The following is a 57,671-nucleotide window of genomic DNA, read 5'->3' on the forward strand; positions in this document are numbered from 1 at the left end:
CGAATCGGCCGACAAGAATAAGAGCGAGCCTCCTTTGCTAATTAGCGAAGGCTAGTTCGCAGATTTTACTCAAAACCTGCGGATTTGCGTGACTCTTCAGCATTAGCGAAGAGATTTTCGCAGTTGGAGAAGCTAGGTTCTCGAAAAACGAAGTTTAGTTCGTTGTAGCGCCTACCGGTAGCGATTTACTCTCATATAGCGAACTTTGGTTCGTTCTTTAGCGAAGCTGGTTCGCTACAGCAATGTCTTAACAGATCAAAACGTAAAAGTGCAGGCTGATTAACCTAAAACGTGAGAATGGGTGGAAGAGAGGGTTGCGAATCGGCTGACAAGAATAAGAGCGAGCCTCCTTCGCTAATTAGCGAAGGCTAGTTCGCAGATTTTACTCAAAACCTGCGGATTTGCGTGACTCTCCAGCATTAGCGAAGAGATTTTCGCAGTTGGAGAAGCTGGGTTCTCGAAAAGCGAAGTCTAGTTCACTGTAACGCGTACCGGGAACCATTCGCTCTCGTATAGCGAACTTTGGTTCGCTCTTCAGCGAAGCAGGCTCGCTAAAGCTCACGCCTCGAATAAACCAAAATGTAAACCAAAATATAAAACCCTACCATGCAAAAAAGCCGCTTGCGCGGCTTTTACGTTACATCCATTCTTCTCCCCAGGCTTGAATCGATTCGATGACCGGCTGAAGCTTAAGTCCCTTTTCGGTCAATTCATATTCGATCCGAACCGGCATTTCCGGGAAAACGGTCCGTTTAACAATACCTTGCGACTCGAGCTCCTTCATGCGATCGGTCAGCATTTTATCGCTCATATCAGCAATTTGTCCTTTAATATCTTTGAACCTCTTCGGTCCGCCAAGAAGCACCCGAATAATAAGGCCCGTCCATTTCTTGCCTAATACATCTACCGCAGCCTCATACCTTGGGCACATTGTTGTATAATCCAACTCGATCACCCCGCTTTCTGTATACCTATTGTAGCATATGTACTTAGGAAAAGTAAGTTGAATTCCTTATAAAGTGAATTTAAATATTTTTTATTAATATACTTGACTTAAGTAAGTAACTTAATATATTATTAGTCCAACAAAACAAAACAAATTTGAAGGGTGAGATTTTAAATGTTGGACACAGGGTTATTAATTATTCGGGTAGTTATTGGTCTTTTGATGGTGGGTCATGCAACGCAGAAGCTGTTTGGCTGGTTTGGCGGATATGGACTTAAAGGTACGGGAGGATGGCTGGAGTCGATTGGCATGAAACCTGGGGTGCCAATGGCGCTTGCCGCGGGACTTATCGAATTGGGCGGCGGCCTGTTGTTCGCAGCTGGTTTTGTAACATGGCTTGGAGCAGCTCTTATTATCGTTACGATGCTGATCGCAATTGCTAAAGTTCATGGCGCTAACGGCCTGTGGGTGACGCAGAACGGCTACGAATACAATTTAGTATTGCTGGCCATAGCGTTAGGCGTGGCGTTCACTGGTGCAGGTGCTTATTCGATTGATGCTTTGATTTCTTGATTCCCCATTAAAAAACAGCCTCCGTACAATGAATCGCTGCTTCTTCTAACTGAGCAGCATTCATTGGAGCCAGCAACTGGCTCAGGAGGCTGTTTTCCTGTTTATTTTAGAGGCGAATAATGGCAAGCCCAGCAATCATGCAGGCAAAGGCAGCCCATTGAACCGCATTTAACCTTTCCTTGTATACCATAATGGCGCCTAACGCGACGACTAAGCTATTGGTTGCAAAGATGGGGGCTGCCAGATTGGCGGGTCCTGTGGCAAGAGCAATAGCGTACAATTGCAGTCCGCCGTAAGAGAATATCCCGGCCAGCAGCCCAAGCTTCATTCCGGTTGCCACAGCTAGCTTGTCTGCGCGAGAGTGAAGCAGCGGACGAATAAACCAGAGCAGAGACAGGGCATATCCGATAAATAACACTGGTGCGCTTGGCAGCCCGAGCTCTTCTGTTATTTTCAGGCCGCCGTTGCGGAAGGCGAACAGAATGATTGCAGCACCAACGAGAATGAACCAGCGTTTCTCGATAGTTGAACGTGAATTGTTTTTCTTATAGGAAATCATCGCTACAGCCAGCAGGAGCAGGGCAATGCCAACTGCTTCATTCCAATGAATCCGTTCGCCGTATGCGAATGTTCCCAAGGCGACGACCAGAACAATATTCAGATTGGTCAATGGGGAGGTCAGGCTGGCCGGGCCATACTCCAGCGCCTTCATAAATACGGCATTTCCGATGGCCGAGCCGGCACCGATAATGATGCCCGCAATCCATATCCGGTAATCGGCGAGCAGTCCAAGCGTTCCTTCCATGGCGGCATGAATGCCAAAGCCCGCAGTTCCCGATATATAAAGACCTAGCAGCAGAACATTGGCATTTCCGCCGCGCATCTGGCTTACTTTCATCCACCAGCCGGCCAAGCCAAAGAGAACGGCACTGCCGATGGCAATTGCCAGCCACATCATCGTCAACCAACCTCCGAAGTCACAAAAGATCAAAATTTGTTACACAAATGAAATAGTACTGTTACGGTGTGTACATATTAATGGGCTATTATAATAAACAAGACCCCCTTTTAATATATCCTTTAGGACCTGCGATCGCGCGGGTCCACTTTTTTTGCCCAAATCTGAATAAAAAGGCCCTGCTGTTTCCCGTAATCGGGTCGGCAGAGCCCTCTAGATATTCATTACTTATATTGGAACGATAATTTTTTGTTTTCTCCGGTAAAAGACCCATTGTTTAAAGCCAATCTCCTTCAAGCGCTTCTGTACGAGCTCCCATTCATCGCCAACCCGTCCAGGAATGTGCGCATCGGATCCGAACGTTACATTCACTCCAAAATGAAGCGCCCGTTCCAAAATTTCATTCGAAGGATACCAGCCGCCAACATCTTTGGTGCTGCCAGAGGTGTTAATCTCGATAGAAACATCCTCATCTGCAATGACCCGCAATGTCTCGTCGATGTCTGCGTGGGCAGGAATTTCGGAAAATTGCGGATAGTAGCCTTTCATCGCATCAATATGGCCTAACACTTGAAACAGTCCCGTGCGTGCGGATTGCCGGATCAGATCGTAATACAGCTGCTTTTCCTCAATATGGCGTTTCTCCGATAGATTTTTCCAGCGATTGCGGTTGAAAATGCTCACTCCGCTAACCTGATGCACGGACCCGATAATATAATCGAACGGAATTTCTGAATATGCCTTGCGGTAAATATCGATATATTCCGGGAAGAAGTCCGACTCCATGCCGAGCAGTACCTCAATACGGTCCTTATACTGCACCTTCAAACGTTGAATTTCTTCAATGTAGTTGGCAAATTCGCTGCGCGCCATCGCAATGCCGGGAAACGGCTGGTCGTCTTCATGGGCGAAAAAAGGCGAGTGGTCAGAAATGCCGATCACTTGCAGTCCTGCCTCGATGGCAGCTGTTACATAGTCTTCGATCGTTCCGACCGCATGGCCGCAACGTTCATTATGCGTGTGTAAGTCAAATTTCATAGGGTGGAACCTCCTCCGGCAATAGCGGGAAATGGAAAAGCCAACTCTGCGCAATCATAAAAATGTATTATTCGCTGCTAATAAATTGATGCTCCGGCATGCCCTTCAAATCGCTTAAAAACTGCTGCATCGCGGTATTTAAATATTTGCCGGATTTATAGACAACGCCTACCGGATGGGTGATCTCGAGTTCCGTTACTTTAATCATGCGGAGAGAGCCCCGCTTTAATTCATTGGCAATCGAAAGCTTGGATACGACGGCTGCGCCAAGATTGATCTCAACCATTCGTTTAATTTCTTCGCTGCTTGACAGCTCCATGACGATGTTCGGCTGGATGTTGTACTTACGGAAGATACGATCCAAAAACCGGCGGCCAAGCGTATCTGGAGCCAACATAATAAACGGGATATCTTTGAGCGTTTCAAACTTCGTATGCGTGAGATGGCTCAAGGGATGTGCTGGCGATACAACCAGTTCGAAGGTATCGAAGTAAAGGGTGGAAGAATCAACATGCGGCGGTTTGTCCGTCAAGTATGTAATGCCAATATCGACGCTGCCGTTCTCGACGCTAGTCATTACCTGTGAAGAGGGCATGGTATGAATCGTTGTTTTAATAAGCGGAAACTGGTTCTGGAAATAAGACAGTACCCTGGGCAAAAGCTGAATGGCAATCGAAGAGGTCGTTCCGATTAGTATATGCCCTTGCGGGGTAGAGCTTAGATCTGACAGCTTTTGCTTCAGTTCCTCTACAATCGATAGAATGCGTTCCGCATGTTCGAGGAATACTTGTCCATGATCCGTTAAGGTGACGGGCTGGTTGCGATCGATTAAAACCGTTTTGAATTCGTCCTCCAGCGTTCGGATCTGTGCGGACACGGCGGGCTGCGTCAGGTTCAGTAATTCTCCCGCCTTGCGGAAGCTCATCGTTTTGGATATTGTGAGGAGCGTCTCAAGCTGGCTGATATTCATCTCAATCCCCCCTTTGGAAGATATGCGCTTTGACATTGACTATATTTATTATAATGGAATTGGCGGCATACAGCAAAAAAATGGCGTTTCCATTTGGGTAAGCCGTCCCAAGATGGTATAATGGACGGATACCGATAAAGATTATACGGTTACTAATTGTTGAAAGGTACGGGTGCTACAATGGCGAATATTTATGGCAATTTGACAGAGCTAATCGGCAACACACCATTGCTAGAGCTGGCCAATTATACGAAGCGGGAACAGACTGGAGCTTCGATCGTGGCGAAGCTTGAATATTATAATCCTGCCGGCAGCGTGAAGGACCGGATTGGCTTCGCGATGATCAAGGACGCGGAGGAACGCGGCGTTTTGAAGCCGGGCTCCGTTATTATCGAGCCGACTAGCGGCAACACCGGCATTGGTCTTGCGTTTGCAGCGGCGGCGCTTGGTTACCGGCTGATCATTATACTTCCGGAATCGTTTAGCGCGGAGCGGAGAAAGCTTCTTAAAGCTCTGGGAGCCGAGCTTGTGCTCACTCCAGCTTCGGAAGGCATGATGGGTGCAATCAAGAAAGCGGAAGAGCTTGCTAAGGAAATTCCGAATGCGTTCATCCCGCAGCAATTCGAAAATCCGGCGAATCCGGCCATTCACAAAAAGACGACCGCTGAGGAGATCTGGAAGGATACAGATGGCGCGGTTGATATTTTTGTCGGCGGCGTAGGCACGGGCGGTACGATCTCCGGTGTTGGCGGCCGATTGAAGGAGCTCAAGCCATCGGTGCAAATCGTGGCGGTTGAGCCGCACAGCTCTCCGGTTCTATCGGGCGGCACGCGCGGCGTTCACCAGATCCAAGGTATTGGAGCCGGCTTTGTGCCAGGCAACTTCAATGGCGATGTGGTGGACGAGATTATTACCGTGAAGAACGAGGATGCGATTCTGACTGCACGCCGTTTGGCGAAGGAAGAAGGACTGCTCGTCGGCATCTCCTCCGGAGCTGCTGTTAAAGCGGCAACAGAGCTGGCTCAGCGCCCGGAGAACAAGGGTAAAATGATCGTCGTTCTGCTCCCGGATACGGGCGAGCGCTACTTGTCGACCAACCTCTTCGAGGAAGACTAATAGTAAAAAAAGCACGAATGTCCACGGTACTGCGGCCTTCGTGCTTTTTTCTTTGGTTTGAATCACGCTAACCTTATCCGACCAACAGCCAGCCAGCTTCGTTAGCCTTAAATAATTCATTCGGCTGGTGCTGTATTACCAATAAAGGTCACCACGAACCCCGTCTTACTCCAAATTGATCTGCTACGAATGCACATTTATCCTCCACACGCTGCCAAACTGCCAAACTGCAAAAGTGCAGTTTAAATTGGGGGAAATCATCAATAATAGCGTTTCAAATGCAAAAATGCAGTTTGACGGTCCCAAAACCGCCGAAAAGAGGCGAAATGGACCAAACAAACTGCACTTTTACATTTTGAGCTGTGAAAATGACCATTATCGGCTAAACAAACTGCAGATTTGCATTTTGAAGGCCCCGTTGTCTGGTCGTCCGCCCGCCCGCTCGTGATGAACACAGAGCAGAGGCCCGCCTAAGCCGCTTACAGCCAATTTTTCTTGCGGAAAATATAGAACATGCCAAAGCCCAGCAGCATCATAATGCCGAGCAAAATATACGAGCCCCCGCGCAAATGCAGGCCGGGAATGAAATCGAAGTTCATCCCGTAAATGCCGGTAATGAACGTCAAGGGCATGAAGATCGTCGTCATCGCGGTAAAGACGCGCATGATTTCATTCGCTCTGGCCGAGATGCTGGATTGATAAGCCTCGCGCAAGTTGCCCATGAGCTCGCGGTACGTGTCGAAGGACTCGGCGATTTTGACCGCATTTTCATAAATATCGCTAAAATATTTTTGCAGCTGGTCGTCGATCAGCTTTAAATCCTTCTTATTTAAAGTGGCGATTACGTCCTTTTGCGGACCAAGCACTTTTTTGAGCCATAAAATTTCGCCGCGCAAGCCGATAATTTCATTCAGATGCGATTTTTTCGTATGCATCAGAATGTCTTCTTCCAGCGTTTCAATCCGGGTATCGATCCGGTCGCCGACAAGGAAATAGTTATCGACGACGATGTCGACCAGATGATACAGGAAGTAATCGGGACGGCTAACCTCCTGCTCCCACAAGACAGGCTTTAAGGAGCGGAGCTCATTAATTTTTTGCTTCGTTACCGTTATGATATAATGGCGTCCGAGAAAAATATTCAATGCCCGGAGGAAGATTTCTTCATCATCAAACCGGATGCTGTTAATTACGATAAAATAATGATTTTCATAAATTTCAATTTTTGGACGCTGCTCTTCTTCACTCAAGCAGTCCTCTACGGCCAGATCATGCATGCCGAACAACGGCTGCAGGACAGCCAGATCCTCTACGTCGGCGTCTATCCAATAGAAGCCTTTTGCTGCGGGAAGCAGCGTTTCATTAATATCCTCTACAGGAGTAAATACTCCATCATGTACGAGACGAATTTTCATCCCTTGCATCTCCTCTCTTCATTAACGGAGAACTGCCGGATGAAAAGTGCTTTCGGGACGATTACGTAAGACACCGTAAAGCCCAAGTTAGCTTTCGATTCGGCAGATACCGTATTCGATTGTTGTCAGGCTTAGGTCGGTCGCCTTCCATGTCCGTATGCACTCCTTTGCTAATTCGTCTAGAATCGGGTATAATCCGCAATCCTTGTCTAGTATACTCCTGCTGTGCATTTACATTCAAGAAGAAAAAGAGGCTTTTATTTGCTATAGCTTATGCTACAATCCTTCTTGACGCGAATGCCGGAATCCATTAAAGTTAATAATAAGAACTGGAATTGAAGTGCATAACCAAATAGATCAACTTTCTTATCAAGAGCAGGCGGAGGGACTAGCCCGATGAAGCCCGGCAACCGGCGTAAGCACGGTGCTAATTCTTGCGGAGACCAATGGTTACAGGTTTCTGAGAGATGAGAGAGGCGGAAGCTTTATTTCTTGAGCGTACGACCTTTTCTCACTGCAGAAAGGGTCTTTTTGCGCTTTATATACCCAGACTGAGTTAAAAGGAGTGAATCGTATGCCGATTAAAGTGCCAGATCATTTACCAGCGAAAGAAGTATTAAACAACGAGAACATTTTTGTGATGGACGAAAGCACTGCCTACCATCAAGACATCCGTCCATTGCGGATTGTTATTCTGAATCTGATGCCGACCAAAGAAACGACCGAGACGCAGCTTCTGCGCCTGATCGGCAACACGCCGCTGCAAGTGGAGGCGGTATTGCTCCATCCGAAGACGCATACGTCGAAAAACACCTCGGCGGAGCATCTGGAGTCCTTTTACAAAACCTTCGACGAAATTTCTCATGAGTATTATGACGGGATGATCATAACCGGCGCGCCGGTAGAGCATTTGAATTTCGAAGACGTGAACTACTGGGAAGAGCTGAAGGACATCATGGAATGGAGCAAAAGGCATGTCACTTCGACCTTCCATATCTGTTGGGCCTCGCAGGCTGGACTCTACCATCATTACGGCGTTCCGAAATATGAGCTTGATGATAAAATTTTCGGCGTGTTTCCGCACACGATCGAGAAGCGGAATATCAACCTGCTTCGCGGCTTCGATGAAATGTTCTTCGTTCCGCAATCACGCCACACCGAAGTCCGGCGGGAGGATATCGAGAAAATCGAGGAGCTGGAAATTTTGTCGGAATCGGAAGAATCCGGCGTCTATATTGTAGCTTCTAAGGATGGCAGGCAAATTTTTGTCAGCGGCCATTCGGAATATGACCCGCTTTCGCTGAAATTCGAGTATGACCGCGATAAGGCGAAAGGACTGGCTATTGATGTGCCGAAGAACTATTTCCCGGGTGATAACCCGGAGCGTCTTCCGCTTTCGACATGGCGCGCGCATGCCAACCTGCTTTACTCGAACTGGCTCAACTATTATGTATACCAGCAAACGCCTTATGAATTAGGCGCGGGCATATAAGAGAGACGAAGGAGCGTATCGAATTATGAAAATCGAAAGTCATTTGGCGCAGATCGGTTCCATTAAGGAGCCAGTTACGGGAGCAGTAAGCTTCCCCATATACCAATCCACAGCTTTCCGTCATCCGCAGCTCGGACAAAGCACCGGTTTTGACTATGCCCGTACAAAAAGCCCGACGCGTTCCGTACTGGAAGAAGCGGCGGCTAAGCTCGAATCCGGAGATGCAGGCTTTGCCTGTAGCTCCGGCATGGCAGCGCTGCAAACGATTTTTGCGCTGTTCAGCCAAGGCGACCACCTTATCGTTTCCCTTGATCTTTATGGCGGTACATACCGTCTGCTGGAGAGGATCATGTCGAGATTTGGCGTAACAGCCTCTTATGTAGACACGAATGATCTGGATGGAATTAACGAGCTTTATCAGCCGAATACGAAAGCTGTTCTAATTGAGACGCCAACGAATCCGCTGATGATGATTACTGACATCGAGCGTGTAGCGTCATGGGCAAAAGCGAAAGGGCTGCTGACGATTGTCGACAACACGCTGCTGACACCTTTCTTCCAGCGTCCAATTGAGCTTGGGGCGGACATCGTCATTCATAGCGCGACCAAATATTTGGGCGGCCATAATGACGTGCTGGCCGGACTGATTGTGACTAAGGGCAAAGAACTGTCCGAACAAATGGCTTTTCTTCATAATTCGATTGGCGCCGTTCTGGGGCCGCAAGATTCGTGGCTGCTGATGCGCGGCATGAAGACACTCGCTTTGCGCATGGAGCGCCATCAATATAATGCAACGAAAATTTCGGAATATTTGCAGACTCATCCTGCAGTGGAAGAAGTCTATTATCCGGCACTGCCGCATCATCCGAACTATGATATTCAGAGCAAGCAATCCTCCGGCAACACCGGCATTTTCTCCTTCCGCTTGAAGGATGCCCGTTATGTGGAACCGATTTTGCGTCACGTTAAGCTGATTGCTTTCGCTGAAAGCCTGGGCGGCGTAGAGTCGCTGATGACTTATCCGGCTGTACAGACGCATGCAGACATTCCGGAAGAAATCCGCCGCAAAATCGGAGTTGACGATCGCTTACTGCGTTTCTCTGTCGGTATCGAGCATGTAGACGATCTGATCGGCGATTTGGAACAAGCACTAGCCGCAGCGAAACAGGAAATTGGGGAGGAATAGCAGGATGGCAGACAGAAACAACCCGGATAAAATCGCAAGCCGCAGCTTTTCGACAAAGCTGCTTCACTTCGGCGCTGAAATCGACGAGCAGACAGGCGCTTCGAGCACGCCGATTTTTCAAGCCTCAACTTTCCATCATCACGATGTGTTCAATCCGCCGCATCATGATTACAGCCGTTCCGGCAATCCGACCCGCGAAGCGCTAGAGAATTACATCGCGCTGCTGGAGGGCGGAACGCGCGGATTCGCATTCGCATCGGGCATGGCCGCGATTTCGACGACCTTCCTGTTGTTCTCGGCTGGCGATCACCTCATTGTGACGGAGGATGTATACGGCGGAACGTACCGCTTCCTGACGACGGTACTGAACCGTCTTGGCATTGAAACGACTTTTGTCGATATGACGGATTTTGAAGCGGTGAAAGCTGCAATCAAGCCAAATACGAAAGCGATATTTATTGAGACGCCTTCCAATCCAACGCTGAAAATTACCGACATCAAGCTGCTGGCTGATTGGGCTAAGGAGAATGGCCTGCTGTCGCTTCTCGACAATACGTTCATGACACCGTATCATCAGCGTCCGCTGGAGCTCGGCATTGATATCGTGCTGCACAGCGCGACAAAGTTTCTAAGCGGCCATAGCGATGTGCTGGCTGGTCTTGCCGTAACGAAGGATGAAGCGCTGGGCAAAAGGCTTTATGCGCTGCAAAACGGTCTCGGCGCGGTATTGAGCGCACACGAGTGCTGGCTGCTGATGCGCGGCATGAAGACGCTGCAAGCTCGGATGGAGCAAAGCGAACGGAGCGCACGCAGACTTGCGGAATGGCTGTCGGGCCATCCGAATGTTGAACGTGTCTATTATCCGGGTCTGCCTGATCATCCGGGACGTGAAATTCATGAGCGTCAATCGGCAGGGTATGGCGCGGTTGTCTCGTTCGACGTTGGTAGCGGCGACCTTGCTAAAGCGCTGCTGAACCGGGTTGAGCTTCCGCTCGTAGCCGTCAGCCTTGGCGCGGTAGAGAGCATCCTGTCTTATCCTGCGATGATGTCGCATGCCGCGATGCCGCGGGAAGTACGCCTTCAACGCGGAATTACAGATGGCACTCTCCGCTATTCTGTTGGCCTTGAAGATGTAGAGGACCTCATTGCCGATCTGGATGCAGCATTGCGGGCATAGTGAATATTGGTTGGAGTACAGCTTCCTGTTTAAGGGCAGCTGTACTCCTTTTTTGCTGAGGACGCGTTCGCTTAATTGCCACATTCACAGGGGTGTCGGTCGAGTTGGAATTATGTTAGGATGAAATTGTAGCTTGTAAATGAACGGTTAATTAGGAGGTGTTGCGTAATGGCAACGATTGACTATATTTTAGATAAAGCGCTGAGAGGCGAACGCATTAGCTTGGAAGAATGCGTCGTACTTTTTGAATCCGATGAAATCGAGAAGATGGGGCATGTCGCGAATCAGCTGATGCTGAGAAGACATCCTGATCCCGTTACGACCTTCGTTGTAGGACGCAACGTCAATTATACAAATGTTTGTGATGTTTATTGCCGGTTTTGCGCCTTTTACCGTGCGCCGGGCTCCAAGGAAGGCTATGTGCTTTCGGATGAGACGATTTTGAGCAAAATTCAGGAAACGAAAGATGTCGGCGGCACTGAAATTTTGATGCAGGGTGGCACGAATCCTGATTTGCCTTTCACGTATTACACCGATTTGCTTCGTAAGATTAAAATGAATTTCCCTGATATAACGATGCACTCTTTCTCTCCAGCAGAAATTCAGAAGATGAAGGATGTGTCCGAGGGGCTCTCGCTGGATGAGGTTATCCGTCAGCTTCATGAAGCCGGACTTGATTCCCTGCCTGGCGGCGGAGCGGAAATTCTGGACGATCGTACCCGCCGTAAAATCAGCCGGATGAAGGGCTCATGGACCGATTGGATGGACGTGATGAAGTCTGCACACCGTCACGGCATGAATACAACGGCTACGATGGTTTACGGCTTTGGCGAAACGATGGAAGAGCGAGCGCTGCACCTGCTGCGCATTCGCGACGCGCAAGACGAGTGCATTGCCAATGGCTATGATTCGACAGGGTTCCTGGCCTTCATTTCTTGGCCGTTCCAGCCGGACAACACGAATATGAAGCGGGAGAAAGCGAAGCCCGAAGAGTATTTGAAAGTTGTTGCAGTTAGCCGTATTATGCTGGACAACATCGACAACTTCCAGTCGTCATGGGTAACGATGGGGCCGGAAATGGGCAAATTGTCGCTTTCCTACGGCTGCAACGATTTCGGCAGCACGATGATTGAAGAGAACGTTGTATCGGCAGCGGGCACGACTCATAAAGTAAATATTGAACTTATTCTTCAATTAATCCGCGAGGCTGGCAAAACACCGGCGCAGCGCGACACGAAATACAATATTCTTAAGGTCTACTCCGAAACGGAGAAGGCTGAGAATGATTTTGTTATGCAGAACTAGCGGATAGTCACGGCCCTGTCTTCGTCAAGCGAAGATAGGGCTTTTTTACGCCAAATAAAGGGTAACAGCCCCCTTCACTTCCCAAACTCTTCATCGTATATCCCCTAGCCTAGGGCCATATACTTAAGAAGGGGAATGAAAGGGGTGAGCTCATGGAGCTGTTTACCGTAACACTGCCTTCCGCATTGGAACATGAAGCATCCGGGCTGGCACAGATGATGAATGAATATGCCGCCAACGATTTACATATCGAAGCAGAAACGAATGAACCGTTGATTCAATTCAAGCTTTTAAAGGATGGAGAGCCCCATGTGAGCTGTCATGCGCTCTTGCCCTATTTTCAATTGGCCGAACATAGTCAGCCGGTATACCTATCGGCTTCGAAGGCGATTGCCGAATTTATTGTAGCCCGTATGGAGCCGCAAATATTGGCTGCCATTATCCGCCGCAAATATAAGGGCAATTATGCGGTGGACGCGCCGATGATCGAGAAGTATTGCCATGAGCTGCTGCACGGGAAAGAATGGGACGGTCTGGGGACGAAGTTTCTTGATGCGGACCGGCAGCGGCGGAAAATGAAGGTCGCGGATGAGATTGAGCTTTTCCTGCAGGAAAATACTTGGCTGGATCTAACAGGCCTCACGACTTTCAGGCTTCAGCATTACCGCAAGGAGCTGGCTGAAATTGTCGAGTATGCCTTGGATGAATATGTGCTGGATAAGCAATATCAGGAGTTTATTTCGCTGCTCAAATATTTTGTCGGGCTTCAGGAATCGAAGGTGCCAATCGTTCACCTCGTCCATAAGGGCAATCATGAATTTGTCATGTACAATGACAAGTTTCAGCTGTTTGAGCCTAAGCCTCATTCCGACCGGATGGTTGCGGAAATGCTGGAGACGGAAATGAACATCGAGGATATGGTTATCAGCTCTTTAATTGCTGTATCACCGAAAAGCATCATGATTCATACGAGGCAGCCAGACATGCAGGTCATTCGTACGATCGAGACGATTTTCGACAACAGGGTTTCGGTCTGTACGCAATGCAGCGCCTGCAGCCCGTCTTTCGATACGATTAATGATGGAGTGCAGCCTTAAAAATCAAAATATCCATTATATTCCATATGACTATTGACCGGGCAGTCATTGAGGACTATAATATTGGACATAAGCATTGAAATGCTATCAGCAATGACAAAGACATGCATTTGTCTCATTTATGCCGGTTCAGAGAGAGGAAACAAGGCTGAAATTTCCTTCTGGCAGGAGCGGATGTACCCCTTTGTAGCTGTACGGTTGAAAGCGGGAAACCGTCTGTAAGCTGTACCGGATTCTCTCCGTTACCAGAGCATACAAGGACGGCGGTTAGCTTTTTTAGTGGCGGTCGCAGTCGAAGTAGGGTGGAACCACGGGTATAGAAGCACTCGTCCCTTTGCGGGATGCGTGCTTTTTTTGCGTTCATTTGAATGTTCAATCGAGGCTTTCCCGCCAGCTAAATTTACGATGAGAAAAGGATGAATCACATGTCTGTTCAAGTTACTTTCCCAGACGGCGCCGTTCGCGAGTACGCAGCAGGAACGACGATCGAAGAGGTTGCAGGCTCCATCAGCCCTGGACTTCGCAAAAACGCAATTGCCGGTAAGCTGAACGGCAAAGTTGTGGATGTATATACGCCAATCGATGAGAATGCCGCAGTTGAGATTGTTACCGTTGATTCGGCAGACGGCCTTGAAGTATACCGTCACAGTACAGCTCACTTGCTCGCTCAAGCGATCAAACGGCTGTACAGCGACGCTGATGTTAAGCTGGGTATCGGTCCAGTCATTGAAGACGGCTTCTACTACGATATCGATATGGAGCATTCGTTGACACCTGAAGATCTGACGAAGCTGGAGAAGGAAATGGAGCGCATCGTCCAGCAAAATCTCGATATCCGCCGCCGCGTTGTGAGCCGTGATGAGGCGATCGCTATCTTCACTGATATCGGCGACAACTTGAAGCTTGAGCTGATTCGTGATTTGCCGGTTGACACGGAGCTTACGATTTATGATCAAGGCGAGTTTTTCGACCTGTGCCGCGGACCGCACTTGCCGTCCACAGGCCGTATCAAATCGTTCAAGCTGCTGAGCGTTGCAGGCGCATACTGGCGCGGCGATTCCAAGAACAAAATGCTGCAGCGCATTTACGGTACGGCTTTTGCCAAAAAGGCGCAGCTGGACGAGCATCTCCATTTCCTGGAGGAAGCGAAAAAACGTGATCACCGCAAGCTCGGCAAAGAGCTGAAAATGTTCACATTCTCCCGCGAGGTTGGCCAAGGCCTGCCGCTGTGGCTGCCAAACGGTGCGAAGGTTCGCCGTACACTGGAGCGCTACATCGTCGACCTGGAAGAGCGTCTGGGCTATGAGCATGTCTACACGCCGGTATTGGCCAATGTAGAGCTATATAAAATTTCCGGCCACTGGGAGCACTACAGCGAGGACATGTTCCCTCCGATGGCGCTCGATAATGAAGAGCTGGTACTCCGTCCGATGAACTGCCCTCACCATATGATGGTGTTCAAAAGCGATATGAGAAGCTACCGAGACCTGCCGGTACGGATTGCTGAGATGGGCACGATGCACCGCTATGAAATGTCCGGTGCGCTGACAGGCCTCCACCGCGTACGCGCGATGACGCTGAATGACGCGCATATTTTCTGCCGTCCGGACCAAATTAAGGAAGAGTTTGCGCGCGTCGTTAACCTCATCCGCAAAGTATACGAGGACTTTGGCATTAAAGACTACCGTTTCCGTCTTTCGTACCGTGATCCGCAGGATACAGAGAAGTATTTCCAAAACGATGAGATGTGGGAAACGTCCCAACGCATGCTTCGCGAGGTTGTAGAGGAGCTGGGTCTGCCGTTCTTTGAAGCGGAAGGCGAGGCGGCGTTCTACGGTCCGAAGCTGGACGTTCAGATCAAGACAGCTCTTGGCAAGGAAGAGACGCTGTCGACTGCACAGCTGGATTTCCTGCTCCCTGAACGCTTCGAGCTCGAATACATCGGCGATGACGGCAAAAAACACCGTCCAGTCGTTATTCACCGCGGGATTATCAGCACGATGGAACGGATGACTGCCTTCCTGCTGGAAAACTTTGCAGGCGCATTGCCGCTGTGGCTGTCCCCGGTTCAAGCGAAGATCATTCCAGTATCGACAGCATATGAGGCTTATGCTCGTGATGTAGAAGAGCAATTGCGCAATGCCGGTGTTCGCGTTGAAAGCGACCTGCGCAACGAGAAGCTGGGTTACAAGATCCGTGAAGCGCAGCTGGAGAAAATTCCGTATATGCTCGTTGTCGGCGACAATGAGGCGCAATCCGGCTCCGTATCGATCCGCAAGCGCGGCGAAGGCGATATTGGCGCCAAGCCGGTTGCTGAGCTGATTGAGCTGCTGCAAGGCGAGATCGCTTCGAAGACGATCTAAAAATATCGAATAAAGCTTGTGCCATTAGGGAAATCTTCTTCTGAGGAGGAAGCTGCCCAAATGGTTACAAGCTTTTTTTTGTTTTTGAATCAGACGATACGGTTGATGATTATAATGTTCCTCACTTCCGGAACACTCGCATTTGCACCGACCGCCTATTCACAAGAGGGTAAGGAGCAGGCGGTCGCTTCCGTGAAGGTGGTGGCGACAGGCTATACGGCTGGGGTCGAATCTACCGGCAAAAAGCCGGGCCATCCGCAATACGGCATTACGTATTCGGGCGTTAAAGTTCATCGGGGTCAAGTGTCGACAGTTGCCGCCGATACAAAGCTGTTCCCGATCGGAACGCTGCTCTATATACCCGGGTATGGCTACGGCGTCGTTGCGGATACAGGCTCTGCCATCAAGGGACACCGGCTTGATCTATACTTCGAGACGGTAAAAGAGGTGTATGCAGAGTGGGGGAAAAAAACGGTTACGGTTCAGGTGCTGCGCAAAGGCTCCGGCAAGCTTTCGCAGGCTTGGTTGAACGATATAAATCGGGCGGTCGAAGCGGGAAAACCGCTGCCTCAAGCTTACGTTGAATCGTGAAATATGAACGCATATTAATCGGGTGCTTTGCCATACTAGTATGGGAGGTGACGATAACAATGGCTAAAAACAAAAACAACAAAAATCAAAACAGCAACCTGAACGCTGAATTCGCAGAAGAATTCAACCAAGGCAACGCAGCGAACAAAAACGCAAACAACAATGCAAACAACGCAACACAAAATACGCAGAAGTAATCCCGTACCGGGAAAAAGCAAAGAGGAGCCGGCTTAGTCTGGCTCCTCTTTGCTTTGATTAAAAAAACAGTTTTCAAAACCGGCCCATCTATTGTATGATAGATGATGTTAGTAAATATAACATATGAGTTGGGTGAACGGTTATGACGGATCCGATTGTTTATACGAATTATACAGCTGCATATCATCGCAAAGCGGCTGAAGTATTGCCATTCATCGATGCCTATGTCATGAAGAAGGAACAGGAAATTATCGAAATCGAACAGATGGTGGAGCGCTATGAGAAACGCCGGATGAAGGAAGAGCGCGCCTATCAGTCGATGTCCTCGCTTCGCCGTTTGCTGTCCGGCCGCAAGCCCGATCATCATCTGGCTGTGGAATATATTCATTTTGTCAAAAAACCGATGGAGAAAGTACGGGAGCTGCGTCAAGAGATTGAGAATGCCCGTTCGATTCAGTTGAGCTCGTCGCCTGGCGATATGGTTTCGGTATCATCAGGGCTGGCTAATGAGCTGCGCTAAGCTTGAATTATCCCGTAATAAACCTCCTGCCCGGCTTTAATAAACGAAACGAAAAAACGTTGTCACCGTATGAAGCGGTGACAACGTTTTTTCGTATGCTTTAATTTCCGTTCTTTACCCGGTCCAGGTCAATGAAATCGCTGTTGTCGCTATAAGCGGGTACGCCGTGAATGCCGACGTCAAGGCCGACTAGCTCTTCGTCCTTGGACACTCTTACCGGCATGATAAGACGAATTAGCCATAGGAACAGCCAAGTGATGGCGAAGCCCCAGACGGCAACGGTCACGAGTCCAAGAGCTTGGACACCGAGCAGGCTCCAGCCTCCGCCATAGAACAAGCCGTAATAGCCTTGGCCTGAATTAGCAGCCAGCTCCGGAACCGCGAACAGGCCGACCGCAAGTGTGCCTATGCTGCCGCTTATGCCGTGAACGGCGAAAGCGCCGACGGGATCGTCGATCTTTTTCCGCTCCAGCATCTCGGTTGCAAGCACCATCGCGATGCCGCATACGGCGCCGATCAGAATAGCGGCGCTATCGGAGACGAACGCACAGCCTGCCGTAATACCGACAAGTCCGGCTAGCGATCCGTTGATCACCATCGGCGGGTCGGCTTTTTGATAGCGCAGCATCGTAAACAGAATGCAAATGGCTCCGCCCGAAGCTGCTGAGAGCATGGTTGTGATGGCAATATGGCCGATTCCGGAATGGGTAGCGCTAAGCGTACTGCCTGCATTGAAGCCAAACCATCCGAACCATAGAATAAAAGCGCCAACGGATGCAAGGGGAAGATTGGACGGCGGAACGATATTGACTCTGCCGTCTGGCATGAACTTGCCGATCCGCGGTCCGATGAAGATGGCTGCCGCTAAAGCGGCAAACCCGCCAAGGGCATGAATAACCGCCGAGCCTGCAAAGTCGATCATGCCAAGCTTGCCAAGCCAGCCGCTGCCCGACCATACCCAGTGGCCCGCCAGCGGGTAGATCAAGCCGGTCATTGCAATCGTAAACAGAATGTAAGCGCGGAAATGGATGCGCTCAGCCACAGCTCCCGATACAATCGAGATGACGGCAATGACGAATGCGCATTGGAACAGCCAATACGTTTCATTGGAGATGCTGAGCGCGATATGAGAGAGATCGCCCTTCATAAGGAAACCGCTCGCTCCGAACAGCCCGCCGATATCTTTGCCATACATAATGCCGAAACCTACTAAATAGAAGACAAGTGCTCCAAAACAAATGTCGACAAATACTTTCATAATGATGCTGACCGCATTTTTCTGTCTGACGAAGCCAGCTTCCAGCAGGGCAAAGCCGCCCTCCATTAGCAGGATCATGGCTGCTGTTAGTACGACCCATATCGTATCCAGGCCCCTGGACAGCTCGGTAATGTCCATCTTCTGATCAACCTCTATTCTGTGAATAATCTGATGTAAGGTTTTTCTCTGTTTTCCAATCCGTTCATCATTATAAATAGATGAAGTCAGCTATGTCAACGAATTAACGTAACGTTTCATGACATGTGAGGTATAAAGCCCGCAGTTACTGAAACGGATGAAGGTGATGAGAGGTCTCCATCTCAGTCTAGAGGCGGAGAACAAGTTCAATCGGCCGTCCCTTTTGAAGGATGACAGCTTTAGCTATACTAAATATACAAAGAATGAACGCATAGGCAGGAGATGAAAGGTTATGAATGGAAATTTTATAAACCGGCTATTTATAGGGGTTATCGTTATTGCGGTTGGCGTTCTCTTTCTGCTGCGGCAGACAGGACAGCTCGATTTCGATTTCAGTATAGGCTATATCGTATCGACCTATTGGCCTGTCATTCTGATCTACTTCGGATTGCAAGGGGTGCTGTCCGGCGCCTTTAACGGTTCAGGCTCCGGCTGGTGGGGCGGAATTATGCTGTTGATCGGATTTGTTTTCCTGGGGCGCAATCTGGATTGGTTCTCTTGGTCAGTAGGCGATATTGCTCCTTATATTTGGCCTATTATCATCATCTTAATCGGTATTAATATGATTCGGAGACCTAAGAAACGGAAACGCCGTTCCCATTCTCAGCCTAAGGATGATTGGAAATCGTTTACCGGCTATACGGATTCGCAAGGGCATGTGCCACCGGCGCCTCCGCTTCATCCCGATCCGACAAAGCCGGGCGAAGCGCAGGAAGAAGAGCGGAGCGAGCCGAAGCAAGCCGGGTATGCAGAAGATGACTTCAAAAAGCATCATGACCACTCGAAACGCCATGGTCGTCATCACCATCATCATCATGAAACGGAATATTGGAACTATGATGCCAACGCGCAGACACGCTCCGGCTTTATCGGCGATATTCATATCGGTCATGATTATTGGGAGCTGAAGCCGATGAACATCTCGCATTTTATCGGGGATACCGTCGTTGATCTGACGAAGGCGCAAATTCCGTTCGGGGAAACAAGGCTTTGCATTTCCTCTTTCGTCGGCGACGTTAAAGTGTATGTTCCGAATGATTATGAGGTCGGTATTCAAGTTATTTCAAGCGCATTTGTAGGCGATGTGAAAATTTTGGGAGAGCGTGAGGGCGGCTTTTTCAAAAATGTAAATATTTATTCACCAGCTTATAACGATACGGATAAGCGGATTAAATTAGTCGTGAGCACATTCGTTGGCGACGTTCGAGTTACGAAGGTGGGGTAAAGGCTAATGATGGTGCGATTTCTGCGCAGCGGCAAATGGGAGCTAATTATTATGTTCGTCGCTTCATCGGTTGCTGCGCTGCTGCTGGGGTTCGCAGTTTGGTTCGGGTTATCGTTTGAAGCGGGGCAGACGGAGACGCGGTTGGGTGCCGCATCCGTCTTTCTGCTTGTCAGCGCTGCTTTCGGCTATTGGGCGGGGCAGCGGCTGCAGAGACGGCTGGATACGCTGCAGCTTGCCATGAAGCAAGCCAATAACGGAAATTATGAGGTTCGTATTACGGAGACAGGCGATCTTAACTTTATGGAGTTGTATCGGGAATTCAATGAGCTTGCCGTACAAATGCAGGATAGGATGAAGCGGCTGCAGATGGTTGGCGAGGAGCAGGTGATGATCGCAACATCTAATGAAGCGGCGGTGCTGGAGGAGCGCAAGCGTCTTGCCCGGGATCTTCATGATACGGTCAGTCAGCAGTTGTTCGCGATGCATATGTGCGCCTCTTCGCTGCCGAAGCTGCAGGAAATCGACCGCGAGCGGGCGGCTTCTGTACTGGATCAGCTCATCCATATGTCTACGCTCGCTCAGAAGCAAATGCGCGTCTTTATTGCGCAGCTGCGTCCGCTGGAGCTGGAGGGGCAGACGCTGCAGGAAGCGCTGGACAAATGGTTTCCTGATTACTGCCGGCAGAACGGCCTGCAGGGAGCGCTCGAATGGCGGATTCAAGAGCCGCTGACAGAAGCGAAGGAGCATCAGCTGTTCCTCATCGTGCAAGAAGCGATGGCCAATGTCGTCAAGCATGCGGCTGCGCAAAGCTGCTCGCTGACGCTTGCCGAAACCGAGCGGCAAATTACGCTAAATCTCCAGGATGACGGGGCGGGCTTCCGGGTGCAGGAGGTCAGACGAGGCTCCTACGGATTGTCGACGATGCAGGAACGAGCCCAGAAGCTGGGAGGCACGGCCGAGATTATCAGCAAGCCCGGCAGCGGGACAAGAGTGAAAGTGACCATTCCGAAAATTTGGCGAGGGAGCGAGCAGGATGAGCGCAGTGAACGGGAATGACAAGTTGAAAATTATGATCGTAGACGATCATGACATGGTAAGAACCGGATTGCGTACGTATCTCATGCTGGAACCGAAATTTGAGGTCGTTGCGGAAGCAGGTAGCGGTCAAGCCGCATTGGACTTGCTTCTCTCCGGCAGTACACCCGATCTGATTCTGATGGACCTAATGATGCCGGGCATGAACGGCATTGATGCGACGAAGGCGATTATTTCGCGTTTTCCGGATATGAAGATCATTATGCTGACCAGCTTTTTAGAGGATGACAAGGTGTATGCTGCTATTGAAGCGGGGGCAGTTAGCTATGTACTGAAGACGGTATCGGCGGAAGAGCTTATCTATGCGCTGAATGGAGCAATGCGGGGAATGCCGGTTATGACGGCGGATGTATCGCAGGCGCTGACTCGCGGCCTTCGGCAGCGTACGGCACAGGCCGGTGACGAGGGGCTGACAGAGCGCGAGAAGGAAGTGCTGCTGCTGATCGCCGAAGGCCGGTCCAACAAAGAGATTGGCGAGGAGCTTCATATTAGTGTTAAAACGGTCAAAACACATGTAAGCAATCTATTAATGAAATGCGAGCTGGAGGACCGGACGCAGCTGGCTGTATTGGCGCATCGCAAGGGATGGGTCAAACCGTCATAATCGGACAATATTGGGGTCATACTATTCTTTAGCGGTACCTTCGGGTGCCAACTATGATGCACGTGCTGCATGCTAAAGGAGAGAATCTATTCAATGATGCCACTGTCTTCAACGCTGGAATCCTATCAGAACCGCTACACCGAGGTGCGCAGCCAGCTGGAGGAGCAGCAGTTTTCACTGGGCGGCAACTGGGACTATACAAGCGGCTCCTTCGACCGGGCGCTGGACGATGCCAATAAAGTATGGCTGCGTCTGCCTTTTCAAGTGATATCCGGCAGTATCGACGATTCGTCCCAAGATACGGATGCCGTTATCCGGTTGGGCACGCCCTATGTATTGAAGCATCTCTATAACGAAGGCAATGATCCGGAAGCGAAAGCCCATCTTGTGGGCGCTTTATTCGATCAGTTCCAAACACCGGTCGATCCCGATGCCAATATCGAGCCGAAATGGCTTGACCGGGCGAAGGATGCTTTGTCCGAAGCGGAGCGGATATTGGATTAATTTACGATCGTTAATTGGAGTATGAGCTGGTCAAGGGAGAGAGTATCTTCCCGTTGATCAGCTCATTTCTTTTTGCCCACATATTGCCCACAATTGTATCTGTTTTTTTCTGTATTTGATTATAACTTATTTCGTTAAATACAGTTAAAACAATATGTTACGCCTGCAGAAGTTATTTTAATTTCATGTACTTTTAAGTTTGTTTTAAGGTAGAATGTGCATGATAGGAATACAACATATACGCAGCAGCCCATCAGGGAATTTGGCTGTTTGATGGAAATGGTATACCTAAGGAGGAGAAACGGTTATGGACGATCAAAACAAAAAGAACGGATTTGACGATTTTTTTCAAAATCCTGAGAATAATGAACATACCGTCGATGAGACGGAGAGAGCAGAACGAGCGGAAAGCAGCGGACAAAGCGCCTCGTCAGATCAGCAAGATGGAGCCGGCAAAACTTCTTATTATTATTCATACGGTCCCTACAGACCTGGTGCACAGGACGAGAGCAGCACTTCGCAGCCGCAATCGTCATACAGCAGCAATCCATACAACAGCAGTCCACTGGAGCCGGCAATTGAGAAGCCGCAGGAAAACCCCTCCTATGCTGCGGCGGCAGCGGGCAGCTCGGCAGAGGCTCAGCCGCAGCAGCAGTATACAGGTGATCCTAATCAAGCGGCAGGCGGCAGCGGAGTAGAGGTTACACAGCCGCCGGCGCTTCGCTCCTTCACATCGAATCAACAGTCATCCGCGAAGGGCAATTGGCAAGTACGCGAGCCGAAGCGGGGAACGTCGTTCCGGTCGATGTTCATCTCCTTCCTTGCAGGGGTGCTCGTCGTAGGCGGTCTCATGTATACTTCGGACCGGCAGAACTGGTTCACGCAGGGGACGCAGGCGATGGCACCGGGACAAACGAATGAATCTTCAAACGGTCAAACAGCCAACAATGGCGGTTCGTCTCCGGTTACAGCAGCAGCGCGGCCGGATAACATTTCCACGCTGTTCAAAACAGCAAGTCCGGCTGTCGTTAAAATCGAGACTTATGTGAAGCCATCAAGAAACAATGGCGGCGGAGGCTTCCTCGATGATCCGTTCTTCCGCCAGTTTTTCGGAGATGACTATCCGGGAACGAAGCCGCAGGACAAAGGCAATGACAGCGACCTGCAAGCAAGCGGCATCGGTACAGGCTTCTTCTTCGAGTCTACCGGCTACATTTTGACCAATCAGCATGTGGTTGGCAACTCCGATAAAATCGAAGTAACGGTGCAAGGCTATGATAAGCCGTTTACGGCTGAGCTTCTGGGCTCCGACTATCAGCTTGACCTTGCCGTTCTGAAAGTAACGGGAGACAAAGCCTTCCCTACGCTTCCGCTCGGCAGCTCCGACAACATTAATATTGGCGACTGGGTCGTCGCAATCGGCAACCCGTATGGCTTTGACCATACCGTTACTGTAGGGGTATTGAGTGCAAAAGAGCGTCCGATTGACATTCCGGATTCGCAAGGCACTCGCAATTATGAGCACTTGCTGCAAACTGACGCATCGATTAATCCAGGCAACTCCGGCGGTCCGCTTCTTAATGTGAACGGAGAGGTTGTTGGCATCAACACAGCGGTCAGCTCGCAGGCGCAAGGTATCGGTTTTGCGATTCCGACCAGCACAATTCAAAATGTGTTGAATGATCTGAAAAACAACAAGGAAGTTCCAAAAACTCCGGTTCCGTTCATCGGCGCTGGTCTCGCAGACGTCACAGAAGACATTGCGAAGCAACTGGGACTTGAGAAAGCGGAAGGCTCCATCGTCAGCAACGTTTACTATAATTCACCTGCCTACTTGGCGGATCTGAAGCAATACGATATCATTCTTGGTATCGATGGAAAAGCCTACAATTCAACGCAAGAGCTGATCAAGCAGATTCAAACGAAAAAGGTCGGCGATAAAATTGAATTGAACATTATCCGCAGAGGGGAAAAAATGAATTTGCCGGTCGAGATTGGCGACAAAAACAAATTCAATGCGGAGTAAATAAGAAGAGCGTTGTGCAAACAAGCGCAGAGTGTTGCATGCTCTGCGCTTGTTTTATGCGCTTAGAGGCACATGGGGGTGCAGGATGAGATCACAAATTATCGTAGTAGATGATGACGAGAAGATTACTTCGCTGCTGCGCAGAAGCTTGGCTTTTGAAGGCTATGAAGTAACGACGGCGAATAACGGGGCAGAGGGGCTTAAACTGCTGCTGACGGCAGATCCTGATCTGCTTATTTTGGATGTGATGATGCCGCATGTCGACGGATGGGAAGTATGCCGACGTGTGCGTGAAGGCGGAAGCGCCGTGCCGATTCTGATGCTGACAGCGAAGGATGATATATCGGATCGTGTGAAAGGGCTGGATGCAGGGGCGGACGATTATCTCATTAAGCCGTTTGCGCTGGAAGAGCTGCTGGCGCGGGTACGGGCACTGCTGCGGCGCAAAGCGGATAAGATCGAGGAGACAAGCAGTAAAATCGTCTATGGCGATTTGGCGCTGGACCAGGATTCACGCGAGGCGATCCGTTCGGGACGGCGAATTGAGCTGACGGCTAAGGAGTATGATTTGCTGCTGCTCTTCATGCAAAACCCGCGCAGAGTGCTGACCCGTGATGCGATCATGGAAAAAATATGGGGCTTTGACTTTAGCGGGGAATCCAATGTGCTGGAGGTTTATATCGCGATGCTGCGCCAGAAGCTGGAGGATGGCAGCGGCAATCGGATTATTCAGACGGTGCGGGGCACCGGTTATGTGCTGCGCGGAGAGGGCTGATTAACGGATGACGATACGGCTTCGGCTTACATTATGGTATTCGGGCTTGCTTGCCGCTACGCTTATCGTATTCGGCTGCGCCATTTATTTTTTCGTCAACATGAATACTTACGGTGATATTAAAAACTCGCTTCGGCAGCAGTCGAACAGCATTCAATTTTACGGAACAACCTATTCTGATAAGTTTAAACTTGGAGGTGTAGGTGGCTTATACGAGCCAGACTTGTATTTGCAAATCGTCAACTATCGGGAAGGCTATATCTCTCTGGATTCGAATATGAAGCAAAAAGGATTGGAATTTCCATACCCGAAAGCATCCAAAAATCCTGACCGGGGCTTTGAAAAGGCAAGAGTCACCATCAACGGTCACTCGTATATGTTTCTTATTTATCAGAGGCCCTTATATCTGGAAGACGGCTCTCTCGTAGGGCTGGCGCAGGTCGGTGCTTTTGTAGGCAGCGAGGAACGCTTTCTTGCCGGAGTCCGGTCAATTTTGATCTTCTCTTCGCTAGCCGTATTGTTAATCGCCTTTACCGTCGGCTTGTTTCTGGCCCGGCAGGTGCTTCAGCCCATTGAGCGCGTTATCCGATCCACGGAAAAAATTCAAAACGGCTCCGATCTGAGTGTACGTATTCCGATGGAAGGGCCGAAGGACGAGATCGGGCGTCTCGTCTATACGCTGAACATTATGCTTGCCCGTCTCGAGATGGCCTACAACAACCTGGACGAATCGTATCGCGCACAGCGCCGCTTCGTATCGGATGCGTCGCATGAGCTGCGCACGCCGCTGACGACGATCCGCGGCAATATCGAGCTGCTTCAGCGAATGTGGGAGAAGACGATGGATCCGAAGGCTGCGGATGGCATCGTACTCGCGCTTGATGCGCAGCGCTTGGAAATGTCCAACGAAGCGATGCAGGACATTTCCGCCGAGGCGAAGCGGATGTCGACGCTTGTTAACGATTTGCTCGCTCTAGCCCGTGCGGATGCAGGATACGTCATGGAGAAGGTGCCGCTGCCGATGTTCCCGCTAGTTGAAGAAGTTGCGCGGAGGGCGCAGCTGCTGCCTCGTACAGCGGAATGGCGCGTTGGCGATCTGTCTGTCCTTAGCGGTGCGACGGTAATCGCCAATCATGAATATTTGCAGCAATTGCTCTTTATTTTCATCGAAAATGCGTTCAAGTACACGCCAGAAGGCTATATCGAGCTTAGCGCGAAGCTGACGGATGATCAGGTAGGGATTATGATCCGCGATACGGGAATCGGCATGGATCCGGAGCAGGTACCGCATATTTTCGACCGGTTTTACCGGATTGATGAATCCCGCGGGAAAACGGTCGGAACCGGGCTGGGTCTATCGATCGCCAAATGGATCATTGATGAGCATCGCGGCTCGATTGAGGTGACGACACTTGAGGGCGAAGGGTCGACTTTCGTTATCTGGCTGCCGCTGCACTTTTCTGAACCGGACTCTTCGACTATAATAGAAGCAGAGGACCGAGAGGCACATTAATCGCAGCACGGTCGGAAAGCAGGTGCAACAGATGGAAATCGTGAAAATATCGCCGCGCGGCTATTGCTATGGCGTTGTCGATGCAATGGTGCTAGCCTTGCAGACGGCTAAAAACTTGGATTTGCCGCGGCCAATTTATATTTTGGGCATGATTGTTCATAATTCGCATGTGACGGAAGCGTTCGAGCAGGAAGGTGTTATTACGCTGGATGGCGAGAATCGTTTGGAAATATTGGATCAGGTAGAGAAGGGTACGGTTATTTTTACCGCCCACGGCGTTTCGCCGGAAGTGCGTCAGCGCGCCCGCGACAAGGGTCTGACAGTAGTGGATGCAACTTGTCCGGATGTGACGAAGACGCATGATTTGATCCGCGAGAAGGTTGCGGAGGACTACCACATCATTTACATTGGAAAAAAAGCCCACCCCGAGCCGGAAGGTGCAATTGGCGTCGCGCCTGACCGGGTCCATCTCATTGAAAGAGTGGAAGAGATTGATGCGCTCGAGGTGCCTGATGGCAAGATCATCATCACGAATCAGACGACGATGTCGCAATGGGATATCCGGGCCATTATGAGCAAGCTGCTGGAGAAATATCCGAAGGCAGAAATTCATAACGAGATTTGCCTCGCGACTCAGGTGCGTCAGGAAGCGGTCGCTGAGCAAGCGGGCGCTGCCCAGCTTTGTATTGTTGTTGGCGATCCGCGAAGCAACAATTCGAACCGGCTTGCGCAGGTATCGGAGGAAATTGCGGGAGTAACAGCTTACCGCGTGTCGGACGTATCAGAGATCAAGCAGGAGTGGCTGGCTGGCATTGAGCGCGTAGCCGTCACCTCCGGCGCCTCCACGCCTACGCCGATTACGAAGGAAGTTATCGCTTATTTGGAGCAATACGATCACGCTGATCCGGCTACGTGGGAGATCAAACGGACGATTAATATGAATAAGCTGCTGCCGAACATTCGCACCAAATCGGCGCCTGCTAGCGATGCGGCAACGAAGACAATTTAAGAGATCCATAGACAGGAACAGGGGGGCCAACAATGTCGGCTTTCCTGTTCTTTTTTTGTTTTCCCTTAGAATGTTCATTATCTCGCTCCTCAGTTTGCATAAATCGGGTTAAAGAACCAGGTTCGCAAAATAGCGAACCCTAACTTCGCTGTAGGCGCTGCACTGGAAAGCGCCAAATAAATTAGCGAACCAAACTTCGCAATCCGTGAACCTAGGTTCACGAACAACGAAATTTAGTTCGCTGCAGCCAAAGAATGAGCATATCAGGCTGCATAGAGCGAAAGCTGCTTCGTTATTTAGCGAAGCAGCTTCGTTAACTGATTGTGTACGAGGCTTTTCCCACTGCGTGCTCATTACCTGTGTCTCATTTGTTCATGTATTGGACTATTAACGAATCAGGTTCGCAAAATAGCGAACCCTAACTTCGCTGTAGGCGCTGCACTGGAAAGCGCCAAATAAATTAGCGAACCAAACTTCGCAATCCGTGAACTTAGGTTCACGAACAACGAAATTTAGTTCGCTGCAGCTGAAGAATGAGCAAATGAGGCTGCATAGAGCGAAAGTTGCTTCGCAAAATAGCGAAGCAGCTTCGTTAATTAGTTAGTCTCTCTCTGAATGCTCATTATCTCGCTCCTCGTTTGTATAAATCGGGTTAACGAATCAGGTTCGCAAAATAAAGAACCTAACTTCGCTGTAGGCTTCACGCCGTGAACTGCCTTATTAAATAGCGAACCAAACTTCGCAATCCGTGAACTTAGGTTCACGAACAACGAAATCTAGTTCGCTGCAGCCAAAGAAGGAGCATATGAGGCTGCATAGAGCGAAAGTTGCTTCGCAAAATAGCGAAGCAGCTTCGCTAATTAATTTAGTATCAGCAGCAAAGCACTTAAAAGTACATAGGTTAGTTAAGAGTGAGCAGTTGAACGGTCAATGTGCATTGAAAAGTTAGGTAACAGAAGTCGAACTGCGAAAGGCATTGGTTAGTTAAGTGAAAGTAGTTGAGTGATCAAATGTGCATTGAATAGTTAAGTAACAGAAGTCGAGCTGCGAAAGGCATTAGTTAGTTAAGTGAAAGTAGCTGAGTGGTCAGATGTGCGTTGGATAGTTAAGTAACAGAAGTCGAGCTACGATAGTGTGTTAAGTAACAGCAGTCGCGCGACCAGGGGGGCAGCGGCAAAAATACAATTGTATTTTTGCTTGACGGGATGCAGGGACATCGTGTATATTAACTTTAGCGAGTAAAAGCATAAAAGCCAAAAAGCATAACAGCATAAAAGCGAAGCAGCGTATAAGCGTTGAAGTGAAAAAGGAGAGATGGACATGATCGTAATTACTAATCAGAATATTTCGGATGACCGCATACAGGAGATCGTTAATTATATCGAGAAAGCCGGCGTACAGCCGCATGTATCCAAAGGAACGGACCGGACAGTCATCGGTATCATTGGCAAAGCGGAGCCGCAGCTTGCGGAGCACCTTCGTCAAATGAAGGGCGTCGAGAATGTCATCAAAATCTCGAAGTCCTACAAGCTGGCTAGCCGAGACTTTCACCCGGACGACACGATTATCGACATTAAAGGGGTTAAAATCGGCGGCAGCAACCTCGTTATTATGGGCGGCCCTTGCGCGGTGGAAACGCCAGAGCAAATCGATGAAATCGCAAGACTGGTTAAAGCAGCAGGCGGACAGGTGCTTCGCGGCGGCGCGTTTAAGCCTCGTACAGGACCATACAGCTTCCAAGGCGTTGGCGTAGAAGGCCTTGTTATGATGGCGGAAGCAGGCAAGAAGCATGGCCTTCTTACCATTACTGAAGTCATGACGCCAGAGTATGTCGATGTGTGCGCGGAGTACGCTGACATTTTGCAAGTCGGCACCCGGAATATGCAAAACTTCGATCTGCTGCGCAAGCTCGGTACGATTCAAACACCAGTATTGTTGAAGCGCGGCTTCAGCTCAACGTATGACGAGTTCCTCAATGCTGCTGAATACATTTTGGCGGGCGGCAATCCGAACGTTATGCTTTGCGAGCGGGGAATTCGCACATTCGAGACCTACACGCGGAATACGCTCGACCTGTCGGCGATCCCGGTTCTGCAAGGTCTAAGCCATCTGCCGGTCATTTCCGACCCGAGCCATGGTACAGGTCGCCGCGAGCTTGTCGAGCCGATGTCGAAAGCATCTGTAGCGGCCGGAGCGAATGGTCTGATTGTCGAAATGCATACTGACCCGGACAACTCGATGACAGGTGATGGCGTACAATCGCTGTTCCCGGATCAATTCGCTAATTTGTTAAAGGATTTAGAGAAGCTCGCTCCGCTTGTTGGCAAGCAGTTCGATACGCCAAAGGCGCCAGCCGATGCTTTCCTGGAATGGAAAATATAAAACATTGCTTTTTCAAAGGTTCGGAATCCTTGTTTGTCAAGGGTTCTGGGCCTTTTTTCATGATAAAAAGGGGCATTTGTGAACAAATGTTTAAAGCTGTAAGTAAACCTAACATGTCGATAAAAAATACCTGACATAAGTATTGACGGTGCGAAAACAGAGTTTTATAATTACCTCATAGTTTGGAACGAAAATTGAACAATAACTGTTCAACAATATGCAAATGTTCGGAAATGGAGGAAATATCAGATGTCAGTTCAAAATGTTTTGGACACTATCAAAGAAAACAGCATTCAGTTCGTAGATTTCCGCTTCGTGGATCTTTCCGGTAAAGCGCACCACATCACTCTTCCTTCGACAGAAGTCGACAGCGACACATTCGTAAATGGTGTAGCGTTCGACGGTTCCTCGATCCCAGGTTTCCGCGGTATCGAAGAATCTGACATGGTGATGATGCCTGATACGGAATCTGTATTCATCGATCCTTTTACCGATCACCCAACACTTAACATCATGTGTAACATTCACACGCCGGACGGCGAACGCTATGAGCGCGACCCGCGCAGCATCGCTCAAAAGGCTGAAGAGTTCCTGCAAACGACTGGCGTTGGTACGACAGCATTTTTCGCGCCTGAGTCCGAGTTCTTCATTTTCGACGAAGTTCGTTATGAGAGCACAATGAACTCCTCCAGCTTCTTCGTAGATTCGGAAGAAGCAGGCTGGAACACGAACCGTAAAGAAGAAGGCGGCAACCTGGGCTTTAAAGTTCCTGTAAAAGGCGGCTACGTTCCAGTAGCACCAGTTGACCAACAACAAGACATCCGCAGCGAAATGGTTCGTCTGATGCAAGAAGTTGGCCTTCGCGTTGAACGTCACCACCATGAAGTGGCGACTGCAGGCCAAGCGGAAATCAACTTCCGTTTCGACACGCTGACAAAAACAGCTGATAACCTGATGGTTTACAAATATATCGTTCACAACACAGCTCGCCAATACGGCAAAGTAGCAACATTCATGCCTAAACCGCTGTTTGGTGACAATGGTTCCGGTATGCACGTTCACTCGTCGATCTTCAACGGCGATTCACCTTTGTTCTATGAAAAAGGCGCTTACGGCAACCTGAGCCAACTGGCTATGCACTACATCGGCGGCATTCTGCACCACGCACCTGCCCTGATCGCTTTGACTAACCCAAGCACGAACTCGTTCAAACGCCTTGTGCCTGGTTACGAAGCACCAGTGAACCTGGTATTCTCCAAAGGCAACCGTTCCGCAGCGATCCGTATTCCAATCGCTTCGGTAACTCCAAAAGGCTGCCGCATCGAGTTCCGTACTCCGGACTCCACAGCTAACCCTTACTTGGCATTTGCAGCTATGCTGCTTGCTGGTCTGGACGGCATCAAGCGTAAACTGGATCCAGTTGCTTTGGGCTACGGTCCATTCGACAAAAACATTTACGAACTGCCAGAAGAAGAGAAGAAAGAAATCCGCAGCGTACCTGGTACGCTTGACGAAGCGCTTGACGCTTTGGAAGCTGATTCTGAATTCTTGACTGAAGGCGGCGTATTTACGAAAGACTTCATCGACAACTACGTTGCAGTTAAACGCAACGAAGCTAAAGCGGTATCGATTCGTATCCATCCGCATGAATACAGCCTTTATTTCGGTTGCTAATCGCAGCCAAGCCACACGGGCGGGCTCCTTCGGGAGCTCGTTTTTTTATGCGCTGAACTTGAGTAATAAACTTATTAGTGAAGCTTTAAAGTGATTTTAGAAACTAATCTGTGCTGTTGAACTTGTGCTGATAACCTGAGCGTATTGGTGTGCAGGAGAAAAAGTTGCAGTTGAAGTGCTGCGAGAGTCCTGCTTGTTTATGTTGCGGATTTTATAAGAATTGATTCCAATGAAAAAACTTCTCTAATAACGGCAGCTTTTTCTCTATTATCTGATTAATGAGCCCCAATACGGGCGGATTCGTCCAGATAAGGACACTTTTTTCTCTGTAAGGAAATCAATTTCCGCTCTTATGAATTTTTGGCATTCTCCCTTATATAAGGCTTTTAAATCCCAATAATAAGGAAATGTAATACCGAATAGCGAAAAAACAAACCAACTCTAACCAACTCTAACCAACCTCAGCCTAACATGCACGTTATTGGCGAATTGCTGGGAACAATCGTTTACCATTTATCCAAAATCCGAATGATTTACAGAAACTAAACCTTTAGCGTTCGACTTTTTGTCAACAATATTCGTCGAAATACACTTGAAGCATCGGCATAAACTTGATATCATTAGCGTTATCATGTGAGATTAACCTCGGATGTAACCAAACAAAAAGGTGGGTAACGGAGATGAAACGAGCTTATAACTTCAATGCTGGACCAGCCGCTTTGCCGCTTGAAGTGCTGCAGCAGGCACAAGAGCAGTTTGTTGAGTACGGAGGTGCCGGCATGTCCATCATGGAAATGTCGCACCGTAGCGCCCTTTATGAGAATGTAAATAATGAGACGCAAGCGCTGATGCGCGAATTGTTCGGAATTCCCGATAATTACAAGGTGCTTTTCCTGCAAGGCGGAGCCAGCCAGCAGTTCGCTATGATTCCGATGAATCTTCTTCGTGAAGGACGTCCCGGCGCATACGTAATGACGGGCAACTGGGCGGAGAAAGCGATCAAGGAAGCGAAGCTGATCGGCGAGACAGTAGTTGCGGCGACGACAGAAAGCGACAAATTTATGCGCGTGCCTAGCCAAAGCGAAATCGTAGTGCCTGAGAATGCAGCTTATGTGCATTTGACTTCCAACGAGACGATTGGCGGTACGCAATTCCAGCAATATCCGGTTATTGGCGGAAATGTGCCATTGATTGCGGATATGTCGAGTGATATTTTGTCCCGTCCTGTTGATGTGAGTCAATTCGGCCTCATTTATGCTGGCGCTCAAAAAAATCTTGGACCATCCGGTGTAACAGTAGTTATCATCCGTGATGATCTGGTTGAACAAAGCCCTAAACATATTCCGGCCATTTTCCGTTACGATACACATGCGAAAAACAGCTCGCTTTACAATACGCCGCCATCCTTCTCGGTTTATATGGTTAATCTCGTTCTGAAATGGATTCAAAGCAAAGGCGGAGTTGCACAGCTCGAGCAGTTCAACCGCGACAAGACGAAGCTGATCTACGATCAGATCGATCAAAGCGGCGGCTTCTATACGGGCGCAGCTCATGCAGACAGCCGTTCGGTCATGAATATTACGTTCCGCATTCACACCGAAGAGCTGGAGAAGCAATTCGTGAAGGAGTCGGAGCAGCACGGATTTGTCGGGCTGAAAGGACACCGCGACGTTGGCGGCTTGCGCGCTTCGACCTACAATGCGGTTCCGCTTGAAAGCTGCAAAGCGCTCGCGGAATTTATGGCTGATTTCCAAAAACGGAACGGCTAATGCCCGAACACACAAAGAAAGGACAGCGCTTGACGGCTGTCCTTTCTTTGTGTGAATGTTCAATTGTGTTGACTCCAAGCGGTTATGCGAGGGATGAGGCGTCGATGCCGTTCGGTCCAAGCAGCTTATAACCGACATTGCGCACGGTCATAATATATTCAGGCATTCTGGCGTTTTTCTCGATTTTATCCCGCAGATGGCTAATATGAACGTCAACGATTCGCGTATCGCCGAGGAAATGATAATCCCAGACGCCGTGAAGCAGCTGCTGGCGGCTTAGCACTTTTCCTTTGTGCTTGCACAGGAATAAGAGCAGCTCGAATTCCTTCGGCGTCAGCTCGATATCTTTGCCATCCACGATAACTTCGCGTTGATCCGGTCTTACGGAAAGCCGCCCGATGTCGAAGGCAGAGCTTTCAACATGACTAGGCAATGCTTGTATGCGGCGGAAAATAGCCTGGATACGTGAAATAAGCTCCTGCGGACTAAACGGCTTCGTCATATAATCGTCGGCACCATTGTCCAGTCCTGCGATTTTGTCGGTAACATCCTGCAGAGCGGTCAGCATAACGATCGGTACAGCATTGTTGAGTTTGCGCAGTTCGCGGCACACTTGAAGGCCATCCATTTTCGGCAGCATAAGATCCAATACGATTAGGTCAGGACGAAACGGTTTAAGCATATCAAATACGGCTTCGCCGTCTCCGACGCATCGAACCTCATAGCCGGCAAGCTTTAAATTGAATTCGATGAGCATGGAGATGGATGGCTCGTCATCGACGACTAATATTTTCTTCTTCATCGCACAATTCTCCTTTACACTCCCATTAATGACTCCATTATGAAGGAGTACATTCAACCGAAGATTAACCGTAAGTTAACGATGTGTAAAATTTTTCGAGAAAATGCGCAAATCTATCATTTCATGTATAATGTATAGGCAAGAATGAGAGGTGTGAAAGAAAGTGGCATTCCATATTGTATTGGTAGAACCTGAGATTCCGGCAAATACGGGCAATATTTCGAGAACATGCGCAGCTACAGGAGCGCATTTGCATCTTGTTCGGCCGTTAGGCTTTCAAACAGATGATCGTACCTTAAAGCGGGCGGGTCTGGATTATTGGCATGCGGTCCACATTGAGTACCATGATTCGTTCCAGGAAGTGCTGGACAAGAACCCCGAAGGGCGTTTTTTCTATGCCAGCACGCGCGCTACAAAGGTTTATTCGGAATTCGAATATCGTGACGGCGATTTTTTTGTGTTCGGCAAAGAAACCAAAGGGCTTCCCCAAGAGCTGATTGACGCGAACTTGGATACTTGTATCCGGATGCCCATGACTGGCGACGTCAGATCGCTTAATTTATCGAACTCGGCAGCGATTGTTATCTACGAGGCGCTTCGGCAAAATCATTTCCCATCCCTTCATTAATTGCAGAATGCTAAGAATATGAGAATGTCAGAAGGAATTGCCGAATGCTCATCGAAAGCTATTAAAGCAAAGGTTTCACTGGAAAGCTTGCAAATCTAGACACAGAAGAGGTGAAAACGATGAAACCAGCAGGGGTGGTAAGGAAAGTAGATCAACTTGGACGAATTGTGCTTCCAAAGTCTCTTCGCAAACGGTATCAGATGAACGAAGGAGATCCCGTTGAAATATTAGTACAAGGCGATCACATTATTTTGGAGCGTTACCGTCCAAGATGCGTATTTTGCGGGTCGATGGAAGAGGTACGTGAATTTAAAGACAGATACTTATGCGGACAATGCGTAGGCGAGATGAATCAGCTTCGCCGTTAATCCATAGCATGCGAAACAAAACGAAGGAAGCTTCCTGTATCAAGCGCCAAAACGCTTAGTATAGGAAGCTTCCTTCTTTTAATCCCGGATCCCGGGATGCACAATGACCGAATTAGAGGCCTTTTGTTTTGTCTTCGTTGTATGAAGACGTTAACATCGCGGTTACGAATAAAACAAAGACCGTCAGTACGGTAATCATGGTAATGGACATTGCGCAGACACCTCCGATTGATTCCGCTAACATCTTCTTTATTATACCCAACGATGCGGAAAAAGAAAACTTTAAAAGTTGCGGACACCTTGCTAAAATAAAAGGATTCAGACCTAATAATGAGGAGGCGCAAACGTAATGGATTATCGGTTTGCATCGCGAGTTGCTGACGTGAAATCGTCGGCCGTTCGAGACATTTTGAAGCTGACGCAAGGGAAGGATATGATCTCATTTGCCGGAGGCCTGCCTGCAGAAGAACTGTTTCCTGTACAAGCTGTCCGTGATGCCGCGGAGCGTGTATTGGATGCCGGCACCGGAGCTTTGCAATACGGCTTGACTGAAGGTTATTTGCCGCTCCGCGAGCAGCTTAGCGTCCGTATGGCGCAAAAAGGGATGAACGTAAGCCCGGATGAAATGATTCTGACGACCGGCTCGCAGCAAGCCATTAGCTTGCTCGTCCAAGTGTTAACAGAGCCTGGCGACGTTATCCTGGTAGAGAAGCCGACTTATCTTGCTTGCCTGCAAGTATTCGAGCTGTACGGCCTGCGTGTCATTGCGGTAGAAAGCGACGAGCATGGCATTATTCCGGAAGACGCTGAGCGCCTCATTCGGGAACATAAGCCAGCTATGCTGTACGCGGTTCCGACTTTCGGAAACCCGACGGGCAACGTATGGAGTCTGGAAAGAAGACAGCAGATTCTTGGTTTGTGCCTGCGTAATGGTATTCCGATTCTGGAGGATGACCCGTACGGGGAAATTAAATTTGATGAAACGGCGGAGTATCCGACGTTATTCTCACTGGACCAGCAGCAAAACGGCGGAGCGGTTATTTATACAAGCACCTTCTCCAAGACGGTTGCTCCGGCGCTTCGTACCGGCTGGGCTATCGGCGATGCGCGGGTCATTCGAATGATGGCGAAGGCAAAGCAGGCAGCCGACATTCATTCCAGCACGATGGATCAGCAAATTCTGAGCCAGCTGCTGGCGCATTTTCCATTAGACGATCATATCCAAACGATTCGCCGCTCGTATAAAGCCCGGATGATTGAGATGCAGAGCTTGCTTCTGGAACAGAAGATCGAAGGCTTCAACTGGATTGAGCCGAAGGGCGGCATGTTTATCTGGACGCAGCTGCCGGAAGGGCTTGATGCGGAGGTATTGTTAAAGGCTGCTGTGCTAAAAGGAGTGGCGTTTGTGCCGGGTAGCTCCTTCTATGCGTATGCTCCGCAGCGGAATACAGCGAGACTTAACTTTACCCACAATACGGGGCAAAAAACGGTGCAGGGTGTTCAGCGGCTGGCGGATGCTATTCGTGAATTTACGGCACGCAGCTAGAATGCCTAACATCGCTTTGCCGGAATCATTATTCATTCCAGCATACAGCCATTGTTCAATTACTGCCGCATCGACGCATTAGGCGTCGGGCGGCAGTTTTGCTATCCAATCGGCGATGACGCCTGCATATTCCTCGAGTGCCTTCTCGCCGCTTGGCGTCAAGCCGTAGCTGCCTCGTTTGACCCGCTCGAACCAGCCGTAGTAATTGCTGCGGAGCAGATCGCCGCATTTGGGGAATCCGGTTATCGCGGCCAGCTTGCTTGGGGAGAGCGGTCCGTAGCGCTGCATCGCATAGGCGCAGCGGAGCGCTTTTTCACGGTATGCGGTGACCAGCTTGCGGCCGGTGCTGCCGCCAACGTTGTAATCGCCGCTCCGCTCGCGGAATTCCTGAAGCAGGCGGGCTTGTTTCTTTCTCCGGATGCCGCGTACCGGCGCATCGCCCGGCTCGCAAAGAAATTCAATGACCGGCGCTTTCGTCTTATAAAATGTAACGGTCATAAAGCCAAGGCCGAGCATCCGGCATAGCTCGGTAATATCGCTGAAGCGCTGGTTATGGGCGCCGCTCTTTTTCCGGTTGCGTTCCACGGCAAGCACGACATTGTCATTGATCCGTAAGCGTTCAACTCCCTGCAGCAGCAGCGCGAGATTGAACGTTTTTTTCATTTCGACAACAACCGCATCGGAGGCGTCCGGTTTCATAGCGACCAGGTCACAGTGCAGCACTTCGCTTTTCACTGTATATCCAAGCCGCTCATAGTAAGCTTTAATAGGGCTGTACAGCTCTTCTTCCTTCGTAACGGCCACGGAAAATCCCTCGCTTTCTTCCACCTATTATAACAAAGGATTGTTCACGCTTGTCGCATTTTGATGGATTGCCGACTAAAATAGTGGTCAATTTCCTACAGGACTAAGCATAGGAATGTAATACTTCAATAAAAAGTTGTTCCCTCGATAGATGGGCTAGAGAAAATCCCGGGCGGAGTGAAAAATGCGGATTGCGGAAGCGATGGGAGGAGGCACGGCATGGACATTTTCAAGCGAATATCGGAGTACCGGACAGAGAGTGAGAAGCTGGAATGGACAGGAACGTTCAAGGCATACATCGAGTTACTGAGGCAGGATCCCACACCGGCGATGACAGCGCACTCGCGCGTCTATGACATGATTGAATCATTCGGCGTGGAGGACACGAACGGCAACAAGCGATACAAGTTTTTTGAACAGGAAATTTTCGGGCTTGACCGTGCGGTTCAGAAATTGGTCGAGGAATATTTCCATTCGGCTGCAAGAAGGCTGGATGTCCGTAAACGGATATTGCTGTTGATGGGCCCTGTAAGCGGGGGCAAATCGACGATTGTGACGATGCTCAAAAAAGGGCTGGAGCGCTACTCCAGAACGGAGCGCGGTGCTGTCTACGCGATTAAAGGCTGCCCGATGCACGAGGAGCCTTTGCATCTTATTCCGCATGACCTTAGACCGGAAATTGAGAAGGAGCTTGGCGTCCGGATTGAAGGCAATCTTTGCCCGTCCTGCCAGATGAGACTGCGTACGGAATATAATGGTGAGATCGAAAATGTGCTCGTCGAGCGTGTACTAATTTCCGAGGATAACCGGATCGGGATTGGCACATTCAGTCCCTCTGATCCGAAGTCTCAGGATATTGCCGACCTGACCGGCAGCATCGACTTCTCGACGATTACAGAATTCGGCTCCGAATCCGATCCCCGCGCTTACCGGTTCGACGGCGAGCTAAATAAAGCGAACCGGGGGCTGATGGAATTTCAGGAGATGCTGAAATGCGATGAGAAGTTTCTGTGGAACCTGCTGTCGCTGACGCAGGAGGGCAACTTCAAAGCCGGCCGATTCGCGTTAATATCGGCTGATGAGCTCATAATCGCCCATACGAATGAATCCGAATACAAGTCATTTATCAGCAACAAGAAAAACGAAGCGCTGCAGTCACGGATGATCGTGATGCCGATTCCGTACAACCTGAAGGTGTCGGAGGAGGAAAAAATCTATACGAAGCTGATTGGCCAAAGCGACATGAAGCATATTCATATTTCGCCGCACGCGCTGCGTTCGGCTGCGATCTTTAGCATACTTACCCGCCTGAAGGAAACGAAGAAGCAGGGCATGGACCTGGTCAAAAAGATGCGGATGTACGACGGCGAGGAGATCGAAGGCTTCAAGGATGCCGATCTGAAGGAAATGCAAAACGAGTATATTGAAGAAGGAATGTCCGGCGTCGATCCGCGTTATGTCATCAACCGGATTTCGAGCGCTTTAATTAAGCAGGATACCCAGTGCATCAATGCGCTGGATGTGCTGCGGGCGCTGAAGGACGGACTTGACCAGCATCCGTCGATTACGAAGGAGGAGCGGGAGCGTTATCTGAACTTCATCTCCGTTGCCCGCAAGGAGTATGACGGGCTGGCGAAGAAGGAGATTCAGAAGGCCTTCGTTTACTCCTTCGAGGAGTCTGCCCGCACCTTGTTCGAGAATTACCTCGACAATATTGAGTCGTACTGCAACTGGGCGAAAATTAAAGATCCGCTGACCGGTGAAGAGATGGATCCCGATGAGCGGCTGATGCGATCGATTGAAGAGCAGATCGGTGTCTCCGAAAATGCGAAAAAGGCGTTCCGCGAGGAAATTCTCATCCGGATATCCTCCTATTCCCGTAAAGGCAAAAAGTTCGATTTCACCAGCCACGAGCGTTTGCGTGAAGCGGTGGAGAAAAAACTGTTCGCCGATTTGAAGGACATTGTCAAAATTACGACCTCGACAAAAACGCCGGATGAAAGCCAATTGAAGCGGATCAATGAAGTAACAAAGCGGCTGATCGACGACCACGGCTACTGCCCGGTATGCGCCAATGAGCTGCTCCGGTATGTAGGCAGTTTATTAAATCGCTAAATTGTGAACAAAAACCAGCGGAGAATGGTGCCGCTGGTTTTCTTTTTCCAAATAAGGGTTACTTTATACCCTATTTTGTCGATATAATAGAAAGCAGAATAATTATGCCAAACTTAGGGGGAGCTTCAACATGATTAACGTTTCGGCGCATCGTCAACGGCAGCTGGACTATACAAGAATAACCCAAGAAGACTTGGACAGGCTGTCTGCCTGCCGTCCGATATTCGAGCAGGTTGTGGAGGAAGTAGTGGACCGCTTCTACTCCAGCATCGAGCAATATCCCGAAATGATGGATCTGATTAACCGGGTCAGCAATATTGAACGGCTGAAAGAAACGCAGCGCGTCTACTGGCTGTCTCTGGCTTCCGGCATTATCGATGAGCCGTTTATTGAGAACCGGATCAAAATCGGCTTGGTTCACTCGCGGATTGGGCTGACGACGGACTGGTATCTGGGCACGTATATGACCTATCTCGATATTTCGACGCAAGTGATGCAGCGGGTTATTCCGGACCGCTGGAGCGGCATCATTCATTCGCTTAGCAAAATGTTCAATTTAGACTCGCAGCTCGTCTTGGAGGCATATAACCAATCCGAGCAAGCGAAAGTTCAAGCGCTGGCCGATGAACGGTCCGAAATGTTGACAACCGTAACAGGCGCTGTAGAGAAGCTGGCAGGACTAATGGTCGAGTTGGATGAAGGCGCGCAATCGATCGCTGCAACAGCGGTATCGACATCGCAATCGCAAGACAAAGCGCATGAGCTGCTAGGCGAGCTGCAAATCGAGCTTGATGGCATTACGGAGATGGGGACACTCATTCGAGGCATTTCCGATCAGACGCATTTATTGGGGCTGAACGCCGCCATTGAAGCAGCCAGAGCAGGGGAAAACGGCCGGGGCTTTGAGGTAGTGGCCAATGAGGTTCGAAAGCTGGCAGCCTCCTCGCGGACGGCGATGGAGACGATTCAGCGCAATCTGGAGGAGATTGAGAAAAAAATCGCCGCCGTACAGAAGGAATCGGAGCAGACGTCTGGAGAAGCGCGCAATCAGGCAGCCCGCTCGCAGGAATTGGCGGTATTCGTTCAAATGGTGGAGCAAGTGGCGAAAGATTTGCGCCAATTGAATACATAACAAAAGAATAGGCATATGATAAAGCAGGGATCTTCTTCCATTAGAAGCCCTGCTTTTGTGTTATATAAGTTGACATTAACATTCGGATTTAGTATGATTAACCTAACATAAAAGATACAAATACAGGTAAAATCCAGCTAAATCACTAACATTATCTTACCTAAACATGACATATGGTAAGATGTCCAATGTAAGCATGGATTGAGGATGCAGCACCATCATGGAGGAGGCGGTTCGCATGTCGACGGCCACGCAGTCGCACTATTATGATTCGCATTCATTTTACGATGAGATGTTCGAGCAGGATTTGTCCGTTCGTCCGCATTACGAAAGCGTCCATCGTCTATTCGGAAGGATGAAGCACGCCGAGCTGTCGATGCGGCAGCATGCCCTCAATCAAAGGATGCTGGAGGAGGGAATTACCTTTACCCTCTATAGTCCTAACCAGAGCGAGCCGCTTGAGCGAACGATACCGTTCGACTATATCCCCCGGGTTATTCCGAAGCATGAATGGGATGCGGTGGACCGGGGCGTCCGCCAGCGCATTAAGGCGCTTAATTTGTTCGTCCATGATATTTACCATGGTCAGCGAATCGTAGCTGACGGTGTTATCCCTAGAAAGATGATCGTATCCAACACGTATTTCCGTCCGGAAATGTCCGGACTCGACGTTCCGGGAGGCGTTTATATTACGGCTTCCGGCATAGACTTAATTAGAGATGAAAAAGGCTGTTATTACGTACTGGAGGACAATCTGCGCTCGCCGTCAGGCTTCTCGTATTTGTTCAAAGGCCGTACGCTTATGAGCGAGCTGTTCCACGATCTATATTTGTCCTCGTCTGTACAAAGCATCGAACGCAGCTTGAATTATTTCCTGAGCTCGCTTCGTTCACTGGCTCCAAGCGGCAAGCGCGATCCGCTGATCGTCCTTCTTACGCCGGGAGCCTTCAATTCCGCTTATTACGAGCATACCTTTCTCGCACAGCAAATGGGCATCCATCTCGTGGAAGGGAGAGATCTGGTCTATAAGGACCATAAAATTTATTTGCGTGATTTGCGCGGCTTGCGTCAGGTTGATGTTATTTACCGCCGGATCGATGATGATTTTCTTGACCCGCTTGCCTTCCATCCTGATTCGCTGCTTGGCGTGCCAGGCTTGATGAATGCCTACCGAGCTGGCAACGTTGCGATTGCGAATGCTCCCGGTACAGGGGTAGCGGACGATAAAGCAGTGTATGCATATGTCCCCGATATGATTCGCTACTATTTGGGCGAGGAGCCGATTCTGAATAACGTCCCGACTTATATTTTATCGCGCAAGGAAGAGCGGGACTATGTACTGGATCATTTGGAGCAGCTGGTCGTCAAAGAAACATCTTTATCCGGCGGTTATGGCATGCTGATCGGTCCTGCAGCTTCGGCCAAGGAAATTAAAGATTTCGCAGCAGCGATTATACGCGAGCCTGACCGCTATATTGCGCAGACGACGATGAAGCTGTCGCGGGCGCCGGTTATGGTTAACGGAAGCATGTCGCCCCGTCATATCGATTTGCGGGCGTTTGCGCTAATGGGCGAGGAGACGCATGTCATACCTGGCGGTCTCACCAGAGTTGCGATGAGAGAAGGCTCGCTCGTCGTCAATTCCTCGCAAGGCGGCGGTGTTAAGGACACATGGGTGTTGAGCCGGTAACAAGATAGGCGGTCAATGAGGAGCCTCGGTCGAGGCCGAAGAAATGGAGGGGTCGCTATGCTTAATCGTAATGCGGAGGCTTTATTCTGGATTGGCCGCTATATGGAACGTGCGGAAAACCACGCAAGATTGATTGATGTTCATTACCATCTGCAGGCAGAGGATGAACGCGGATTGGATGCGGGCGGTCCCGGGGACATCGCTGCGGATGCGCCTTGCAAATGGGCGAGAATCGTTGACGCGCTGGGCAGCAGAGATTCCTATGAAGCGCAATACGGCGCTTACAGCGAACAGGATGTTCTCCATTACATTACGCTCGACCGTGACAATGCCAATTCCCTTGTGTCCTGTGTCAGCCATGCAAGAGGCAATCTGCGGACTATTCGCGAGAAGGTGCCAAGCGAGCTGTGGGACACAATCAACTCCTTTTATTTGTGGCTGCGGGAGAAGCAGCCGGATGATCTTATGCGCGAATCGCCTCATTTGTTCTATGGACGCATCCGGGAATGGACCGCTCTGTTTCAGGGGTTCTGCCAGTCGGTCATGCCGAGGGAGAATGAATGGCATTTCATCGAATGCGGCAGATATTTGGAACGTGCGGAAAATACGCTGCGCATCATTAAAGCGGTCGGCAACGCCGCTAGCGGAGAAGGGTGGAACAATACGGGCGCTTATCCGTATTTGCAAGCGGTATTGAAATCGGTGAGCGGCTATCAGTCTTTCCGCCGGTTTTACGCGGATGGAATGTCCGTAGAATCGATTGTCGAATTCGTCGTACTGAATGCTGCCTTTCCGCGTTCCGTTCATTTCGCTTTTCACTCGCTGGATGAGCATATGCGGATGATCGAGCTGCAGGATAAGCAGCTCCGGATCGCTCATGATAGGGTTATTCGTCAGGTGGGCAAAGTGAAGGCCGACTTGGCCTGTCTAGAGCATGACGATATGATTGTCGACCGCAACGGTTCAATTGTCGACCATCTGCTGGAGGCATGCGAGACGATGGGGGTTGCGTTTGCCAAAACCTTTTTTCGAATGGGGGAAGCAAGCGCATGAAGCTGAATATTTCACATGTGACGCAATACGAATACGAGGCGCCGGTTACGGACAGTGTCAATGAAATCCGTCTGACGCCAAGCACCAACGACCGGCAGTCCTGTTACCAGCAGGCGATCTGGATCGAGCCCAATGCTTCCCTCTTTAGCTATGAAGATTATTTCGGCAATCGGGTTCATTCTTTTTCCGTGAATTCCATGCACCGCAAGCTTACGATTCGGACACAAATGACCGTCGTGACGAAAAATGCGCCAAGCCCGGAGGAGCAAGCCGCCTTGCTGAATGGCAAGCTGGCGCGGGAAGCTTGGTCTTGGCTGGAAACGGAGGAAGCAGCCAACCGGTTTGCCGAGTTTTTGCTGGAGACCGAGTACACCGGCGTCACGCCTGAAGTCGAGAGCTTCGCCTACAGCATTAGCGATAAGGAAGAGGCCGACATTAGCGTATTGGGCTGGCTGTCCGCCTTGTCGAGCAGCATTCGGGTTCAGTTTATTTACGATCCGGAAGCGACGACGGTGAAGACGAAGGCAAGCGATATGATCGAGCGGAAGCGGGGCGTATGTCAGGATTTCGCCCATTTGATGATTGCCTGCTGCCGGGCGCACAGCATACCTGCGCGTTATGTGAGCGGCTATCATTTCGTCGGCGATCTGCAGGGCGGAATTGCCGATTTCGAGCAGGCTTCCCATGCCTGGGTTGAAGCTTACGTACCGTCGCTCGGCTGGTGCAGCTTCGATCCAACTAACGAGGCGCCGGTTGGCGAGCGTTATGTAAAGCTGGGTCATGGGCGTGATTATAAGGATATCGTTCCGGTCAAAGGCGTCTACCGCGGTAATGGCGGGCAGCAGCTTAAAGTGACGGTTGATGTGCGGAAAGTGGAGGATTAGATCATCGTATCGATCCCAATATGAAGAGGATGTCTCCCAGGCAGCTTGGCTGCTTGGAGGCATCCTCTTCTTTCTTTTGCAGGAATAGCCAAGCTAAAATTTGGCATGATAAGAAATAACTTGTCAGCATCAGGGGGGATAGCTTATGAATCATGGCAATAAGCTGATATCGGTCTGGCTGGCGTTCTCCATTATCATGCTGGGGGCTGGATTAATCTGCCATGTATTGGCAATCCCGGCTATACTCGACGCTGCAGGCAGGGATGCCTGGCTGTCTATTATTGCGGCTGGACCGTTATTTATTTTGTTCATGATCCTTATGTATGTGGTTATGAAAAGGGTACACGGGCAGAGACTGACGGATTGGGTCGCCCGGCAATTCGGCGTCGTGCCGTCATGGCTGCTTCGCTTGTCGGCAGCGCTTCTGCTGCTTGTTCTAGGCACACATACGTTGTTCGAAACCTCCAATTGGACGGTAGCCACTTACTTGCAATTTACGCCGCTGTCCGTTGTGGTTATAGGCGGCGCGCTAGTGTCGGCACTGGCTGCAATGAGGGGGCTGCCTACGATTGCAATGACTTCCGCAATCTTGCTGCCCTTTGTTATTTTCCTTGGTTATTTCGTTATGGGGGCCAACACGAAATATAAAAACTATAATCAGCTGCTGCCGATTCTGGAGCATGGCGCTGAGCCTGTCTGGCAAGGGATGATCTATGCATTAGCCGGCATGGTCGAGGTATGGACACTGCTATTGTTCCAGCATGAGATTAAAAGCAAGGTGAAGCTGTGGCATTTGTTGATACTTGGCGTCTTTATGGTTGGCATTACATTAGGTCCGACAATAGGAGGGATAACGGAGTTTGGTCCGGAGGAAGCGATGAAGCAGCGGATTACTCCCTATGATCAATGGAAGCTAGTAAATGTCGGAAAGCTGCTGCAGCATGTTGATTTTTTATCGATCTATCAATGGCTTAGCGGGTCTTTTGCCCGAATTGCAATTGCCATCTACCTGATTGTGGACCTGCTGGATATACGTCGTCCTCATAAACGGATGGTCGCTATTGCATGCATTATGACCGTCATGTGCGGATTTTCGATCATTTGGTGGCGAATTGATCTTGTCTATGAATATGTGAATCACATTCAATTTCCTGCTGTGCTTATTTACGCTTACAGCTTAACCATTCTGCTCGCGCTCCTGTGCTGGTGGCGCAAAGAAGATAAAGAGGTGGCCTAAATGAACAAAGAAGACACAAAGGACAGTGTGAGCAAACAAGCGAACAAGGATACAAAAGGCGGTAAGCAGGCGGATTCAAGAGCTGCCGGCGGATTGAATGCTGCAAGCGGCCAAAGCAGAGGAGCCGACCGCGGCAGCACCAAAGGCGGAACCGGCAGCGACGGCAGCGGAAATGACAACGGTGACCAGGGGCAGAAGCCGTTTCATATGTCGCAGCGGACGCTGGAGCAGTTTTTCTCTTATTGCGACGATGTTATCGTGGATAGCCATCGCGTAGGCAATCCGCCTGTAACCGCCATTATCGTCTATAACTGCGGCATGGCAGAGACGAATATGATCAATGATGTTATTATTCCTGAGCTGAACCGGATATTTGAGAAAACGAAGTTTTTGCGGGTGGTGGATGTCGAGAACGAAGCCAATCTCGTATGGGTGCAGGTAGATCCCAACACGAGCCAGTTTGGCGCGGAGGCGATGGCAGTCCGAGTCTTCGAGGGACATATGCTGTTCTGCATTCCTTCGCTGCAAGCGATGTGGAGCATCGATGTTTCCAACATTCCTACGCGGGCGCCAGAGGAATCAAGAACTGAGGTGACGATTCGCGGCTCCGGCGACGGCTTCATTGAACCGCTGGCAATTAACGTAGCCTTGATCCGGACACGCCTGCGCACCTCCGAATTAGCCTGCAAGTTTGAAGTGATCGGTACGCTTACCGCCAATAAAGTGGCCCTGTTATATATGCGTAATATCGCAAATGACGAAATGATCCAGCATGTTCACCAGAAGCTTCAGACCATTAAAGTGGAGAGACTTTTAACCTCTAATCAGCTGGAGGAGCTGCTCTCGCCGCTGCAATTTACAATTTTCCCGGTTACCCACTATACGGGAAGACCTGATTTTGCCGCTGAATGTCTGATTAACGGCCGCTTTGTCATTATCGTAGACGGCAATCCTAGTGCGATCATTGGTCCTGTAAATCTGTTCCTGCTGCTGAAATCGCCAGAGGATGCTAACTTTCCGTTGTTTTCGGTTAATATCGGCCGGCTGCTGAGGTTTATGGGATTGTTCATTACGTTGTTTCTGCCCGGATTCTATATCGCGCTGACGACCTTTCATATGGATCAGGTGCCGTTCTCGCTTGTCGTTACAGTCTCCACCGGACGAATGGGGCTGCCGATGGAGACTGCGGTGGAGATGTGCCTCATCATGATTCTGATGGAGCTGTTCCGCGAAGCGGGCGTCCGGCTGCCGATGGCGATCGGTCAGACCCTTACGGTCGTTGGTGGGCTTATTATCGGCGAATCGGCAATACGGGCGGGCATTGTATCCCCGCTTATGATTGTTGTTGTTGCGGTTACGATTGTTGCCGGAGCGACAGTCGTCAATCAGGTTATGTCGAGCTCGCTGATCATAATCCGCTTCGTTACGTTTATTTTGAGCGCATCACTTGGCATATACGGGTTCATTCTGTCACTAATATTGTTCCTGATCTACCTGACGGGTCTGGAATCGTTTGGCGTTCCTTATCTGGCTCCGCTTAGTCCGCTAAACATCAAGCAAGCCTATGCTGCTTTATTCAAGCTGCCTCGCACCTGGAATAAACGGCGTCCCCTTTATCTCGAGACGAAGTCTCCGAGGAAGGATGAGGGCAATTGAAGCTTGCAAGGCTTAGAAGAATCGTGCACGCATTTCTTGCAGCTATGCTGATTTTCATGACAACCGGCTGCTGGAGCGCGACGGAAATTCAAAGCAACAGCTATGCGAAAGCGCTGGGACTGGACTACTCCAATGGCATTTACACCGTATATGTGCAAATGCTTGAGTTTTCTACAGTAGCGAAAGGAGAGGGAGGGGCAGGCGGAAAGGTGCCTAACATCTGGCTGGGTCATGGGAGCGGAAAAACGCTGGATATGGCTATTAATGAGCTGTACCGGACCGCCCAGATGCATATAACATGGGGGCATATTACTTCGATTGTCTTTTCCGAAAGGCTGCTCGAGAGCGGCAATTTGCATAAGGTGCTCGATATGGTCAGCCGGTATCCGGAATCCCGTTATACGACATGGGTATACGGCACGAGGGATTCGATCGAGGAGCTGCTGAGCACGAATACGATTTTTAACGAGTCGCCATTGTCCTCCATCCTACATGATCCGCTTCCCTCTTATAAGGATGAGTCGCTATATCCGCCGGTTCTTGCCCTCCGGTTTATTGCGGAATTGAACGGCAAGCAGAACCGGGCCTATCTGCCGAATGTCGTTATTAACAGGAAGGACTGGACGGTTAATGAGCGAGAGCAGAGCTTGCATCGCATCGACGGGGCTTTTTTTGAACGGGAGGGCAAATTCAAATATATTTCGCATAAAAAGCTTGTCGGCTTTCCTTTTCTGCAGCAGAAAATGCGCCGGATGCAGGTGCTGCTTGAGGATGATAAAGGTGTGGTTTACGGTTCGGTGAGCATAGGTTATCCGAATTTGAGAATTACGCCGGTCGTGAACGGAACAGACGTTACCTTCAAGGTGAAGGCTAGGTATAAGGCAGCCCTATATGAATATATAGAACCCATGTCGTACGAGGATATGGTTCGTTTATGCGAGAAAGAAATCCAGCAGTATATTAAAACGACCTATGAAGCGGGCATTCAAACCGGTGTTGATGTGTTTGGGCTCGAGGATAAGCTGTACCGGAAAAACCCGAAGGCTTGGAAAAAAGTCAGTCATGACGGAACGATTATGTTTTTGGATGAGCATTCGCTGGCGAAGATCGATGTAGACATTAGCATCGCTTATAATGGCAAATACAAACGGCGGGTGTAGAGGCTCGCGCTGCACGGGCACGGATTCGGCAAGAGCTTTTCCAAGTGCTAGAAGCGCAATGAAATCTGGTCGCCCCTCTCTGTAGGGGAATGACCGTAAATTTTTTTATAGGCGCGGTAAAAAGATGAATAGTGCTGGAATCCGGCATTTATTGCTGCAGCACTGGCTGGATGTCCCTCCTGCATTAATTGGCTCGCAAGCACGACACGCTTGTGAAGGATGTAATGGCCAATCGTCGTGCCTGTCGCTTTGCGAAACATTTTATTCAAATGATGCTTGCTGATGAAAAAACGGGCGGACAGCTCATCCAGTGTAATTTCGGCCGTTAACCACTCGTTCAGATAGGCAAGGACAGCGGTCATCGTCTGCGAGTGAAGCTCGGTCGTACGCCGATCCTTGCGGGAGCGGCTCATGAATAGCAGTTGCGAAAGAAGCGCCTCTAATCGAATTCGCGTTGAAAGCTCTCTAATGTCATCATCCATTTCACGGCAGTCCATGAGCTGCTCGAAAAATGATGTCATGCCTGAATCCGCAGCACCCGGGAAGTAGAAGTCGCTGGAATCGCCCTGTGAGTGAAAAGGCGACAGCAGCGTTGTCCGCATTTCGATAGGCAGCAGGCCGGGAAGAAAATGCAGCGCATAACGCGCATAGGTAACGGTACTCTCGATCTTCACTCCGTGAAAGACGTTCGGGGGGATGAGAAGCAAGCTATGGGGAGTCGGGATGTAGCGCTTTCCTTCGATCAAATAGCTGACCTCGCCTGAAATAAAATAGAAAACCTCATAGAACGGATGGCAATGAAGAGCGTATTCCTCTGTTTGCTGCTGATCCACACTATAGTGGTAATTCAATGAATCGGTACGTAATTGACGAACGGTGCCCATATCCTATGATCCCTCCTGCGCTGACTACGCCATTAGTGTAAAAGAATAGCGCTATATTTGCAATGTGAATCTTGTTATTCGCAATGGAAAGAAGGCTGTATTCTACTATACTTAAAGGGTAGTTCAACAGATGTAATCGCTTTATTCGATTGCAAATCAGAAGGATGGGAAAGGCGGGTATTCAGATGTCCAAAATAACGGGAGCTCAGCTGTATACGATTCGTGATTACGTCAAAACACCGGAGGAAATTGACCAATCCCTTCGTAAAATTAAAGAAATCGGCTATACGACAATTCAAGCTTCGGGGCTGGGTCCGATTCCGCCGGAAGAATTGGCTGCCATCGCACGGTCGCATGGATTGCAGATTGTATTGACGCATATGCCTTATGAGCGGTTTGTTGATGATTTGGATGGCATTATTCGTGATCATCATACGCTTGGCTGCGGGTTGGCGGGTATCGGCGGCTTGCCTGTGGAATATAGGAATGCAGACGGATATGCAGCATTCGCTGCTAAATTCAACGCAATTGCCAAGGAGCTCGCGAAAAACGGACTGAAATTCAGTTATCATAATCATCATTTCGAGTTTGAGAAGCATAACGGCAAGCTGGGTATCGAAACGCTGCTGGAGAATACAGATCCGGAAAGCTTCTTGTTTACGCTCGATACGTATTGGGTGCAGGCGGGAGGCGCCGATCCAAGCAGCTGGATCCGGAAGATGAAAGGAAGAATCGAAGCCATTCATTTGAAGGACATGGCGATTGTTGATGAGAAGACGATTATGGCTGAGGTGCTGGAAGGTAATCTGGAGTGGCCGGATATCTTCAAGGCATGCGAGGAAGCGGATGTGAAATGGTATCTGGTGGAGCGGGATGCCGGGCCGACGGATGCGTTCGAAAGCTTGACGATCAGTTACCGTAATTTGAAAAAAGCCGGTTTCCAATAAAAACAGTTGTGGATTGGAACATGTCCCGTCGATATCGTACAATAAAGCTGTTACATATTCGACAGGAAGAGGTGTAGAGGTTGAAGTATAGAAGACTTGGCAGCACGGATTTGAATGTATCGGTCATTGGGATTGGAACATGGCAGTTCGGCGGCGAGTGGGGCCGGGAGTATACGCAGGAAGAATCGGATGCCATTCTCGACAAAGGCCGGGAGCTCGGCATCAACCTCATCGATACAGCGGAATGCTATGGCGATCATCTGTCCGAATCGCTGATCGGCAGCTACATTGGCCGCCGCAACCGCGAGGACTGGATCATTGCAACGAAGTTCGGCCATCATTTTCATGAACGATTTTCCCGTACAGACGTATTTGACGCCAAAGGTGTCATCGCCCAGCTGGATGCTTCGCTCAAAGCGCTGCAGACCGACTATATTGATTTATATCAATTCCATTCTGGACCCGATGCGGCATTTGACAATGACGAGCTTTGGGACACGCTGAACAAGCAGGTCGAGGCGGGGAAAATCCGCTTTCTCGGCACTTCAATCGGCAGCAACGACAACCTGCATCAGACTGATGCTTCAACTAAAGTGAACTCGCGGGCAATTCAGGTCGTCTACAACCGCCTGGACCGTGCGCCGGAGGAACGCGTATTTCCTTCCTGCGAGCGCCAAGATTTGGGCGTTCTTGCCCGTGTGCCGCTTGCGAGCGGCTATTTGAGCGGCAAGTATAAGCCGGGCGCTGTGTTTGGCAGTACGGACGTGCGCCACCGGCATGATGCCGAGAATACGCGGCAGAAGCTGGAGGAGGTCGAGCGCATTCAGCGTGAGGAAGTGCCTCAAGGCGTTGATATGGCTAGCTGGGCGCTTGCGTGGTGCTTGAAAAACCCGATCGTCACGGCGGTCATTCCAGGCTGCAAAGACCCTGCTCAAGTAGAGGCTAACGCAAGGGCAGTTGAACTGATCTGATGGAATAGAAAGTATCGCATGCAACAGGTTTGCATGCGGTTATAGTTAGAGCCCCCACAAATTTTTATTGAGGGGCTCTTTTTTGTGTGTGCGCGTGAGTGTGTGTGCGTGCGTCGGAATGTTCTTCCAATCCAGCTGCGCTTTGCACCCTAAACCTGTCATTCCCTGCAGGTGAACTGAGGAATTAACTTCCTATTGGCTTATTGCAGGACGTGGAGCTGTAGCGTGTCACGAATCACCAATCAAAATGTAAAAGTGCAGGTTGTTTGAAGATTTTTCGGCGATTTATCGTATCAAAATGCAAATGTGCAGGCTGATTGGTCCAAAAGGGCTCTATGGAGCCCAATATGCCGATTTCAAATGTACTTTTACATTTTGATCGCTATTTTCGGCTATTTGGGTCTTATCAACCTGCACTTTTACATTTTGTTCCCCAATTGGTTAAGGCGAGCTATATGAACGGAGTCGATTTCGTATCTCGATTTTCGCTGCTCAGCTCAGCGCAAAGTCAGATGCATATCGTATGTGTGTAAATATGCAAATATGTATATATTTACCTTCGAGGTTTTTGTAGTGCGAATAGGGATAGCGTAGCGTTTTGAGTTCATGATGATTTTTCGCAGATTCTATTCATTATCACCATGTTAGCGGTGTGGAATGGAATCAAGAATAGCAGCATGGACCAAAACGCGCAGCGCGCCAGTCAATCATAAAAGGAACGAACTTTTGCGAATAGGGATAGCGGAGCGTTTTGAGTCCATAATGATTTTTTGCAGATTCTCTCCATGATCACCGTGTTAACGGTGGGCAATGGAATCAAGAATAGCAGCATGGACCAAAACGCGCAGCGACCCCGTCTATCGCACAAGCTTGTTAAAGTTTTTATTTTTATGGAAACGAAATCACAGAATGAAACGTAAAGGAATAATCGGTTAGAAATAGTTCCAAAGCCAGAGATTTCCCAATAATCTAATATTGAGAATCGTTTCTTTTTCGAATAAACTAGATCTAGCAGCGGGAGTTGCGGGTGATCAATAGAGCGGGAGTGAAAAGCGGCATGAATGCCACCACCACCAGTTTAGAGGATGCGTTAGCGTACGTTATCCATAATTTGAAACGTCAATTAAAGGCGGACAAGCTTTTCATTACCGCTTGCGATGGAGCCAACAACCGCATTATTAAAGCCTTTAATCACCTTGAGCCGGCGATGCAGGAGCAGCCCGGCGACCCCGATGCGGTAACGGTGGAATTGACGGCAGATAAGCCGCGTCTATCCGTGCCGATTGTCACGGCGGACAACCATGCGTACGGCACGATTCATATCGTACACAGCGAGCCGTTTGAGCTTTCGGATGAGCAGCTGATGCAGCTGCAATCGATGGCCGCTTTTATTGCTTATGCTATCGATCTGGAGAATACAGCCGTCACGGACAGCTTAACCGGCTTATACAATCGCCGATATCTTCATAAGCTGTTCGACAAAGAAGCGCCATCTGGCGTCATGTTTATCGATTTGAATGATTTTAAATGGATTAATGATCAGTTTGGCCATGAAACGGGCGATAAGCTGCTGATCCAAATTTCGAATCGCTTGCGAAGCCATCTGCGCAAAAGCGACCGCATCATCCGGTACGGAGGCGATGAATTTCTGATCTGCTTCCCGCAATTGGCGGAGGAGAGCGGCATTCGTACCGTTAAAGAAAAGATTGAAAGATCGTTTCAAGATCCTTTTCTTACCGACGATGTTCCTGTCTTTATTACGGCGAGCATCGGCGTGAGCTCCAATCAGGGCGTCTACGTCAGTCTGAGACAGCTCATTGCCAATGCCGATCAAGAGATGTATACGGCCAAACAGCATTACAAAAACAGCCTTTGAAGCGCCGGTTGACCGGCAGCCTCAAAGGCTGTTTTTCTTCCTAGTCTTATTTCAACTCGACCTGTTTAAAATGCAGCTCGCAGACCGTGCCTTCGTTAGGCTTGCTCCGGAAAATAATTTTGCCGTCCATCGTTTTTATCATACTCATGACGACCATAAGGCCAAGACCCGTTCCTTTTTCTTTCGTTGTAAAATAAGGCTTGCCCAGCCGCTTTACTTGCGACTTGTCCATTCCGGCGCCAGTATCGCGGATTGTAATGTGAACAGAATTTTGTACCAGCTGAGTCTGCACCGTCAATTTGCCGCCATCCGGCATCGATTCGATAGCATTTTTCATCACATTAAGCAAGCATTGCTGCAGTTTTTTCGGCTCACCGAGTATGAGTAGCTTCTCCCGGGATAAATGCTCAATTTCGATTTCGATGTTCGACAGGGCCGAGTAGGGCTGCAGCCAGGGGATGATGCCGTCGATCTCTGCCTGCACGTCTAACAGCTGGCTTTTTTCTTCATTGGGCTTGGAAAAGTTCAAATAGTCGGTAATGATCGTGCTGGCGAGATCTACCCCTTCGAAGGCATATTTCCGGTACCGGTCCAGCGTTCCGCGATCAAGATCCTCCTTGCCCATTAATTGAAGAAAACCTCTTGTCGTTGTGAGTGGATTGCGAATTTCATGCGAGATAGAAGCGGCTAGGTGGCCGATCATTTGATATTTTTCAGACATAATCAGTTCTTGCTGAAAGCGTTCCTGATGCTTGACGTGGAAGTAGATATAGTTGATGAATAGAGATGAAAGAAGGTCTGCTGCGCTAATCAAGGCGAGCGTGCGGAATTCGAATGAGCCGCCTTGCATGATGCTAATCGTCGTATAAACCGTAAGATGCGTGAAGACAAGACCGAAGTATCTGATGGACATTCGCAGCTGAGAGACGGATTCGAGTTTATAATGACATAGAAGTCCCCCGGCAAAAAGGATGACGCTCGAGAGTAAGGTCGTGAGCGGATCATTGTGCATAATAAAAATGCCGCCGATGCAGAAGGCCGCCCATGTGGCGATACCAGGAAGCATGCCTTCGTATAAAACGGCCAGCGTCAACGAAATTGGCGTTAGATGCAGCGCATAGACAAGCGGATCGGTTTGTTCAAGTCCTAAATAGATGACAGACAATAAGCCCAGAATAGCTATGAATAGAAGCTTGCGGCGATTGTTGGAATAAGAGAATCTCGGCGTAATAATGACGAACATTAACCCCGCCGCCATAATATACATTAGACCATGAATAATAGAAGTTAGTATCGGGATAATAGCGGACAACATCCTTTACGACTGAAAATCATGAATTAAAACCTATAATATGTAAACAAAATGGTACAATCTATGTTAATAATACAACAGTCAGGGTTAGATTACCATAAACATGATGCAGATAAAGGGTCATAAATGCTCCGCTATCCCCTTGTCAAACCGTCATACCGCTGCTCAGCCAAGCATACATATGGTATGAACGGTATTAACATGTACAGGGGGATGGCGGATGAACCAGGACGATATCCGCGCTTTGGAGCGGTCTATCGATGAGATTACGGAAATCGCGGAAGGGTTCGGCCTTGATTTTTACCCGATGCGTTATGAGATTTGTCCGGCAGATATCATCTACACGTTTGGCGCTTACGGCATGCCAACGAGATTCAGCCATTGGAGCTTTGGCAAAACCTTCAATAAGATGAAAATGCAATATGATTTTGGACTAAGTAAAATCTATGAGCTGGTCATTAACTCGAATCCTTGTTATGCGTTTCTGCTGGAAGGCAATTCGCTGATCCAGAACAAGCTTATTGTTGCGCATGTGCTCGCCCACTGCGATTTCTTCAAAAACAATGCCCGTTTCGGAGCGACGAACCGCAATATGGTAGAAAGCATGTCTGCAACGGCTGACCGCATTCATCAGTATGAGATGGATCACGGCTCAGAGGCGGTCGAGAAATTTATTGATGCGGTGCTTGCGATTCAGGAGCATGTTGACCCTACAATTATTAAACCGTATCAGCTGGACAAAAACCGCTATATTGAGCTTCTGACGAAAGAGAAGAACCGCTCTTCGAAGCTCAACAGTGTATCCGGCTACGAGGATTTATGGTCGCTTGATGAGAAAGAAAATGATGCTGCCGAAGAGGAGGCAGTTGCAGCCGCCGCTAAACGCTTTCCTCCGGAGCCGGAGAAGGATCTGCTCTGGTTTATCGAGGAATATTCGCCGCAGCTGGCAGACTGGCAGCGTGATGTGTTATCGATGCTTCGCGATGAGATGCTCTACTTCTGGCCGCAGATCGAGACGAAGATTATGAATGAGGGATGGGCTTCGTATTGGCATCAACGCATTATTCGCGAGCTTTCATTAACCAGCGATGAGACGATTGAGTTTGCCAAGCTGAATTCATCGGTCGTCGTGCCATCCCGGCACAGCTTAAACCCTTATTACTTGGGATTGAAAATTTTCGAGGATATCGAACGCCGCTGGGATAACCCGACTGCTCTTGAACAAGAGCGTTATGGGCGTGTTCCGGGGCAAGGACGCAGCAAAATGTTCGAAGTAAGGGAAGCCGATTCCGACATCTCCTTCCTTCGCAATTATTTGACGAAAGAACTCGTGGACGATCTTGATCTGTACATCTTCGAGAAGAAGGGGCCGGAGTGGAAAATTACCGATAAGTCTTGGGAAAACATCAGGGAGCAGCTCGTCTATTCCAAAGTGAACGGAGGCTTCCCGAACATCGTTGTATTTGACGGCGATTTCAACCGGGTAGGGGAGCTTTACTTGAGGCACAGCTATGAGGGGACAGAACTGGATCTGAAATATGTTGAGCGCACGTTGCCGTACGTTGTTCAGCTCTGGGGCAAATCGGTCCATCTTGAAACTGTGGTAGAGGATAAAAAAATCGTATTCAGCTGCGACGGGAAAAAGACGAGCCGGAAGTTTGTGTAATTGGACATAATGGCGAGCAATAGCAAAATAAAGAAAAGCCCGGCGCATCCGCGCCGGGCTTTCGTTATATCGGTTGCTGCAGAATTAGCCTTCCAGCAGCAGCGTTTCTGGATCTTCGAGCATTTCTTTTACTTTAACCAGGAAGCGAACGGCTTCAGAGCCGTCTACGATCCGGTGATCGTAAGTAAGAGCAATGTACATCATCGGACGGTTTTCCGAACGCTCAGCGTCGATTGCAACCGGACGAAGCTGGATTTTGTGCATACCGAGAATGCCGACTTGCGGAGCATTCAGAATTGGCGTCGACAGCAGGGAGCCGAAAGTGCCGCCGTTCGTGATTGTGAATGTGCCGCCTTGCAGCTCAGCCAGACCAAGCGAGTTGGTGCGTGCTTTGCCAGCAAGATCAACGATTTGCTTCTCGATTTCGGCGAAGCTCAGACGGTCTGCATCGCGAACGACTGGAACGACCAAGCCTTCTTTCGCGGAAACCGCGATACCGATATCGTAGAACTGTTTCGCAATAATGTCATCGCCGTCGATCTCAGCGTTCAGAAGCGGGAATTCCTTCAATGCGCCAACGACAGCCTTCGTGAAGAATGACATAAAGCCGAGGTTTACGTCATGCTTGTCGAAGAAAGCTTGTTTGCGGCGTTTGCGAACGTCCATAATCGCTGTCATGTCGACTTCGTTGAACGTTGTCAGCATAGCTGCTGTTCTTTGCGCTTCAACAAGGCGGTTAGCGATTGTCGCCCGGCGGCGGGACATTTTCTTGCGCTCGTAAGGCTTGTTCGACGTAAAGGCCGGTTGAGCTGCTGCTTTCGGAGCAGGGGCAGCTGCTGGAGCTGCCGGCTGCTGTCCGAAGCTGCGAACGTCGTCCGAGCTAACGCGGCTCAGCGACGATTGCGCCTGGGACAGGTCGATGCCTTTTTCTCTTGCAAGCTTTCTAGCTGCAGGAGAAGCGTTCACTTGACCGCCTTTGTCTGCAGCAGGAGGAGCTGTTGGAGCTGATGCCGGAGCAGGTGCCGCTTCTTGAGCAGGAGCTTTGGCAGGCTCAGCTGCCGGTGCAGCAGCTGGAGCCGGAGCAGCGCCGCTGCCCGCTCCGATGCTGCCGATTACTTCACCGATTTGTACGGTGTCGCCTTCGTTGCGTGTAATTTCTTGCAGTACGCCGTCTTGCTCAGCGCTAATTTCAATGTTGACTTTATCGGTTTCAAGCTCTAGAAGCACGTCGCCTTGTTTAACTGCGTCTCCTACTTTAACGACCCATTTCGAAATTGTTCCTTCTGTAATGGATTCGCCCATGGCTGGAACTATAATTTGTTGCAATGCGACTACCTCCCCGAGTTGGTTGTGAGTGATGGATTATATTTCAACGTTTGCAAAAGGATATGCTGTTGTTCAAAAGCGTGTACCTGCTGGAAGCCGCTTGCCGTACTGGACCGTTCTGGACGTCCGATATAGCTTACGCCTACGCCTGCTGGAGCGATCTTGCGAACGCGAGGCTCCATATAGCTCCAAGCGCCCATGTTATGCGGCTCTTCTTGAACCCATACGATTTCCTTCAAGTTCGGCAGACGCTCGATAATCGCTTTGATTTCTTTATCCGGGAACGGATAGAGCTGCTCGACGCGTACAACGTGAAGCCAGTCCTTGTCTCCGTTCTCGTCCTTTTCAATCGCTTCTTCGATGTCGATCGCCATTTTGCCCGTTGCAAGCACCAGACGCTCTACGCGGTCCGGACGAGCGCCGAGGCCTGGCTGTTCAACGACCAGCTTGAAGCTGCCTTCAGTAAGCTCGGTGACGCTGGAAGCGACACGCGGGTTGCGGATAAGGCTCTTCGGCGCCATAACGATAAGCGGACGAGCAGCTTCGCTCTCCGTAATCGAGGCTTGACGGCGCAGCAGGTGATAGTATTGCGCAGCGCTGGACAAGTTGGCCACTGTCCAGTTCTCTTCGCCCGAAA

The 57,671-nt window shown here is 49.6% G+C and carries 50 protein-coding genes, 1 pseudogene and 1 riboswitch (1 of these 52 cut by a window edge); of the genes and pseudogenes, 38 read left to right on the top strand and 13 right to left on the bottom strand.

Translation table 11 applies throughout. The features are described from left to right. Positions 1-637: 637 nt before the first annotated feature. Complete coding sequence (locus ACFVVF_RS15345) at positions 638-946, bottom strand: winged helix-turn-helix transcriptional regulator (RefSeq protein WP_042165257.1); 309 nt, start codon at positions 944-946, stop codon at positions 638-640. A 174-nt stretch (positions 947-1,120) separates the two neighbouring features. On the opposite strand from ACFVVF_RS15345, the gene ACFVVF_RS15350 reads away from it, so the two are divergent. Continuing rightward, positions 1,121-1,519 carry a DoxX family protein gene (locus tag ACFVVF_RS15350; RefSeq protein ID WP_387810954.1) on the top strand — a complete coding sequence of 133 codons (399 nt, stop codon included), beginning with the start codon at positions 1,121-1,123 and terminating at the stop codon, positions 1,517-1,519. Between the two features lie 106 nt (positions 1,520-1,625). On the opposite strand, the gene ACFVVF_RS29210 is transcribed toward ACFVVF_RS15350, so the two are convergent. The 4 genes and pseudogenes from ACFVVF_RS29210 to ACFVVF_RS15365 all read right to left on the bottom strand — a co-directional run bounded on the left by ACFVVF_RS29210 (position 1,626) and on the right by ACFVVF_RS15365 (position 4,485). Further along, positions 1,626-2,078: an EamA family transporter gene (locus ACFVVF_RS29210; RefSeq protein ID WP_483875030.1), complete on the bottom strand. Its 453-nt coding sequence runs from the start codon at positions 2,076-2,078 to the stop codon at positions 1,626-1,628. Positions 2,079-2,081: 3 nt separating this feature from the next. After that, positions 2,082-2,477, bottom strand: a pseudogene (locus ACFVVF_RS29215) (EamA family transporter); the annotation flags it as partial. 228 nt (positions 2,478-2,705) lie between these two features. After that, positions 2,706-3,515: a histidinol-phosphatase gene (locus ACFVVF_RS15360; protein WP_387810960.1), complete on the bottom strand. Its 810-nt coding sequence runs from the start codon at positions 3,513-3,515 to the stop codon at positions 2,706-2,708. Positions 3,516-3,582: 67 nt separating this feature from the next. Beyond that, positions 3,583-4,485 carry a LysR family transcriptional regulator gene (locus tag ACFVVF_RS15365; protein WP_387810962.1) on the bottom strand — a complete coding sequence of 301 codons (903 nt, stop codon included), beginning with the start codon at positions 4,483-4,485 and terminating at the stop codon, positions 3,583-3,585. Between the two features lie 180 nt (positions 4,486-4,665). On the opposite strand from ACFVVF_RS15365, the gene cysK reads away from it, so the two are divergent. Further along, positions 4,666-5,601, top strand: coding sequence for a cysteine synthase A (cysK, locus tag ACFVVF_RS15370; RefSeq protein ID WP_387810966.1), 936 nt, complete (start codon positions 4,666-4,668; stop codon positions 5,599-5,601). Between the two features lie 479 nt (positions 5,602-6,080). Here cysK and corA read toward each other — a convergent pair whose 3' ends face one another. Further along, the gene (corA, locus tag ACFVVF_RS15375) at positions 6,081-7,016 is read right to left on the bottom strand and encodes a magnesium/cobalt transporter CorA (protein WP_387810969.1); all 936 of its coding nucleotides are present in this window, start codon (positions 7,014-7,016) and stop codon (positions 6,081-6,083) included. 363 nt (positions 7,017-7,379) lie between these two features. Further along, a riboswitch (SAM riboswitch) is annotated at positions 7,380-7,490 on the top strand. Between the two features lie 100 nt (positions 7,491-7,590). Here corA and metA point away from each other — a divergent pair. The 10 genes from metA to ACFVVF_RS15425 all read left to right on the top strand — a co-directional run bounded on the left by metA (position 7,591) and on the right by ACFVVF_RS15425 (position 16,945). Then, positions 7,591-8,508: a homoserine O-acetyltransferase MetA gene (metA, locus tag ACFVVF_RS15380; RefSeq protein ID WP_387810972.1), complete on the top strand. Its 918-nt coding sequence runs from the start codon at positions 7,591-7,593 to the stop codon at positions 8,506-8,508. A 25-nt stretch (positions 8,509-8,533) separates the two neighbouring features. Then, the gene (locus tag ACFVVF_RS15385; protein WP_387810975.1) at positions 8,534-9,694 is read left to right on the top strand and encodes an aminotransferase class I/II-fold pyridoxal phosphate-dependent enzyme; all 1,161 of its coding nucleotides are present in this window, start codon (positions 8,534-8,536) and stop codon (positions 9,692-9,694) included. A 4-nt stretch (positions 9,695-9,698) separates the two neighbouring features. Further along, a complete protein-coding gene (locus ACFVVF_RS15390) occupies positions 9,699-10,871 on the top strand; it encodes a trans-sulfuration enzyme family protein (protein ID WP_387810978.1) in 1,173 nt (390 codons plus the stop codon). Positions 10,872-11,039: 168 nt separating this feature from the next. Then, the gene (mqnC, locus tag ACFVVF_RS15395) at positions 11,040-12,176 is read left to right on the top strand and encodes a cyclic dehypoxanthinyl futalosine synthase (RefSeq protein WP_387810981.1); all 1,137 of its coding nucleotides are present in this window, start codon (positions 11,040-11,042) and stop codon (positions 12,174-12,176) included. A gap of 152 nt (positions 12,177-12,328) precedes the next feature. Beyond that, positions 12,329-13,273, top strand: a complete 945-nt coding sequence (locus tag ACFVVF_RS15400) for a putative sporulation protein YtxC (protein WP_387810984.1) — start codon at positions 12,329-12,331, stop codon at positions 13,271-13,273. 93 nt (positions 13,274-13,366) lie between these two features. Next, positions 13,367-13,495: a hypothetical protein gene (locus ACFVVF_RS15405; RefSeq protein WP_387810987.1), complete on the top strand. Its 129-nt coding sequence runs from the start codon at positions 13,367-13,369 to the stop codon at positions 13,493-13,495. A gap of 203 nt (positions 13,496-13,698) precedes the next feature. After that, positions 13,699-15,636 (top strand): threonine--tRNA ligase, encoded by a 1,938-nt coding sequence (gene thrS / locus ACFVVF_RS15410; RefSeq protein WP_387810990.1) that lies wholly within the window; start codon positions 13,699-13,701, stop codon positions 15,634-15,636. A gap of 60 nt (positions 15,637-15,696) precedes the next feature. Further along, a complete protein-coding gene (locus ACFVVF_RS15415) occupies positions 15,697-16,227 on the top strand; it encodes a 3D domain-containing protein (RefSeq protein WP_387810993.1) in 531 nt (176 codons plus the stop codon). 59 nt (positions 16,228-16,286) lie between these two features. Beyond that, positions 16,287-16,424 carry a hypothetical protein gene (locus ACFVVF_RS15420; protein WP_387810996.1) on the top strand — a complete coding sequence of 46 codons (138 nt, stop codon included), beginning with the start codon at positions 16,287-16,289 and terminating at the stop codon, positions 16,422-16,424. 143 nt (positions 16,425-16,567) lie between these two features. Next, positions 16,568-16,945 carry a hypothetical protein gene (locus tag ACFVVF_RS15425; protein ID WP_387810999.1) on the top strand — a complete coding sequence of 126 codons (378 nt, stop codon included), beginning with the start codon at positions 16,568-16,570 and terminating at the stop codon, positions 16,943-16,945. 100 nt (positions 16,946-17,045) lie between these two features. Here ACFVVF_RS15425 and ACFVVF_RS15430 read toward each other — a convergent pair whose 3' ends face one another. Continuing rightward, positions 17,046-18,341, bottom strand: coding sequence for an ammonium transporter (locus ACFVVF_RS15430; protein WP_387811002.1), 1,296 nt, complete (start codon positions 18,339-18,341; stop codon positions 17,046-17,048). Between the two features lie 292 nt (positions 18,342-18,633). Here ACFVVF_RS15430 and liaF point away from each other — a divergent pair, with 292 nt between their 5' ends. The 11 genes from liaF to serC all read left to right on the top strand — a co-directional run bounded on the left by liaF (position 18,634) and on the right by serC (position 32,977). Continuing rightward, positions 18,634-19,626: a cell wall-active antibiotics response protein LiaF gene (gene liaF, locus ACFVVF_RS15435; protein WP_387811005.1), complete on the top strand. Its 993-nt coding sequence runs from the start codon at positions 18,634-18,636 to the stop codon at positions 19,624-19,626. A 6-nt stretch (positions 19,627-19,632) separates the two neighbouring features. Beyond that, complete coding sequence (locus ACFVVF_RS15440) at positions 19,633-20,682, top strand: histidine kinase (protein ID WP_387811008.1); 1,050 nt, start codon at positions 19,633-19,635, stop codon at positions 20,680-20,682. Next, positions 20,660-21,325, top strand: a complete 666-nt coding sequence (locus tag ACFVVF_RS15445; protein WP_387811011.1) for a response regulator — start codon at positions 20,660-20,662, stop codon at positions 21,323-21,325. Before ACFVVF_RS15440 ends, ACFVVF_RS15445 begins: the two co-directional genes overlap by 23 nt. 93 nt (positions 21,326-21,418) lie before the next feature. Next, positions 21,419-21,829 carry a YugN family protein gene (locus ACFVVF_RS15450; RefSeq protein ID WP_387811014.1) on the top strand — a complete coding sequence of 137 codons (411 nt, stop codon included), beginning with the start codon at positions 21,419-21,421 and terminating at the stop codon, positions 21,827-21,829. Between the two features lie 307 nt (positions 21,830-22,136). Next, positions 22,137-23,855: a S1C family serine protease gene (locus ACFVVF_RS15455; protein WP_387811017.1), complete on the top strand. Its 1,719-nt coding sequence runs from the start codon at positions 22,137-22,139 to the stop codon at positions 23,853-23,855. Between the two features lie 85 nt (positions 23,856-23,940). Continuing rightward, on the top strand, positions 23,941-24,630 hold the full coding sequence (locus tag ACFVVF_RS15460; protein ID WP_387811020.1) for a response regulator transcription factor: 690 nt from the start codon (positions 23,941-23,943) through the stop codon (positions 24,628-24,630). A gap of 7 nt (positions 24,631-24,637) precedes the next feature. Next, complete coding sequence (locus ACFVVF_RS15465) at positions 24,638-26,143, top strand: sensor histidine kinase (RefSeq protein WP_387811023.1); 1,506 nt, start codon at positions 24,638-24,640, stop codon at positions 26,141-26,143. A 31-nt stretch (positions 26,144-26,174) separates the two neighbouring features. Then, the gene (locus ACFVVF_RS15470) at positions 26,175-27,152 is read left to right on the top strand and encodes a 4-hydroxy-3-methylbut-2-enyl diphosphate reductase (RefSeq protein ID WP_387811517.1); all 978 of its coding nucleotides are present in this window, start codon (positions 26,175-26,177) and stop codon (positions 27,150-27,152) included. A 1,320-nt stretch (positions 27,153-28,472) separates the two neighbouring features. Beyond that, the gene (gene aroF, locus ACFVVF_RS15475; RefSeq protein ID WP_042165181.1) at positions 28,473-29,534 is read left to right on the top strand and encodes a 3-deoxy-7-phosphoheptulonate synthase; all 1,062 of its coding nucleotides are present in this window, start codon (positions 28,473-28,475) and stop codon (positions 29,532-29,534) included. A 249-nt stretch (positions 29,535-29,783) separates the two neighbouring features. Then, positions 29,784-31,208 carry a type I glutamate--ammonia ligase gene (gene glnA, locus ACFVVF_RS15480; protein ID WP_387811027.1) on the top strand — a complete coding sequence of 475 codons (1,425 nt, stop codon included), beginning with the start codon at positions 29,784-29,786 and terminating at the stop codon, positions 31,206-31,208. A gap of 680 nt (positions 31,209-31,888) precedes the next feature. Then, a complete protein-coding gene (serC, locus tag ACFVVF_RS15485; protein WP_387811030.1) occupies positions 31,889-32,977 on the top strand; it encodes a 3-phosphoserine/phosphohydroxythreonine transaminase in 1,089 nt (362 codons plus the stop codon). 82 nt (positions 32,978-33,059) lie between these two features. On the opposite strand, the gene ACFVVF_RS15490 is transcribed toward serC, so the two are convergent. Next, entirely contained in the window at positions 33,060-33,779 is a 720-nt protein-coding gene (locus tag ACFVVF_RS15490) for a response regulator transcription factor (protein ID WP_042165173.1), read from the bottom strand. A gap of 163 nt (positions 33,780-33,942) precedes the next feature. Between ACFVVF_RS15490 and trmL the strand changes: the two genes are divergently transcribed. The 3 genes from trmL to ACFVVF_RS15505 all read left to right on the top strand — a co-directional run bounded on the left by trmL (position 33,943) and on the right by ACFVVF_RS15505 (position 36,321). After that, positions 33,943-34,407, top strand: coding sequence for a tRNA (uridine(34)/cytosine(34)/5-carboxymethylaminomethyluridine(34)-2'-O)-methyltransferase TrmL (trmL, locus tag ACFVVF_RS15495; protein WP_042165171.1), 465 nt, complete (start codon positions 33,943-33,945; stop codon positions 34,405-34,407). Between the two features lie 119 nt (positions 34,408-34,526). After that, entirely contained in the window at positions 34,527-34,775 is a 249-nt protein-coding gene (locus tag ACFVVF_RS15500; RefSeq protein WP_042165166.1) for an AbrB/MazE/SpoVT family DNA-binding domain-containing protein, read from the top strand. 349 nt (positions 34,776-35,124) lie between these two features. Continuing rightward, positions 35,125-36,321: an aminotransferase-like domain-containing protein gene (locus tag ACFVVF_RS15505; RefSeq protein WP_387811035.1), complete on the top strand. Its 1,197-nt coding sequence runs from the start codon at positions 35,125-35,127 to the stop codon at positions 36,319-36,321. Positions 36,322-36,399: 78 nt separating this feature from the next. On the opposite strand, the gene ACFVVF_RS15510 is transcribed toward ACFVVF_RS15505, so the two are convergent. Then, a complete protein-coding gene (locus ACFVVF_RS15510) occupies positions 36,400-37,149 on the bottom strand; it encodes a DUF2161 domain-containing phosphodiesterase (protein ID WP_387811037.1) in 750 nt (249 codons plus the stop codon). 195 nt (positions 37,150-37,344) lie between these two features. Here ACFVVF_RS15510 and ACFVVF_RS15515 point away from each other — a divergent pair, with 195 nt between their 5' ends. The 8 genes from ACFVVF_RS15515 to ACFVVF_RS15550 all read left to right on the top strand — a co-directional run bounded on the left by ACFVVF_RS15515 (position 37,345) and on the right by ACFVVF_RS15550 (position 48,052). Next, positions 37,345-39,240, top strand: a complete 1,896-nt coding sequence (locus tag ACFVVF_RS15515; RefSeq protein ID WP_387811040.1) for a PrkA family serine protein kinase — start codon at positions 37,345-37,347, stop codon at positions 39,238-39,240. A gap of 130 nt (positions 39,241-39,370) precedes the next feature. Next, a complete protein-coding gene (locus ACFVVF_RS15520; RefSeq protein ID WP_387811043.1) occupies positions 39,371-40,372 on the top strand; it encodes a protoglobin domain-containing protein in 1,002 nt (333 codons plus the stop codon). A gap of 238 nt (positions 40,373-40,610) precedes the next feature. After that, on the top strand, positions 40,611-42,062 hold the full coding sequence (locus ACFVVF_RS15525; RefSeq protein ID WP_387811044.1) for a circularly permuted type 2 ATP-grasp protein: 1,452 nt from the start codon (positions 40,611-40,613) through the stop codon (positions 42,060-42,062). A 57-nt stretch (positions 42,063-42,119) separates the two neighbouring features. Continuing rightward, on the top strand, positions 42,120-43,115 hold the full coding sequence (locus tag ACFVVF_RS15530) for an alpha-E domain-containing protein (protein ID WP_387811047.1): 996 nt from the start codon (positions 42,120-42,122) through the stop codon (positions 43,113-43,115). After that, complete coding sequence (locus tag ACFVVF_RS15535) at positions 43,112-43,999, top strand: transglutaminase family protein (protein ID WP_387811050.1); 888 nt, start codon at positions 43,112-43,114, stop codon at positions 43,997-43,999. The genes ACFVVF_RS15530 and ACFVVF_RS15535 overlap by 4 nt, the downstream gene beginning before the upstream one ends. 145 nt (positions 44,000-44,144) lie before the next feature. After that, a complete protein-coding gene (locus tag ACFVVF_RS15540) occupies positions 44,145-45,236 on the top strand; it encodes a GerAB/ArcD/ProY family transporter (RefSeq protein WP_387811053.1) in 1,092 nt (363 codons plus the stop codon). Further along, positions 45,237-46,892 (top strand): spore germination protein, encoded by a 1,656-nt coding sequence (locus tag ACFVVF_RS15545; RefSeq protein WP_387811056.1) that lies wholly within the window; start codon positions 45,237-45,239, stop codon positions 46,890-46,892. Next, on the top strand, positions 46,889-48,052 hold the full coding sequence (locus ACFVVF_RS15550) for a Ger(x)C family spore germination protein (protein ID WP_387811059.1): 1,164 nt from the start codon (positions 46,889-46,891) through the stop codon (positions 48,050-48,052). Before ACFVVF_RS15545 ends, ACFVVF_RS15550 begins: the two co-directional genes overlap by 4 nt. 47 nt (positions 48,053-48,099) lie before the next feature. On the opposite strand, the gene ACFVVF_RS15555 is transcribed toward ACFVVF_RS15550, so the two are convergent. After that, the gene (locus tag ACFVVF_RS15555) at positions 48,100-48,936 is read right to left on the bottom strand and encodes a helix-turn-helix transcriptional regulator (RefSeq protein WP_387811062.1); all 837 of its coding nucleotides are present in this window, start codon (positions 48,934-48,936) and stop codon (positions 48,100-48,102) included. Between the two features lie 185 nt (positions 48,937-49,121). On the opposite strand from ACFVVF_RS15555, the gene ACFVVF_RS15560 reads away from it, so the two are divergent. The 3 genes from ACFVVF_RS15560 to ACFVVF_RS15570 all read left to right on the top strand — a co-directional run bounded on the left by ACFVVF_RS15560 (position 49,122) and on the right by ACFVVF_RS15570 (position 52,730). Next, a complete protein-coding gene (locus tag ACFVVF_RS15560; protein WP_387811065.1) occupies positions 49,122-49,883 on the top strand; it encodes a sugar phosphate isomerase/epimerase family protein in 762 nt (253 codons plus the stop codon). Between the two features lie 80 nt (positions 49,884-49,963). Further along, entirely contained in the window at positions 49,964-50,854 is an 891-nt protein-coding gene (locus ACFVVF_RS15565) for an aldo/keto reductase (RefSeq protein ID WP_387811067.1), read from the top strand. A gap of 1,027 nt (positions 50,855-51,881) precedes the next feature. Continuing rightward, positions 51,882-52,730: a sensor domain-containing diguanylate cyclase gene (locus tag ACFVVF_RS15570; RefSeq protein WP_387811070.1), complete on the top strand. Its 849-nt coding sequence runs from the start codon at positions 51,882-51,884 to the stop codon at positions 52,728-52,730. A 46-nt stretch (positions 52,731-52,776) separates the two neighbouring features. Here ACFVVF_RS15570 and ACFVVF_RS15575 read toward each other — a convergent pair whose 3' ends face one another. Next, the gene (locus ACFVVF_RS15575) at positions 52,777-53,973 is read right to left on the bottom strand and encodes an ATP-binding protein (protein ID WP_387811073.1); all 1,197 of its coding nucleotides are present in this window, start codon (positions 53,971-53,973) and stop codon (positions 52,777-52,779) included. 289 nt (positions 53,974-54,262) lie between these two features. On the opposite strand from ACFVVF_RS15575, the gene ACFVVF_RS15580 reads away from it, so the two are divergent. Continuing rightward, on the top strand, positions 54,263-55,708 hold the full coding sequence (locus ACFVVF_RS15580; protein WP_387811076.1) for a SpoVR family protein: 1,446 nt from the start codon (positions 54,263-54,265) through the stop codon (positions 55,706-55,708). Positions 55,709-55,792: 84 nt separating this feature from the next. Here the strand turns inward: ACFVVF_RS15580 and odhB are convergent, their stop codons facing one another. Together odhB and ACFVVF_RS15590 are read right to left on the bottom strand one after the other, a co-directional pair. Further along, a complete protein-coding gene (odhB, locus tag ACFVVF_RS15585; protein WP_387811079.1) occupies positions 55,793-57,034 on the bottom strand; it encodes a 2-oxoglutarate dehydrogenase complex dihydrolipoyllysine-residue succinyltransferase in 1,242 nt (413 codons plus the stop codon). A gap of 5 nt (positions 57,035-57,039) precedes the next feature. Then, a protein-coding gene (locus tag ACFVVF_RS15590; protein ID WP_387811082.1) for a 2-oxoglutarate dehydrogenase E1 component crosses the window boundary here: on the bottom strand, positions 57,040-57,671 show its 3' end. The gene runs 2,248 nt beyond the window's last position; 632 of the gene's 2,880 nt are visible here — the last part of the coding sequence; its start codon lies off the right edge, out of view; its stop codon occupies positions 57,040-57,042.

It is taken from the genome of Paenibacillus sp. NPDC058174, from assembly GCF_042883865.1.
Classification (GTDB): Bacteria; Bacillota; Bacilli; order Paenibacillales; family Paenibacillaceae; genus Pristimantibacillus.

Excerpts from the sequence above, each read along its gene's own strand:
- ACFVVF_RS15560 (WP_387811065.1), top strand. The coding sequence starts at position 49,122 with ATGTCCAAAATAACGGGAGCTCAGCTGTATACGATTCGTGATTACGTC.
- ACFVVF_RS15505 (WP_387811035.1), top strand. The coding sequence starts at position 35,125 with ATGGATTATCGGTTTGCATCGCGAGTTGCTGACGTGAAATCGTCGGCC.
- glnA (WP_387811027.1), top strand. The coding sequence starts at position 29,784 with ATGTCAGTTCAAAATGTTTTGGACACTATCAAAGAAAACAGCATTCAG.
- mqnC (WP_387810981.1), top strand. The coding sequence starts at position 11,040 with ATGGCAACGATTGACTATATTTTAGATAAAGCGCTGAGAGGCGAACGC.
- ACFVVF_RS15580 (WP_387811076.1), top strand. The coding sequence starts at position 54,263 with ATGAACCAGGACGATATCCGCGCTTTGGAGCGGTCTATCGATGAGATT.
- ACFVVF_RS15535 (WP_387811050.1), top strand. The coding sequence starts at position 43,112 with ATGAAGCTGAATATTTCACATGTGACGCAATACGAATACGAGGCGCCG.
- ACFVVF_RS15420 (WP_387810996.1), top strand. The coding sequence starts at position 16,287 with ATGGCTAAAAACAAAAACAACAAAAATCAAAACAGCAACCTGAACGCT.
- ACFVVF_RS15490 (WP_042165173.1), bottom strand. The coding sequence starts at position 33,779 with ATGAAGAAGAAAATATTAGTCGTCGATGACGAGCCATCCATCTCCATG.
- ACFVVF_RS15425 (WP_387810999.1), top strand. The coding sequence starts at position 16,568 with ATGACGGATCCGATTGTTTATACGAATTATACAGCTGCATATCATCGC.
- ACFVVF_RS15500 (WP_042165166.1), top strand. The coding sequence starts at position 34,527 with ATGAAACCAGCAGGGGTGGTAAGGAAAGTAGATCAACTTGGACGAATT.
- ACFVVF_RS15525 (WP_387811044.1), top strand. The coding sequence starts at position 40,611 with ATGTCGACGGCCACGCAGTCGCACTATTATGATTCGCATTCATTTTAC.
- ACFVVF_RS15460 (WP_387811020.1), top strand. The coding sequence starts at position 23,941 with ATGAGATCACAAATTATCGTAGTAGATGATGACGAGAAGATTACTTCG.
- ACFVVF_RS15530 (WP_387811047.1), top strand. The coding sequence starts at position 42,120 with ATGCTTAATCGTAATGCGGAGGCTTTATTCTGGATTGGCCGCTATATG.
- aroF (WP_042165181.1), top strand. The coding sequence starts at position 28,473 with ATGATCGTAATTACTAATCAGAATATTTCGGATGACCGCATACAGGAG.
- metA (WP_387810972.1), top strand. The coding sequence starts at position 7,591 with ATGCCGATTAAAGTGCCAGATCATTTACCAGCGAAAGAAGTATTAAAC.
- ACFVVF_RS15350 (WP_387810954.1), top strand. The coding sequence starts at position 1,121 with ATGTTGGACACAGGGTTATTAATTATTCGGGTAGTTATTGGTCTTTTG.
- ACFVVF_RS15545 (WP_387811056.1), top strand. The coding sequence starts at position 45,237 with ATGAACAAAGAAGACACAAAGGACAGTGTGAGCAAACAAGCGAACAAG.
- serC (WP_387811030.1), top strand. The coding sequence starts at position 31,889 with ATGAAACGAGCTTATAACTTCAATGCTGGACCAGCCGCTTTGCCGCTT.
- ACFVVF_RS15415 (WP_387810993.1), top strand. The coding sequence starts at position 15,697 with ATGGTTACAAGCTTTTTTTTGTTTTTGAATCAGACGATACGGTTGATG.
- corA (WP_387810969.1), bottom strand. The coding sequence starts at position 7,016 with ATGAAAATTCGTCTCGTACATGATGGAGTATTTACTCCTGTAGAGGAT.
- ACFVVF_RS15520 (WP_387811043.1), top strand. The coding sequence starts at position 39,371 with ATGATTAACGTTTCGGCGCATCGTCAACGGCAGCTGGACTATACAAGA.
- ACFVVF_RS15555 (WP_387811062.1), bottom strand. The coding sequence starts at position 48,936 with ATGGGCACCGTTCGTCAATTACGTACCGATTCATTGAATTACCACTAT.
- ACFVVF_RS15440 (WP_387811008.1), top strand. The coding sequence starts at position 19,633 with ATGATGGTGCGATTTCTGCGCAGCGGCAAATGGGAGCTAATTATTATG.
- ACFVVF_RS15445 (WP_387811011.1), top strand. The coding sequence starts at position 20,660 with ATGAGCGCAGTGAACGGGAATGACAAGTTGAAAATTATGATCGTAGAC.
- ACFVVF_RS15365 (WP_387810962.1), bottom strand. The coding sequence starts at position 4,485 with ATGAATATCAGCCAGCTTGAGACGCTCCTCACAATATCCAAAACGATG.
- ACFVVF_RS15450 (WP_387811014.1), top strand. The coding sequence starts at position 21,419 with ATGATGCCACTGTCTTCAACGCTGGAATCCTATCAGAACCGCTACACC.
- ACFVVF_RS15455 (WP_387811017.1), top strand. The coding sequence starts at position 22,137 with ATGGACGATCAAAACAAAAAGAACGGATTTGACGATTTTTTTCAAAAT.
- thrS (WP_387810990.1), top strand. The coding sequence starts at position 13,699 with ATGTCTGTTCAAGTTACTTTCCCAGACGGCGCCGTTCGCGAGTACGCA.
- ACFVVF_RS15540 (WP_387811053.1), top strand. The coding sequence starts at position 44,145 with ATGAATCATGGCAATAAGCTGATATCGGTCTGGCTGGCGTTCTCCATT.
- ACFVVF_RS15575 (WP_387811073.1), bottom strand. The coding sequence starts at position 53,973 with ATGTTCGTCATTATTACGCCGAGATTCTCTTATTCCAACAATCGCCGC.
- liaF (WP_387811005.1), top strand. The coding sequence starts at position 18,634 with ATGAATGGAAATTTTATAAACCGGCTATTTATAGGGGTTATCGTTATT.
- ACFVVF_RS15400 (WP_387810984.1), top strand. The coding sequence starts at position 12,329 with ATGGAGCTGTTTACCGTAACACTGCCTTCCGCATTGGAACATGAAGCA.
- ACFVVF_RS15470 (WP_387811517.1), top strand. The coding sequence starts at position 26,175 with ATGGAAATCGTGAAAATATCGCCGCGCGGCTATTGCTATGGCGTTGTC.
- ACFVVF_RS15430 (WP_387811002.1), bottom strand. The coding sequence starts at position 18,341 with ATGGACATTACCGAGCTGTCCAGGGGCCTGGATACGATATGGGTCGTA.
- ACFVVF_RS15390 (WP_387810978.1), top strand. The coding sequence starts at position 9,699 with ATGGCAGACAGAAACAACCCGGATAAAATCGCAAGCCGCAGCTTTTCG.
- ACFVVF_RS15385 (WP_387810975.1), top strand. The coding sequence starts at position 8,534 with ATGAAAATCGAAAGTCATTTGGCGCAGATCGGTTCCATTAAGGAGCCA.
- ACFVVF_RS15465 (WP_387811023.1), top strand. The coding sequence starts at position 24,638 with ATGACGATACGGCTTCGGCTTACATTATGGTATTCGGGCTTGCTTGCC.
- cysK (WP_387810966.1), top strand. The coding sequence starts at position 4,666 with ATGGCGAATATTTATGGCAATTTGACAGAGCTAATCGGCAACACACCA.
- ACFVVF_RS29210 (WP_483875030.1), bottom strand. The coding sequence starts at position 2,078 with ATGATTTCCTATAAGAAAAACAATTCACGTTCAACTATCGAGAAACGC.
- ACFVVF_RS15405 (WP_387810987.1), top strand. The coding sequence starts at position 13,367 with ATGACAAAGACATGCATTTGTCTCATTTATGCCGGTTCAGAGAGAGGA.
- ACFVVF_RS15515 (WP_387811040.1), top strand. The coding sequence starts at position 37,345 with ATGGACATTTTCAAGCGAATATCGGAGTACCGGACAGAGAGTGAGAAG.
- ACFVVF_RS15360 (WP_387810960.1), bottom strand. The coding sequence starts at position 3,515 with ATGAAATTTGACTTACACACGCATAATGAACGTTGCGGCCATGCGGTC.